Genomic DNA, 57671 nt, shown 5'->3' with positions numbered 1-57671 from the left:
TTCCTCATCCCAGTGGGATGAAATATGTTTAGTAATTATGAAACGTACATTCGACCCCAGCTGGGGTCGCACATCATTGTATATTGGCTATAGATGTAAGACCTCGCTGAGGTCTAAAATTAAGTTCTGTTAATTTCTTTTTGTTCTGAACAACGTTGCTGTCCTCGCCAACAATAATTTGGTAAACCTGCTTAATTTTTTGTTGTTTTGTAAGGAACGATTTTATTTAAAAAATCAAACCATGGAAAATAATATAAATGCCATCCTTAAACAATTAGGGATTGAAAACATAAATCCTGCTTATGCTACAGGGAGTAATTGGGGCAAAACAAATAGCGAAAAAGTTATAGAAAGCCACTCTCCTGTTGATGGAAAAACTATAGCTGCTGTTCAAGTTGCTTCTGCTGCAGATTATAATCTTGTTATAGAAACTGCACAAAAAGCATTTTTAGAATGGAGAAAAGTTCCTGCGCCAAAACGTGGAGAAATGGTTCGTCAATTTGGAGAGGCTTTACGTGCAAATAAAGAAGCTTTGGGCACTTTAGTTTCTTATGAAATGGGCAAAAGCTTACAAGAAGGCTTTGGCGAAGTGCAAGAAATGATTGATATCTGCGATTTTGCGGTAGGTTTATCTCGTCAATTATATGGTTTAACCATGCACAGCGAAAGACCAAATCACAGAATGTATGAGCAGTGGCATCCGCTAGGAATTGTAGGGATTATTTCTGCGTTTAATTTCCCTGTAGCTGTTTGGGCCTGGAACACTGCTCTAGCTTGGGTTTGTGGTAATGTTTGCATTTGGAAACCATCAGAAAAAACACCGCTAACGGCAATTGCTTGTCAACATATTATCGAAAAAGTTTTAATTGCAAATGAAGTTCCAGAAGGTGTTTGTAATTTAATTATTGGTGATAGAGAGGTAGGCGAATTGTTAAGTAACGACACTAGAATTCCTTTGGTTTCTGCAACGGGTTCTACAAGAATGGGCAAAGCAGTTGGCGCTGCAGTTGGCGCAAGGTTGGGTAGAAGTTTATTGGAATTAGGTGGAAACAACGCCATCATTATTTCAAAAGACGCCGATTTAGACATGTCTATTATTGGTGCTGTATTTGGCGCCGTTGGTACCGCAGGCCAACGTTGTACCACGACAAGAAGATTAATTATCCACGAAAGTGTTTACGATAATTTTGTAGCTAAATTGGTTAAAGCTTATGGTCAATTAAGAATTGGTGACCCGTTAGACCAACACAATCATGTTGGACCGTTGATTGACAAAGATGCTGTTGCCAGTTATTTAGATTCTATAGAAAAATGTAAAAATGAAGGCGGAAAATTCTTAGTTGAAGGCGGCGTTCTAACTGGTGAAAAATATTCATCAGGTTGTTATGTTAAAGCTTGTATTGCAGAAGTTAAAAACGATTATAAGATTGTGCAACACGAAACTTTTGCACCGATTTTATATTTAATCAAATACAAGGAATTGGATGAAGCCATTGCCTTGCAAAATGGAGTTCCGCAAGGATTATCATCAGCAATTATGACTTTAAACCTAAGAGAAGCTGAGCAGTTTCTATCTGCTGGAGGTTCTGACTGTGGTATTGCAAACGTAAACATAGGTACTTCTGGCGCTGAAATTGGCGGTGCATTTGGAGGCGAAAAAGAAACAGGTGGCGGTAGAGAAAGTGGTTCTGATGCTTGGAAAGCTTATATGCGTAGGCAAACAAATACGATTAATTATGCGAATACTTTGCCGCTTGCGCAAGGGATTAAATTTGATTTGTAAAGGCCCCTAAAAAATTTTGTCATTCCGAGGAACGAGGAATCTCTCTTTTAGATTCTTCGCGGCGCTCTGAATGACAAAGCAAACAAAAAAGAGTGCCGATGTAATTTTCGGCACTCTTTTTTTTAGATATATGATGGAGTAATTATTTTCTATTGCTTTCAGCTTTGGTCTTTCAGCTATTTTGCTAAATCGATATCATCAATAACCAAATTTTCTAAAGTTTGTTTTACAGGTTTTGCTTTTGCAATAACAGTTGCTGTAGAATTTACGCTTGAGGTTTCAGCTACAAAAGAACCCATGTTTAATTTAGCTTGTGCGCTTAACACTGCATAGTGGTCAGTTGTTGAACCAGCTAATTTTAAACTTGCACTGTCTTTTACCGAAGTATATAAACTGATTGTTGATGCATTGATATCCGCAGTTGCGTTACCGCTTAATTTAACAGCTAAACTTAAGAAATTGATTTTGCCATAAGTTTTTACTTGTGCGTTATCGCCAGCTTCGATTGATGAAAGGTCACGAACATAAACTACTACAGATAAAGTTTCTTTTTGGAAAGAGCTGATACGTAAGATACCATCTTGTTGTTGCACCAAAGCATTTTTAGAATAGTAACTGTCGTAAACTTTTACACTCTCAACTGGAGCCTGCACAAGGATAACTTCTACGTTTCCTTTTACTTCAATTTTACTGATGTTTTTTACTTGATTTAATACAGTTACGTTATTGTTTTTTACGTCTGTAGATGCGAATGCAGAACTGGTTAATACTACTAGTGTTAATGCTGCTGCGAATAATGTTTTGATAGAAGTTTTCATATCCTTAATATTTTATGTGATTGTTAATCTGTTATTTATAATTTGTTTTTTCTGCAAGCCCTTGCTGGCAGGTTTCGTAAATAAGACGACGATAAGGGCAAAAGGTTGCAGGAGATATTGGCCTTTTAGACCATGAGCAAGTAACTCACGACGAACGGCTGTAATTTTTCGACGAACGGGAGAAGAAAATTTGTTCATTGGTTCATTTGTAGCATTGGTTTAGTAGAAAGATTAATCATTTGAAAGTGAATGGAGGAGTAATCCTTGGCAAAACCTGCCCTGCTATTCGCTTTACTCCATTTCATTCCGTGCTCGCTACTATCAGGCTTATAAACGAAGTTGGTGGAGAATGGCAGTCTTACTTTGCGCAAGCAACCCTAAATAGCAGCACAAGCCTTTATCCATAAACTGGATTGCAGTGGTATCCTTTTGAGTTTTTCACGAAAAAGATTTAACGTAAAGCCAGACTGTCTTAGTTTCCCACGAATGACACTGCTTTTCTAATAGATACAGCTTACTAATGAGCCAATGAACTATTGAACCAATAAAAACTTCTTTAAAAACATTTCTTAAATGTTTGAACACTCAACTTTTTACTGTAAGTTTAGAATTTTTTAGATGCTTACCTTTTCTTTCTTTTAGCCCTTGACCAATGTTACGCGTAAATAGTTCCAGCCCCTGCAAAATCGTATATTCCTTATGTAAGCATGAGTTTCTCGGCTATTTAATCGAGCCGCATATTGTGCAACTTAATCCGCAGGGCGATTTTTCTTTAACCTACCAACGTTTATTTACGCATACCGCTAAAGAATTTGCCAAACATTTAACAGATGTTGATTTTAAGCTCATCAAGATTTTAGATGAAACGGAACAAGACTACATCATTAAAAAATATCATAAAAAAGCCATTCGACCTTTTGAATTTTTCAGCAAGTTTTACGATGATAAATTCTATGAAAGCGTTAGGCCAAAAATTGAAAAAAAACTGGCTGAAGTTCTAGAAATACTGAAGGTAAAAGATGGTTTGTATTTAATGGATAAAGATGGTTGGCCTGCAGAGCGCAAAATAGAATTAGCAACCGAGCCCGCAACTGTGCTTTTCCATTTTAGAAGAAGTGAAACGGAGACAAGGTATTTCCCGACTATTAAATATCAAGGTTTACGCATCGATTTTATGTTTAAAGATGCACAGGTAGTTTGCAATCACCCTGCTTGGATGTTATTAAACGATATGCTTTACTTTTTTGAAGGCGATATTGAAGGAAAGAAGTTTGTGCCATTTTTAAACAAGCGTTACATCGCCATACCAAAAGCTACCGAAGAAACTTATTTCGAAAAATTTGTAGCACCACTGATAGAAAAACATCACGTTTACGCTGAAGGTTTTGAAATTAAAACAGAGAAGCATGAAGCCACTCCAGTCATCAAAGTTATTTATGTTGATGGTGGCGTTTCTCAAATTCAGCTTTACTTTAAATATGGGCAATATGCTTTTGCAATGGGTAACGAAAATAAGGTTACCGTTCGCCTAAGTAAGGATGAAGACAATTATACCTTCACTCGCATCAAAAGAAATAGCGATTGGGAGAAAGCAAAATATACCTTTTTGCAAAGTTTGGGCTTAAAGAAAGTTTCTGCACTTTTTCATCATTTGGAGTTACCTAACTTGAGTGAAAATGACAATCCATCTTATGCTATAATTACTTGGGTAAACGAACATATTGAAGTTTTGCAAGAGCAAGGTTTCGAGATTGAGCAAGCAAGTAGTGGCAAACGATTTGTATTTGGCGCTAATAAAATTGATTTCGAAATCACAGCAGACAACGATTGGTTTGATATTAATGCCATCGTTTATTTCGGTATTCATCCCATTCCATTTATCGCTTTAAAACAGCATATACTTCATAAAAAAAGAGAGTTTATTTTGCCAGATGGCGATATAGCTATTATTCCAGAAAAGTGGTTTACGCAATATAGTAGCATCTTTAGTTTGGCTGATGGCACTAAAAATTTGAAGTTAAAGAAACATCACATTGGTTTAATTAACGATTTAGCGGAAGATAGTCTAGCTAATGTTACGCTTGATAGAAAACTGCAAAGATTAAACGATTTCGAGGATATTGCAGATACAGCAATGCCAGTTAATTTTAAAGGAGATTTGCGTCATTATCAAAAAGCGGGTTACAATTGGTTTAGCTTTTTACGCGAATATAATTTTGGTGGTTGTTTAGCTGACGATATGGGTTTGGGTAAAACCATTCAGACTTTGGCCATGTTGCAGAAGTTAAAGGAAGAAGATGAGCAAAATGCAACCCATAGTGCTTCGTTAATTATCATGCCAACATCGTTGATTTATAACTGGCTAAACGAGGCGAAAAAATTTACGCCTAAGCTGAAAATTCACGCCCATACTGGAACTTTCAGAAATAAAGACATCAGCCTTTTTGATAAATACGATTTGGTAATTACGACCTATGGAATTACCCGTGTAGATTCAGAATTGATAAGTAAATTCTACTTTAATTATATCATTCTTGATGAAAGTCAGAATATCAAAAATCCTTCTTCAAAGTCATTCAAAGCTGTTAGAATGCTCAAATCAAGGCATAAATTGGTTCTAAGCGGTACACCTGTAGAAAACTCTGTTGGCGACTTATGGACGCAATTAACTTTCTTAAATCCAGGATTGTTGGGCACACAATCTTTTTTTAATGAAGAGTATGTGCAAGCTATAGAGAAACGCAAAGACGAAGAAAAAGCGAAAAAACTACAAGCCATTATCAAGCCTTTTGTTTTACGTAGAACGAAAGAACAAGTTGCTGCAGAACTTCCCCCGAAAACAGAGCAAATATATTATTGCGATATGAGCGAAGACCAAGCCGCAGAATATGAAAAGATTAAATCGGCTTACCGAAACGATTTGCTGAAAGACATGGAAACTGGCGGTTTGGCAAAAAAACAAGTTCAGCTATTGCAAGGTTTAACAGCACTAAGGCAATTGGCAAATCACCCTGTGATGATAGATGAAAACTATACATCTGACTCTGGGAAATTTGAAAATGTGATGCACACTTTAGATAGCGTTTTAAAGGGTGGACATAAAGTTTTGATTTTCTCTCAATTTGTAAAACACCTCAGCATATTTAGAGAATGTTTTGAGCAACAAAATATTCCTTATGCATACCTAGATGGTGGCACAAAAAACCGTGGAGAAATTGTAGCTGAGTTTCAAGAAAACAAGGACTTAAAAGTATTCTTAATTTCTATAAAAGCTGGTGGAGTTGGTTTAAACTTGACGCAAGCAGATTATGTATTTATTTTAGACCCTTGGTGGAATCCTGCAGTTGAGCAACAAGCCATAGACAGAACACATAGAATTGGTCAGGATAAGAAGGTTTTTATTTATAAATTTATTTCAAAAGATACCGTTGAAGAAAAGATTCTAGCGCTACAAAGACGTAAAAAATCGTTGGCAAATTCATTAATTACTACTGAAGAAAGTTTCTTCAAATCATTAAGTAAAGACGATATTAGAGAGTTGTTGAACTAGATATGAGTATTGAGATGTGCGATATGAGACTGGGGACAAGTTGCAATTGAAAATATTAATCGGGTAATATATGTTTAAATTAAAATTCATTTTACTTCTATTCATTGCAATAAGCATTGATGTCTATGCTCAAAAATTAACACCAGACGAGAAAATCGTGTTTAATGAGATTGTGTTTAAACGAAGAAAAGCAGGTGAGTATGAAACATTATCTAAATGGGTAGTTCCTATTAGATATAAGATTTATGGTGACACCTCACTTTATCTGGTTAAAGAAGTAGATTCATTTTTTAACCAAATTCGCAAACTAACAGCGCTTGATATTAAAAAAGCTACAAGTGATACTGAAGAAAACTATCAGATTGTATTTGGAAACAACCCCGAAGATTTCGAGTCATACACATTGAGCAAAACCCCTTTAACCTCTCCAGGTTCTTATCGAATCAAATCCACAAAATTATCTGAAATTTATTGGGGTCAGAATTTAATCAACATTAAGAAGTTTGGAAATAGAGCAAATGCCAAAAATTTCTTCAGAAGAAACATTATTAAAACTTTAGGATTCTTAAATAACAGCAAATTAGCACCAAATAGCGTTTTCACCATCCTAAACTCTAACCTTGTTAAATTAGACGAGTTTGATGGTCACATTATCTCTGCTCTATATCTACAAGCTATTAAACCTGGAATGACGCCAGATGAAGTTGATAAGATTCTAAGCCCTTAAACATTAGAATTGTCAGGCTGAGCGTAGTCGAAGACCTCTTTTATCTTACACTTAATACCTTCAAATAATCTTCCCTACTTATCATTTCTGCCCCTAAACTCATCAAATGGTCATTCGGTAATTGACAATCTATCAATTCAAATTCCATTTTGCTCAAATGAATCAACGCTGTTTTTGAGGCATTACTTACCAAGCTGAACATACTTTCTCCACAAAATACGTTGTTGATTTTAACCCCATATAAACCACCAACTAATTCATTATTTTGCCAAACTTCCACGCTGTGTGCCAATCCTTTTTCGTGAAGTTTAATATAGGCTTGTTGCATTTCATGGGTTATCCAAGTGCCATCTTGACCAATCCTTGGGGTTTTTGCACAATGCTCAATAACTTTTTCAAAAGCCTTGTTTTCTGTTACGTTAAACACATCTGAAGCTAACGTTTTACGCATACTTTTACTGATTTTAATCTTATCGGGAAAAATTACGCATCGCTCGTGTGGCGCATACCAAAGGATAGGGTCTCCTTCACTAAACCAAGGAAAAATTCCGCTTTGATACGCCAAAAACAATCTTTCTTCACTTAAGTCTCCACCAATGGCAAGCAAACCATCTGGCTCTGCCAAAGCAGTATCAGGAAAAATGAGCTCATCATCTAGCAGTTGGAAAATCATTTTGCAATTATAGGGAAAGGTTTTCTCTAAAAACTACTTCCTTTTCAAGATGTAATATTTTACCGCATTTCTTTCATCGTACTTTAATGTGTAAGCCTCGAAGAGTTCGTAACCGTAGTTTTTAAGCTTGTTTACACAATCTATTAATGAATTAAACTCTAAATCCTTTCCATCATCATCCTTAATAACTGCATTTGTTCTAGCATCCTCGATTTTTTGCCCATACTCCAGATGGATAAAAATTTTATCGCTTAGGTAACGCTTGAATTCTGAGATTTCGATATACGTTGAACGGAGTTCACTTAATCTAACTTCGTTTACAGTTTGAGCCTTGGCTTGTGCAAAAGCAAGGCATAAGGCAATAGCCGAAAAAACAATTAATTTTTTCATTCTTTTAGGTTTTTGTGTGTACAGCAAATTACGCATTTACCATAATTATTAAAACCTAAAATTCTATTTTGTATGTAACATTTAAGCAATTTGCCTATCTCAAAACCATGAGTTTCATTGGCAATATCATTTGGGTAATTTTTGGAGGGATATTTATTTTCTTCCAGTATATTTTTGGAGGATTGGTTTTGTGCTTAACTATCGTAGGCATTCCTTTTGGCATTCAATGTTTTAAATTTGCCATAGTAGGTTTAGCTCCATTCGGTGTGAGAATAACAGATACCTCCTCTAATATTGGATGTTTATCAACCATTATGAATATTATTTGGTTAGTTTTTGGCGGTATTTGGATAGTATTAACTCACCTTGTTTTTGGCTTGTTATTTTGCATTACCATCGTAGGGATTCCATTTGGCTTACAACATTTTAAATTGATGAACCTAGCATTTTCCCCTTTCGGGAAGTCGATTAGTTAACGAGGTTCTGTAAACGTCATTATCCTGACACCCTTAATATACAAAGTCAATTTTCCCCCAGCAACCTTCGCAGAATCAATTTTCTGCAAATCTTCTAGAAATTTACTTTCAAACTCACTTAATCCTTCACAAAACTTTTTGGTTGAGAATATTTGATCAAATTTGATGGATGAGTCTGTAATTTTAACCGTGCCGCCAAAAGAATTACAGAAAGCATTTCCGCTAATTTTACTATTTGGCTCAAATTTTAAACTTGCAGATGCTCTAGGAGGAAGTTTATTCGCAGTCCAAGTTCTTAGAATCCAACGATTTTTTGAAAACGAATTAACATCGAACTTTGTTGAACAAGACTGAAAACCTAAAAGAATAATAAATGCGTAAAATATGTGTTTCATTTTGTTAAGCTATAAAATATTTTTGACCAATTAGTCTCCAGAATCTAGTATAGGCGGTTTAGGAACTACTCTGCCTTTGTAAAAATCATTGCTACTTTTCCATCAATAAACAAGTGCAATTTACCGCCAGTAATTTTATAAGAGTTTACTGCTCTTAAGCCGTCTAAATAGATTTTTTCTGCTTGACCAACTTCTTCACAAAACATCATTGTGCCGAATATTTGCTCAAATTTTATGGTGCTTCCATTAATTACAGCGTTACCACCAAAACCATTGCAGAAAGATTTCCCGCTTATTTTATTTTCAGCATCAAAACTTAGTGAACCTTCTTTGCCAATTGGCAAAGTTTGTCCAGGCCATTCACTTAACAGCCATTTTGTATTTTTAATCGAATCAGCAGTTGTTTTTTCTGAGCAAGCTTGCAGTGTAAAAATCAACATAAAGCCTAATAATATCTTTTTCATAATCTGTGGTTTTTAGTTAGTTTGACATAATAGATTGCCGCGTCGTTCCTCCTCGCAATGACGATTTAGATAGCAATCAATCCAATTTTTCTTGAATGAGCTATCGCTTCATCACTATGTGTAAATAAACAAGTTTTTATTTGTTGTTGTTCTATTTTTGCTAATAATTTTTCGGTTTCTAGTTGTCTAGATTTTCTTACATTTCTAATGTATACCGCAACTACATTTGAGGGAAATTTTTGAGCAATAGCTTGATAAATTGCAGGGTCTTGTTGAGAGTTATCGCCAAAAAAAACAAATTTCTGGTTCGGAAAAGCATCTAAGATTCTCATTACTCTTAATAATTTTCCTTCGTGACCAGTTTTTCCTGTTTTAAATAAATTCTTCCATCTTTTCAATTGATTCAATAAAAATGCGCCTTCTGGCAATTCATTAAATCTAAAATGTTCTACCAAATAATCGTACAAATTCCATTCGCTACTTGATACGTAAAAGAATGGATTTGGTTGTGCAATAGCTGTATGCGCATTTGCCAATAACTGATAATGTTTCCTAACCGACGCAAAGGTTTTTCTGGTTCTAGGATTTTTAATAAAAAGTTGTCGCAATCTCCTATAGATTTTAGCCGAGTGGGAAACCATTATCGTATCGTCTATATCAGAAATGAAAGCATATTGTGTGATATGTGGCACAAATATTTTTCCTTCTCCAGTGGCAGACACTTCACCTGCGTCATTTAAGGCTTCTACTTTTACATCGTGCCAACCGGCTGAAACATTTTCTGCGGCCTTCCATTCAAATTTAAAGAAACCGTCATATTCACTTTTTTGGTGTACAATTTGATTGTAGAATATCAATCTCAAGTTAGTAAAAGCCGCAGGTTTTACTATGAAAAGCTTAAACAGGTGAACAATATTTACGAAAAGATTATCGCTGAAATTCTGAATGGTTTTTGCCTTGAATTTAAATACGTGACCATAAACAACTAAGTTATGCGTGTGGCCGTAGCCATGATATACCTTTACACTTGTTGCGTTGTTCATGATATAATTAAAACAGAGTTTATGCATTAGTTGTTTGGTAAATATGACGAATAAAACGCCTCCAAAATCTAAAACTCATAAAATACTCTTCATTGTTAATCCAGCTTCGGGTAACAAAGAAATTGATTATAAAAAAGAAATTAAGGCATTTTTTAAATCAAGGGATGAGGAGTTGGAAATCTATCAATTGCCCGAAAATTGTTCGCTCACCAAAATTAAATCGGCTATAGAAAAATCTGCAGCAGAGAGAGTTATCGCTGTTGGCGGAGACGGAACTTTAAAATTAGTTGCCGAATGTTTATTGGAAACTAAAACGCCCATAGGAATTATCCCTGCAGGTTCTGCAAATGGAATGGCAAAAGAATTAGGCATCCCTTTGGAACTAAATGAGGCTTTAGAACTGGCAATTAAGGGCAAGCCAAAGCAAATCCACGCTGTGTTAATTAATGGTGAACTGTGTATCCATTTGGCGGATATCGGCTTTAATGCCTACATCGTTAAAAAATTTGATGAACTGCCAACACGAGGAATGTGGACCTACGCAAAAGCTGCTTGGCATGCGTTCTGGTATCACCGTAAAATGGATGTAGAATTTAAAATCAGCAAAAAAACTATCAAGCAAAAAGCCGCCATGGTTGTTGTTGCAAATGCAAAAAAATATGGGACAGGCTTTGAAATAAATCCGGATGGAGAACTGGACGATGAACTTTTTGAAGTTATAATAGTAAAAAAATATGCGGTATTAGAAATCATTAAAATTTGGTTAAGCAAACTGCCTTGGGACCCAAAAAAGATTGAAAGTTTTCAAACTTCAAGTTTAAAAATTACCACGCAACATAAGGTACATTTTCAGGTAGATGGAGAATATTTAGGAAAGGTAAATAAAGTTGATGCGAAGATTATTCCGAAGGCGATAAATGTTATTGTTGGTCCTTCAGCTTAAGCTGTGCCCTGATTGTTAAATACAACCTGATAAATTCTGCCATAAAACAAACTTTTAAAAGTGCTGGGAACCATCTATCATCATAGCTTTCAAAGGCTTCAGGTAGTAAGGTTATAAATCCGACAGAGAAAATCCATAAGTATAACCTAAATGGAAATTGGATGTAATATAAAATGAAACCAAATTTTTTTGCTAATAATAATCCAGCGACACCAATAACGATTAGCAAAAACATTGGGAACATTAAGGTAGCCTCAACCTTGTCAGATTGTTTGGTAATCTCATTAAAACGAGGAGCAATTTCTACTAACTGCATACCTAAAAAAACAAGAGAAACTAAATCTAAAAGAGCAAAAGAACGTAAGAGAAAGCGCATATTATTTACAGTATTTATTAAGCCAATCGTTGGCTTTATCAGAGCCCATGAATTTCACAAAGTTAAAATCTTCGCAGGCACCTTGTTTGTCTCCTTGTTTATATTTTTTTAATGCAGTTTCTATTCTACCGTCTAAATAGTCTTCGTCTATGCCAATCTCTTCTTTAAGTCTCAAAATACGTGCTTCATCTTCAGACTTTGTTAAACCCTTTTCCTTATTGCGATAGAAGTTCATTATCGCATATTCTATCTCTTCTTGATTCTTATAGTTTCGTAGGGCTAAAGCGATGTCGGCTTTTGATTTTCTCTCACAACCATAACCATCTAAAGTAAAGTTTACTGGCGCCACTATTAAAGTTGTAGTATCATGCGTTGATGGAACTTCCCATTTTCCGCTGCTCATTTTAATTAATCGTAAGGCTTCATCATCTAAATCCGCTCCCACACCATTGGTTATTTCGGTGAAATAAACATCGCCTTTGGCATTAACTTTAAAGCCAATTTTTACCGTTCCTTGTATGCAATTGTGGAGGGAATAAGCGGGATAAATGGTATTGTTTTTTAAGAATGCAGGCAATCCACCTTTCAATTCAGGCCGTTGCGCCTTAACAGAAAAGGAAATTAAGATAAGGAAAGCTGCTAAAATCCTGTACATAATTAAATTTACGCATTTTAAGGCAAAGCCGATGTAAAAGTCTGTTTTAAAATTAAGCCTGGATCTGGGCAATTTTCTAGGTAAATGGCTTTTTTAGAAAACTGACAAACGCCTTGATAATCTCCTTTCATTCCCTCCATGTCAAATATCAATTGAAAATGTAGGTGTGGCGGCCAAAAACCGTTCTCTTCCTTAACGCCGAAGCTTGCAAATTGTTTCCCTGCGGGGATGAATTGTCCTTTTGCTAAACCTGTTAAAGAGGCTAAACTTAAATGACCATACAAAGCAAATAGGGTCAAGTCATCCAATTGATATTGCAGAATAATGGTTGCGCCATAATCTCCAAAATTATCGTTGAATTTAAAACTATGAACCTTTGCGTCGTAGAAGTTGTAAATAGGCGTTTCTGCAGGACCCCAAATATCAGTTCCTAAATGTAATCGTCTTGGTTCTTCAACGGTATCAAAATGTATGCTTCTACTATAAATTGTCCTATGTTCATTATAACCACCAATGCCGTATTTTGCATTGCTTTTAGCTAATTTTTCTTCTACCCAATTGGAAAACAAATCTGTGTCAGCTAAAATTTCATTGGTTAATTCGGTATTGCTCGCTGTAAAATCTAAAGGCAATAATTTATCAGTTGATGGATTGAAGTCTACAACTTTATGGATGATGTTATTTGCTAAGAAATTCTGAAGTTTTTGGAGTGAGTTCATTTTCAATCAATAATAACCATATAAGGTATTTAAGAAAATATAAGGCTAATCGTCAAACTTAAATGAACTTATACTCCTTATATGGTTCAAATAACATCTTAAGCAAAAACGTAAACGTAATTGTATATAAAATGAGATAAAGCGCCAAAATTCACAAAAACGTGCCATAACTCGTGACTGTGAAAAAACCTATTCATCTGTTTATCTTTTGCATAGTAATAAGTTCCGCCAACGTAAAATAAACCACCAAGTATTAGCCAAACTATAGCTGCAATAGGTAAAGTTTCTAACATCTTTTTTAGAAAGGGAATAACCAAGCAACCCATTGTAATGTACAACCCTGTAGAAACCATTTGGTTTTTAAGTCGGTTAAAGATTTTTAGCAAACAACCAATTAAGGCGATTAACCAAACCAATCCGAATAATAACCAACGCAACCAGCCATCAAAGATAAGTAGTGCAGTTGGCGTAAATGAACCTGCAATCATTAAATAAATGCAGCAGTGGTCAAATTTTTGCCAAAACCTTATCCCGTATTCCGTTTTAGGCATAGAGTGATAAGTTGCACTCACGCTAAATAAAATCAGAATTCCAATTCCGTAAATGTATGCCGCTGAATATTCGAAATAAGTATTCGACTTTTGCAGCAAAAGATACAAAGCTGGAATAGCTAATAACGCTGGAACGAGGTGGGTAATAAAGTTTATTGGTTCGCGAATGTACTTATTGTTGGTCATCGGTTTCTTCTTCGGTATCCTTTCTTTCTCTTGCTATTTTATCGAAGATTTTATCCATGTGCTCTACATATTCATTGGTATCATCTACAAAGAATGTAAGCGTAGGAATAACCCTCGCCTGATGGCGAATACGTGAACCTAACTTATATCTAATTTCACTTGAATGTGAGTTTACAGTAGCCAATGATAAACTTGTATTGTTTGTGTTTAAAAAGCTTAAATACACTTTAGCCACAGCCAAATCTGGCGATACACGAACTTTTGTAATCGTAACCAATGTATTAGGCAAGTAAGCTGCCCCTTCGCGTTGAAAAATAGCAGCAAGCTCTTCCTGTAATAACCCTGCAAACTTCTGTTGTCTTTTACTTTCCATAATTATTGTATTGTCAATCCTTACTTGTGCCGATTTTACATCGGTAGCTTGTCGAAGGACAGTTCAAGCTTTTATTTTTATCTTTTTACTTCGTTCAAAACGAATTGCCAAGTAGGATATTTTGATTTACTATTAATATTCGTCTGAAAAAGCGATAACATTTTATTGTCGAAAAAGTCTGCCAAGGCTATACTCGTTCTAGCTTCCGTTGGTTTAAAAAGTGTACCAGCAATGTAACCTTTTTCGCCATTAGCCGCTCTTTTTTTGTCGAATGACGATTTAGAGTTTACCCATTCTGCGTGAGTTTTTTCTCCCGTAAAAAATGGAACCAACCAATCTACCGAGCCTTTTAACGAACTCCCTTCTGGCGATTTATAACTGTAAGGATTATCTCCAAATTTACTGTCTCGTTTTAAAATAATTGCTGCAACCATTAACGGGTCGACATCATAAATATGATAATGCAAAGCATCTCTTTCGTGGAAATCCCAGCTACTTCCATCAGGATTTAAGTTTTTGGAGATCTGCTTTTTGTAAATATCAATTACCCAAAGTTTCAGCTTTTCATCATTTATCGCCCAAGCTACTTCTGCAACTTCTTTAAGGCGATGCGAGTTCCAGTTGTTCATGTAAGTTAAACTCTTGCCACTTGCAGCCTTATCAAAAGATTTAATTTGTTGCGAACCAACTTTCATTAACCAAGCCATACAAGCAACATTAACATCTGTTGATAAATCGTTCTTCACCAAATCATAAGCAAAAATTATCCTGTCTAAGTTGGTATCGTTAATTGGATTGCCCTGCGGCTGATTTCTTGTTGCCCAAGCCAATAAAAACTCGCTCGTTTTAGTCAGGTATTTTTTATCTCCAGTAATTTTAAAAGCAAATGCCAAGGCATAAACCTTTTGCATATCCTCAATAGATTTCCAAGTTCTGGTTTTACGTGGGTCGCCTTGTAAAATCCCTTCCGTTAAAAGTGTATCAGCTGGATTTGGTGTTGATGTAATTGCTTCATCAGCATCTGTTAATAAACTTTCCCAATGTTTTTTAGCATCAGCATCTGTTTTAATCAAACGCTGTAATTTCTTCAGCTCTGTTGCATTTAAACTTACAACTTGAGCTTGAACTACGTTAAACAGGAAAAAGCAAATACATAGAAGCAAGATTCTTTTCATTACAACAGGGATTTGGTTATTCGCTAATATAACAACTTATCGTATGGATACCTCGAAGTATGCAAAGCTTTTACTTTATCGTAAAGCAATTGTTTAAACTCTTCAATGTTTTCCTTTTTAGTTGCCGAAATAAAAATAGCAGGCGCATTGTTGTGTGCCATCCAGCTTTTTTTAAAATCTGCCAAAGTTAATGGCGCAACCTCTTCCTCTAAATTAAACTCATCAACTTCTGGCGTAACATAAGCATCAATTTTGTTGAAAATCATAATTGTATCCTTATCCCTTGCGCCTAAATCGTTCAGCGTTTCGTTTACGGTATGTATTTGGTCTTCGAAATTAGGATGCGAAACATCCACCACGTGTACCAAAACATCTGCTTCCCTAACTTCATCTAAGGTAGATTTAAAACATTCTACCAAATGGTGAGGCAGTTTTCTAATAAATCCAACTGTATCCGACAGTAAAAAAGGAACATTTTCTATGACCACTTTACGAACTGTTGTATCCAAGGTGGCGAACAATTTATTTTCTGCAAATACATCAGATTTCGACAGCATATTCATAATGGTAGACTTACCAACGTTGGTATAACCCACCAAAGCCACACGGATTAACTGCGTTCTATTTTTGCGTTGGGTCTCATTCTGACGGTCAATTAGCTTTAGCCTTTCCTTCAATAAAGAGATCTTTTCCAAAATCATCCTTCTATCACTCTCAATCTGGGTTTCACCCGGACCACGCATGCCAATACCCCCTTTTTGACGCTCTAAGTGAGTCCACAAACGGGTTAGTCGAGGTAATAAATATTGTAATTGTGCTAGTTCTACTTGTGTTTTTGCCTGTGCTGTTTGTGCTCTACCTGCAAAAATATCTAAGATTAAATTACTTCTATCTAAGATTTTCACTTGCAATTCACGCTCAATATTCCGCAGTTGCGATGGCGATAATTCATCATCAAAAACGACCATGTCAATCTCTTCAGCTTTTACATAAGCCTGTATTTCTTCCAATTTACCAGTTCCCACAAACGTTGCCCTATCGGGTTTCAACATTTTTTGGGTGAAGTTTTTTTCTACAACGCCACCAGCCGTTTGCACTAAAAAGGCAAGTTCGTCAAGGTATTCTTTAGTTTGTTCAGGCTTTTCGCCAGGTGTTATTACGCCAACAAGAACCGCTCGTTCTTGTTTAATGGCGGTATCATAAGTTTTTTGCTTTCCCATGTATATTTACAAAGATACGAAATCTATCATCGAATGTTTTTGTGCATACAAAACCTTACGTTAAGATTAATGTTTGCCCAAATACTAAAAAATGTTAAAAGAATTATTTGAAAAGGAAGGTCTAATTTCAATCGGTTATTTCAGCCCTGCTGTTCGTTTTACTTCGTGGGTAACCGCGAGGGTTACCCCTACGTGTTCACTACCATCAGGTTTAGATAAGTTGGGCTTGTACAATTATTTAGGGTTGCAGAATCCTCTAAAAACAAACCATATAGAAACATAGGCTACATAGAATTCTTATTAGCTCTTCGTGATTTGTAATCGCGAAGTTCTATCTATGGATTTTTAATCCATACTTATGTAATTAACTTTTCTATAATTGCGCTACAAAGTCTTTTATCGCTTGTCCAGGATTGTCGGTTTTCATAAAGTTTTCCCCAATTAAAAACCCATTGTAACCAACTGCTTTTAGTTCTTTAATTACCTGCGGATTATCAATTGCACTTTCAGAGATTTTCAAAAATTCGTCGGGTATTTTAGTTACCAAATCGAATGAGGTTTGAATATTAACCGTAAAATCTCCTAAGTTTCTGTTGTTAACGCCAATGGCATCTAAATGAGGACAAATTGATTTTTCCAATTCTTCCAGATTATGAACTTCTAACAACACATTTAAACCTAAGCTTTGAGCCAATTTGCCAAAATCTATAATTTGTTGTGGTGTTAAAATCGATGCGATTAATAAAATGATATCTGCTCCCCAAGCTTTTGCTTCTAAGATTTGGTATTCATCAATCATAAAATCCTTTCGCAAAATTGGGATTTGATTTACTGCTCTTGCTTGAAATAAATCTTCAGCTTTGCCACCAAAAAAATCTGTATCGGTTAAAACAGAAAGCGCAGAAGCTCCAGCTAAATTGTAAGCTTGTGTTACCTCAGCTACATCGGCCGTGCCATTGATTAAACCTTTAGATGGAGAACGTCTTTTAAATTCTGATATAATTCCAGTACGTTTTTTATCCAATAAGAAGTCTTTAAAAACCAATGGTTTTCTACTAAAATTGGGGTTGGCTTCTAACTCAGCAACTGAAATTTTTTGTTTAGCCTCAGCAACTTCTTCCTTTTTACGGATAACGATTTTGTCTAAAATATTCATTTTTTGTTTATGTGCGTCATTGCGAGGTGTGAAGCAATCTTAAAGCGTAATGCGATTAAGTAGAATGTTTCGTACCTCGCAATGACAAATTTTCTAGTTTTCAACCCAATTTTTCATCATTTGTTTACCATCTGGGGTAAGTACACTTTCTGGATGAAACTGCACACCACAAACATCAAATTCCTTATGTCTTAAAGCCATAATTTGCCCATCGCCATCAATTGCAGTTACAGTCAGGCTTGCTGGTAAATCTGCGGGATTTACCACCCAAGAATGGTAACGGCCAACTTCAATTGGTTCTAAACAACCTTTGAATGTTAAATCAGCTTTATCTAAAACTGTGATCGGTGTAGCTATGCCGTGCATCGGTCTGCCAAGGTTTAACAAACTTCCACCAAAAACTTCGGCAATTGCCTGCTGACCTAAACAAACACCCATAATGCTTTTGGTCGGTGCAAAAGTTTTGATTACTTCTAACAACAAACCTGCTTCTTCTGGTATGCCTGGTCCAGGAGATAGCAAAATTTTATCGTATGCCGCCACATCTGCTAATTCAAATTTATCATTTCTCCATACCACCGCTTCATGACCTAATTCATTAATTAAATGGACTAAATTATAGGTAAAGCTATCGTAATTATCGATTACTAAAATTGGCTTTTTATCTAAAGTATTATTATTCATGTTTTTCTTTTTACCACCAAGGCACTAAGACCACTAAGTTTTTCTTTGTGCAATTTGTGTTTTTGTGGTTAATTTTTAAATCTCCTCAGCCATTGCAATTGCTTTACGCAACGCAGCTATCTTGTTATTCACTTCGTTTAATTCGTTTTCTGCAATAGAATCAGCAACAATTCCTGCCCCTGCCCTATAATGCAAGTGGTTGTTTTTGCTCATAAAAGTTCTAATCATAATAGCGTGATTAAAATCATCATTGAAACCCATGTAACCAATCGCACCTGCGTAAAAATTGCGCCCTAGTTTTTCGTATTGGTCTATCAATTGCATGGCCTTATATTTCGGCGCACCACTTAATGTTCCCGCAGGATAAGTATCCGCAACCACTTTAAATGCACTTACTCCATCTTGTAAATTTCCACTCACTTTAGAAACCAAGTGAATTAAATGCGAATAGTATTGCACTTCCTTAAATGATTTCACTTCCACTCCACTACAATGTCTACTCAAATCATTTCTAGCTAAATCTACCAACATTACATGTTCTGCGCTTTCTTTAGGGTCGGCCTCTAATTTTTTAGCCAATGCCACATCTTCTTCATCGTTTCCAGTGCGTTTAAACGTACCTGCAATTGGAAAAATGTTTGCAATGTTATTATTGATAGTAATTTGTGCCTCAGGCGATGAACCAAACAACTTAAAATTGCCATAATCAAAATAGAATAAATATGGCGATGGGTTTATGGAACGCAAGCAACGATACACATTAAATTCATCACCCAAAAAAGCCTGATTGAATGCTCTAGATGGCACAATCTGAAATACATCTCCACGATAAATATGCTTTTTCAACTGCTCAACCATATCCATAAAACCTTCATTGGTTAAATTAGATTGCTCTTCACCATTGGTTTTAAAACTATATTCTGGGAAATTTTTATTTTGAATGATATATTCAATTTTTGCTAAATCTTCATTCTCATCTTCGTTAAATGAATTTTTAACTAAAGTTACTTCATTCTTAAAATGGTCTATCGCGATGATGTATCTGTAAACGTGATACTGCATTGTTGGAATTTTTTCATCCTCTGGTGTAGTCGAAGTGAACTTAATATCCTCAAAATGCTGAACAGCATTCCATGTAAAATAGCCAAATAACCCAGTTGAAATATGCTTTTCTTTTGTTTGATTTAAAGGTTTGAATTTCGCTTTAAATTCAGCGATTTCTTCAACTAAAACAAAATCAGTTTTACTTTCTTTTGTGCCGTCTGGAAAGTAAGTCTTCAATACGCCATCTTGCAAAATGATTCCAGCAACTGGCTCGGCACAAACATAACTTGTTGCATTTTCACGACTATGATAATCAGAACTTTCTAATAAAATGGTATTTGGAAAAACATCGCGAAGGCGCAAATAAATACTAACTGGCGTTGTGGTATCCGCTAGCCTCTTTTTGGTATGTGATTGTATGTTGTATGTTTTCATTCTTTTTTACTTTACGTCATTTCGACCTTGGGAGAAATCTGTTCCCCCAGATATCTCGTCGTTCCTCCTTCGATATGACGAATTTACTAATAACAAAAAACCCGACGTGTGGTTACGTCGGGTTTTGAAATGTGGTTTAAGTTTAGGTTTAGGTTGATAAACTATAAGGTGCACAAAGCTACGACGAAACTCTTTTGAGAATTACCACGCCATTGCCAAGTGTTTGTTTTATTGCTAATCATTGTGTGACAAAAATATACAAAAAGTTAAGAAATCAAAATATTTTGAATTTTTTATTAATTTCTCAAATATCGCCCTGCCTTATAAATATTCTTAGCATACATATAAAAGATAAACGAGCCATAAATTGGGAGTAATGAAATTACAAAAGCAAGTGAAACCTTTTCAGATTTTGATAAATGCTCATTTTTAATTAAATCATAAATTGATTTCCCTATAAAAAGAGCTGCCCCTAATAATAATGTAAAGGCAAAAGAATTGCTAACTACTATTTCGCTAGTCATCGTTATGACATCCCAAAAAATGTTTTTGTCGGACCAACTTTAGTCATCATAAAAATCGCAACGACGATAAACACCAAAGCCAAGCCAAAGAAAATGGCAATATTTTTATGCTTCGCTACAGCATCAGTTACCTTTTTAGATTTAGCATTTCCAACTGTAATTAGGACAATGGCTAAAATCATAATGCTGATGTGTTCCATTTTCCAATAACGTCCAATTGCTTCTGAAGATGCCATTTTGGTTAGTGGGCTTAGAAAGTACAATATCAATCCAAAAACCAATTGGATGTGCGCACTAATTAATGTGAAGACATTCAGTTTTCTATTTCCTTCGGTGTAAGTTTTTTTACCAAACCATCCAGCTAAAGCTTGGATAACTGCAACAACTAACAATAAAAAAACTACATAACGCCAACCCGAGTGTGCGCTTTTTAAAATACCGTATAAATCCATATTCTTTTTTCTTTCAAAATTACCACTTTTTGTCATTCAGCGCACCGCGAAGAATTTATTTAGAAATTTTCTTGATTGTTCTTCGGGTTCTCAAGCAATTTGCAATCTTTCTTAACATAAAGATAATCCAAAAATACACTTTAAAGTAGTGTCTTTACAATTTCTTAACCACACAGTGGAAATCACTTAATTTTTGAATTAGAGTTTTGTGAAAAATTAATCATTCAATCATCATGAAGAGAAAACTACTCTTATTATCTTTTTTAATACTTTGTTTGTTGTGGAACGCAAAAACTTTCGCACAAACGACACAAGCATCAATTTCTGGTGTAATTACAGACGAGCAGAAAAAACCAATCGCTGGTGCTTCTGTAGTTGTTAAAAATGAATCAACTGGTTTTACAACCAAAACCAGTACCAATGCCAAAGGCGATTACACTTTTAAAGAACTTCCCTTAGGTGGCCCATACACTATTAAAGTGTCTTATATTGGTTTGGGTGAGCAAACCTTGTCTGGTTACATGCTTAACCAAGGCGATTTAGTGAAAGCAAACATCGCTATGCAAAATACAGCACAAACTTTACAAGCTGTACAAATTAATGGCAATGGATTAAAAAACAAAGTGCAACAATTTGGTGCTTCTACAGAAATTTCTGCTAAAGCAATTACTCAATTACCTGTTAACGGTCGTAATTTTTCTTCGTTGATGGATTTATCTCCATTGAGTCGTGGCGGGGGTATTTCTGGGCAGTTAGGTTCATCTACCAATTATACAATTGATGGCATGAATGCTAAAAATCCAACATCAGCTGGTAGTACAACTAGCAGAAGTGGCGCTCCATATTCAATTTCTATTGAAGCAGTAAGAGAGTTTAAAGTAGTAACCAACCAATATGATGTAACTTATGGTCGTGCTGGTGGTGGTACAATTAGTGCTGTTACAAAATCTGGCACTAACCAAATTAGTGGTAGTGCTTTTTCTTATGGCCGTGCAGATTGGTTGGCAAGTCCGTATGATATTAGAGGCGTAAAACGTGATAATGATTTCTCTACTTATCAATATGGCTTTACTTTAGGTGGCCCGATTATTAAAGACAAGTTACATTATTTTATAGCTTGGGACCATCAAAGAGATGCTCGTCCGTTAATTATTGCCGACATTAACACCCCTGCTGATGAAGCAAGATTTAACATCACTAACGCGACATTGCAAAGTTTTCAGGCAGTTGCACAAAGTAAATATGGCGTAGCAAACTCAGACCAATTTGGCTCGTTCGCTAAAAAACGTGGTTCAGATGCTGGGTTTGCTCGTTTAGATTGGCAGATTAACGATAAAAATTTGCTAACCATTCGCGATAATTACACCAACGATAGAAACCCTTTAGGATTAGCAGATAATACCGCTATTAACTTTTTTGAAAGTTATGGTAACGATAAAAACGTAGACAATAGTTTATTGGCAACTTTACGTACAACGGTTAATAGCAAAATAACCAACGAGTTGAAAGTTCAACATTTATACACTTATCAGGCAAGTACACAAGGCGACCAACTGGGTATCTCTATTCCAAGAGCAGTTGTTGGAAACTTAACTTCAGTATTAACTGATGGAACTACAAAATCTACTTCGGTTCAAATTGGTGGTCATCGCTTTGGACAAGAAGGCTTTACCAACAATGTTTTCCAATTAGTAGATAATTTCTACTATAACACAGATAAATTCAAGTTTACTTTTGGTGCTGATTTAATGTACACCGATGCAACATCATTGTATGGCAGTGAAGTCAATGGCCGTTTTGAATTTACAAACAGCGGAAGTGGTGCAACAGCTCAAACTTCTCTTCAAAACTTTACCAACTTAATTCCTAACCGTTTTTATCGTGAGGTGCCGTTGGTTTCAGATCCAACGGTAACGGCGGGGATTTGGAATGCAGCAATATATGGTCAAATGCAAACTAAATTAGGCTTAGGTCTTGATTTTACAGGCGGTTTACGTTTAGATTATAGCAAGTATCCAACATCTCCATTAAATCAAACATTGTTTGATGCTTTGGGTGTTAGAACAGACCACGAGCTTTCTCAATTATTATTACAACCTCGTATCCAGTTAAACTGGGATATCAATGAAAAACACACTGATTTCATTCGTTTAGGAGCAGGTATTTTTGGTTCTGACGTAAATAATTATGTGACTATTAACAACCTTACTTTTGATGGTAAACATTTAGCAACAGTTGACGTTTTTGGCGTTGATGTGCCAACACCAAACTTTGTTGGATATAGAAACGGAACGGTTTCGGCTCCTTCTCTTACAGCTTTTCAAGTGCCTACCATTAATACTTATGCTGAAGACGCTCAAATTCCTGTGGTTTATAAAGCAAATTTATCCTATACCAAATTACTCACTGATAAATTGAAAATTGGAATTACAGGTTATGCAACTTTAGGTCGTCATAACTACATGTATGTGGATAGAAATATGGTTGCCAACCCGTTTTTTAATTTATCTAACGAAGGAAATAGAGGCGTATTCGTTCCTTCAATTCCATCAAATGGAACTTCAGATTGGAAAACAGGTCGTTTAACTAATCAGTTTGGCCGTGTATTAGAATTAAACAGCAAAGGCAAGGTAAATCAGTTTGCTGTGGTAATTGATGCTTCGTGGCAATACTTTAAAGATGGACAGATTTCTGCCAGCTACACTTTAAATGACACTAAAGATAATACTTCATTTAATGGTAACGTAGCAAACTCTGCAACACTTTCTCTTCCAGTAAAAGACGACCCGAGAAATTTAAGTACCATGTCTTATTCTGATAATCATTTTCGCCATAAAGTGGTAATTTATGGAACATTGCCTACATTTTATGGGGTAACTATGGGTGTTCGTTACTCTGGAATTGGTGGTACGAGATATAGTTTGTTATCTGGTGCCAACAACAACGGAGATTTTGTAACCACTAACGATTTAGCTTATATTTTTGATAGAAATAACCCTAACGTTCCAGCAAATGTTAGAACAGGTTTGCAAACATTATTAGACAATCCATTAGCAAGCCAGAGCTTAAAAGATTATATACTTGCAAATGAAGGTAAAATTGCAGAGCGAAATGGTGGTATAAACAAGTTCTTCGGAATTGTGGATTTAAGAATTAGCAAAAAAATTAAATTGTACAAAACTCATAACATTGAGATTTCTGGAGATATTTTTAACGTAGGTAACTTAATTAAAAAGAAATGGGGAGTTAATGAAACTCTAGGTTCGCAAGCGTTATATGCCTTAGGTATTCCTGCTGCAGGTAGCACTCCAGCTGTTCCAAATTTTGATACTACAAACAAAGTTTTCAATTACCGGGTAAATAATTCTGGTGTTGTAAACCCATCTGGCAATCCATATCAGTTCCAGTTGGGTTTCCGTTACGGATTTTAGACCTTAACACTATTAAAAAAAGCTATCCACTTAAAAATGGGTAGCTTTTTTTGTTTAAAAACAGCAGAAAAGATGTTTTAACAAGAATTTTCTAAAAAATGTTGTAAAATAAAGGATAGAATTTATTTAAATCTTTATTTATCAATAGATTTAAGGACTTAACAACTAAAACATTATGAAGAAAATTTTACTAACGCTAGCGTTGGTGTTTTCTACTGCATTTTTGTTTGCTCAACAAACTTATCCCGTAAATGGCTCTTATGACATTAGACAGGGACTGTATGCTTTTACAAACGCAAACATTGTAGTCAACGCCAATCAAACTATTAGCAACGGCGTGTTGCTAATTAAAGACAAAATCATTCAATCTGTGGGAACAGGAACCTCTATTCCTAAAGGTTACGTGGTAATTGATTTAAAAGGAAAATATATTTATCCTTCATTAATTGATGCATTTACTTCTTACGGAATTCCAGAAACACAACGTGCTACTGCAGCAGGTGGTTTTGGAGGTTTTGGAGGTAGACAATCTATTTTCACTTCTACAAAAAAAGGTGCATACGGATGGAACGAGAGTATTCGCCCAGAAACTGAAGTAAGAAGTATTTTTACAATAGATGCTAAAAAAGCTGATGATTTACGCAAAGCTGGATTTGGTAGTGTAAATGCAATTAACAGAGATGGTATTGCTCGTGGTACTTCTGCTGCCGTTACTTTAATTGATGGTAAAGAAAATGATGCCATGCTTAACGACCAAACCGCAGCAAACTATTCATTTAACAGAGGTACTTCTAGCAACGATTATCCTTCTTCGCTAATGGGTTCTATCGCGTTGTTACGCCAAACTTATTTAGATGCTTCTTGGTATAAAAACCAAAAGGAAGAATACAATATCTCTTTAGAACAGTTTAACAAACAGCAAACTTTACCTCAAATTTTTGAGGCAGATGGTTGGCAAAATATTTTACGTGTTGATAAAATTGCAAAAGAATTTGGTAAAACTTTCATCATCAAATCTACTGGCGATGAATACCAAAGAATTGATGCTGTAAAAGCAACTGGCGCAACTTTAATCATCCCTATCAATTTCCCTAAAGCATTTGATGTTGAAGACCCTACCGAAGCTAGAAACTTAAGTTTGGCTCAATTAAAAGGTTGGGAATTAGCACCTACAAATCCTGGTGTTTTAGAAAAAGCTGGTGTTAAATTCGCTTTAACAACTTACGGTTTAGATGCACCGAATGCATTTTGGGCAAGTGTTCAACAAGCTATCACAGCTGGTTTAACAGAAAAACAAGCTTTAATGGCGGTTACAGAAATACCTGCAGCAATGTTAGGTATTAGCGATAAAGTTGGCTCAATTGAAAAAGGTAAGTTAGCTAACTTCTTAATTACATCAGACAATATTTTTAAAACAGGAAACATCATTTACGAAAACTGGGTACAAGGTAAACGCTTTGTGGTTAGCAAAATGGATGTAACTGATTTACGTGGAACCTATAACTTAAATATCGATGGAATTGGTTCTACCGTATTAAGAGTTACAGGTACAGCTGCTACACCAATGGCTGCAATTGAGCGTTTGGGTGCAGACAGTGTTAAAACTAATGCAACTTTTACTCGTAATGGCGACTGGGTTACTATCACTTTTAATTTAAAGAAAAATCCAGTAGGCGATGTTCGTTTAAGCGGTTTTTTAACTAGTGCAAGTCCTGTTGCTTTTAGTGGCGATGTAATTGTAAATTCAGTTGCTGCTGGCCATTGGAGTGGAACTTTTAAGGAAGCTGCTAAAGAAATGCCAAAACGCGATGAGCCTGTTAAAACACCTGCTAAAATTGGTCCATTGGTTTTCCCTTTCATTGCTTTCGGAACAGATAAACTACCTGCCCAAGAATCAGTTTTACTGAAAAACGCAACGGTTTGGACAAATGAAAAAGAAGGCATTCTACAAAATGCTGATGTACTTTTAGAAGGTGGAAAAATTAAGGCTGTTGGTAAAAATTTGTCAGGTGGTTCTGCTAAAGTAATAGATGCAACTGGCAAACATATCACCGCTGGTATAATTGATGAGCACTCTCATATTGCTGGAACAGGTGGTATCAATGAAGGTGCACAATCAGTTTCTGCAGAAGTTAGAATTGGAGATATCTTAACTTCAGAAGATGTAAATATCTATCGCCAGTTGGCTGGTGGTGTTACTACTTCTCAAATTCTACATGGTTCGGCAAATCCTATTGGGGGCCAATCTCAACTAATTAAATTACGTTGGGGTAAATTGCCAGAGGAATTAAAATTTGCTGGCGCTGATGGATTTATCAAGTTTGCATTGGGAGAGAACGTTAAACAAAGTTCTTCTCAAAACAATCAACGTTTCCCTGCTACTCGTATGGGTGTAGAGCAAACATTTGTTGATGCATTTAGTCGTGCAAAAGACTACGAAAAAGCATTATCGGTAAAAGGCAATAACGTTCGTAGAGATTTAGAATTAGATGCATTAGTTGAAATCTTAAACAACAAACGTTTCATCACTTGTCACTCTTACGTACAAAGTGAAATCAACATGCTAATTCATGTTGCAGATAGCTTAGGCTTCAAAATCAATACTTTCACTCACATTCTAGAAGGTTATAAAGTAGCTGATAAAATGAAAGCACACGGTATTGCAGCATCAACATTCTCAGATTGGTGGGCTTACAAAATGGAGGTTCAAGAAGCTATCCCATACAACGGAAAAATCATGCACAACGTAGGTATTACCACTGCATTTAACTCTGATGATGCTGAGATGGCACGTCACTTAAATCAAGAAGCTGGTAAATCTGTATTGTACGGCGGTGTTCCAGAAGAAGATGCTTTGAAATTGGTTACTTTAAATCCTGCTAAAATGTTGCACATCGACAACAAAGTTGGAAGTTTAAAAGCTGGTAAGGATGCTGATGTTGTAATTTGGTCAGCTAATCCACTTTCTATTTACGCAAGAGCGGAAAAAACTTTCGTAGATGGTGTTGCCTATTGGGATATGGACCGTGATGCACAAGTTCAGGTTGCTCAAAAAGCAGAAAAAGCTCGTATCATTCAAAAATTATTAGAGAGTAAAAGTGCTGGTGCCCGTACTCAACGTCCAATGGGCGAAAGAGCACCTAGACTTTACCACTGCGAATTTGAAGAAGATTATTGGGCAGAAGTAAATCAAACGGAAGGAGAACACAATCATGAATAAGTATTTAAGTACAGCCATCGCTTTATTTGCATCGGTAAGTTTAACCTACGGACAAGCAAATATTTCTCCTGCTAAACCTCAATCTCAAAAAGTAATTGTGATGGGTGCTACCATTCACACCGGAGATGGAAAGGTAATAGATAATGGATATATCACTTTCGAGAAAGGTAAAATCACAGGTATTGGTGATGCCACAGTAGTTAAACTTGCTTTAACTGATGCTAAAGTAATTACGGCAAATGGTAAACATATTTATCCTGGTTTTATTTCGCCAATTACCAATTTGGGTTTATTAGAAATAGAGTCTGTTAAAGCCACAAAAGACGATTCGGAGCTTGGAGAAAACAATGCTCACATTCGTGCTCTAATAGCTTATAATACTGATTCGAAAGTACCTGCAACCTTACGTAGCAATGGTATCTTAATGGCTCAAATTACGCCTGCAGGAGGAACAATTTCTGGCAGTTCATCTGTTGTACAATTGGATGCGTGGAATTGGGAAGATGCGGCAATTAAAAAAGACGATGCAATGCACATGACCTGGCCAGTTGCTCCAAGAGGCAGAGGTTTTGGTGGTGGCGGAGGCGGTAGATTTGGTGCAGCAGCTGGTCCAGCGGTTGACCCTAACGAACGTATCAATGCTGTAATTGCAGAATTAAATAAATTCTTTACAGAGGCTAAATCATATACAGAAACAACCCCAACCGTTACCAATACTCGTTTGGCAGCAATGAAAGGCTTGTTTAATGGTGCTCAGAAATTGTTTATTACAGCAGATGGTCAGAAAGAGATTGTTGGTGCTGTTAATTTTGCAAAGAAATTTGGCATTACCCCAGTAATAGTTGGTGGTGATGATGCTTATTTGTTAACCGATTTCTTAAAAACCAACAATGTAACGGTAATTGTTAAACAACCTCACGCTTTACCAAACAATGCTGATGATGATGTAAATATGCCCTACAAAAACGTGGCTGTGTTAAGCAAGGCAGGTGTAAATGTGGTAATTAGTATCGATGGTTTCTGGCAACAACGTAATTTACCTTTTATGGCAGGAACAGCTTCTGCTTGGGGAATGAGCAAAGAAGATGCACTTAAAACCATTACGCTAAATGCTGCAGTTGCTTTAGGTGTAGATAAAACTGTTGGTAGTTTAGCTATTGGAAAGGATGCTACTTTCATTATCTCTGCTGGTGATGCTTTAGATATGGTTACAAATAAAGTTGAACAAGCATTTATCCAAGGAAGAGATATTAACCTAGATAATTTGCACAAACAATTGGATAAAAAGTTTAGTGACAAATACGGGATAAAATAACCGTTTTTTGGTAAAAATATAAGCCGCAGATTTTTTTGTCAGCCTGAGCGTAGTCGAAGGAACATTAAAAATCTGCGGCTTTTTAATGGGTTAAAATTTTTTAAATATTAGAAGCGCAATTGCAGTGCAATAATTAATGGAAGTCCCGTATTTCGCTATATTCCCGATGTAAAATCGGGAGATGCCGCTCCAACCGGGGCTATTGAACAGAAGATTGTGCAGGGAAACCGTTCATAGTAGCAGAAACCTTCGTAAAATAAACCCGATAGCAGTGAAAACAAAATTCTTCATTTTGTTGAAACGAATAGCGGGACCGAACCTGAGCTATGAAATGGTATCACTGCTTTTCAAATAATCGACTAGGCATAGCTATTACACTGGTGGCTGAATAAGAATCTTAAAAAGAGAGATTCTGCGTTCTGAATGACAATTCCGTTAAACAAAAAAAGAGTAACCCTATCCAAGGCCACTCTCCTTAACTAACTTATTATTTATAAAACTGGCTGTTGGGGAAGGAGTCGAACCTTCAAGGGGTAGTTAGCTGCAATTCAAAATTAATTTGTGGTCAACCCATAAATTGCGTTTGTCCCATGATCCCCACCACCGAGACAAGGAGGTGTGTCTGCCAATTTCACCACCCAACATTGTTAAAAAGTCTTGAGTTCTTAGTCGATAGTCGTGAGTCGATTTGACTTCGGACTGCCGACTTTAGACTTCGGACTAATTGCTGTAGGGGAAGGAGTCGAACCTTCATAGAGTGGTTGTACCGTTACCGGATTTCCCATCTTCTCTACCACCGAGACAAGGAGGTGTGTCTGCCAATTTCACCACCCTACAGAATATTTAAGTTATCAGTTTGCAATTTTCAATTTGCAGTTTAAAACTGCTAACCGGCAACTGCTAACCGAATTGCTTGATACAAACATAAGACAATTATCAAATATGTTGCAAATATTTTAAACATTTAATTTTATTTTTATGAATATTGTAATATATTCGCAATAACAATAAAATTTTAGAAAATTATGCTCAAAAAAGAAACGCAAAATTTAGAAATTGACAACCTCGATATTCAGATCCTAACACAGTTGATGCAAGATGCGACCAAGCCTTATACAGAAATTGCAAAAGAGCTTATCATTTCTGGCGGTACTGTACACGTTAGGATGAAAAAATTGGCTGACATGGGCATTATCAAAGGCTCACATTTAATAATAGACCCTAAAAAAGCTGGTTATGACATTACCGCCTTTTTAGGAATTTATTTAGAGAAGGGTTCTTTATATAAGGATGCTGTTGAGCAATTAAGCAAAATAAAGGAAGTGGTAGAATTACATTATACCACAGGTTCTTATAGTATGTTCGCTAAAATTACTTGTAGAGATACGGATCATTTACGCCATGTATTAAATGAAGAGATACAAGCAGTTAAAGGAATTCAACGTACTGAAACATTGATTTCGTTAGAGGAGAGTATCAAGAGGCAGATAGAATTACTGTAACTTCAAAATAAAAATTTTAAGTTTAAGGCAAAAATTAAATTTTTTATTTACTTTTAAGCATCTAGTGATTTCATGATACAATCTTCCCCAAACAGATGCCAAAAACAACTAATACGCAGCATACTAACAAAAAATCAATATTACTGATTGATGATGAAGTTACCGTGCTTAAGCTTTTAGAATTTATCTTAAAGGAAAATTATCAATTAGAAGTAAAAAATAATGGTTTAGAGGCCATCAGCTGGATGGATGATGGAAATATGCCTGATCTTATCATATCAGACCTTGAAATGCCTTATGTAAACGGGCTTGATTTTGTAAGGAGTATTAAAACTAGTGGTTACTACAGAGAAATTCCTATTATTTTATTAACAGGCAATTACTCTATCGAGGACCTAAAAACTAAACTTCCTTACAATTATGATTTACTAGTGCAGAAGCCTTTTAATCCAGGAAAACTTAAAGAGAGTATTAAATCATTTTTTGAATAATGGAAAACACAGACACTTCAATATTTAGTGCCAATCAATCTAGATTTAACATTATTTATTATGCAAATGAATACGAAAATGATATCACCGAAACTTTTGGATTAAACGGGGGAAATTTAAGAAAGGCAAATAGCTATGCTGAAATATTTGAGGTTGTAAATAAGTTGACTGTTTACGAGCTTGATGTAAGCATTTTGTTAGAGGTAACGCCAACCGCTACCAATGATGCCTTTAATTTAGTTGAACAACTGAAACAAAACTGGTTAAGCAGGAACATTGTTATTATTTTTCTGTTAACTGAAAAAGACGCGTCTGTTACCAAAAAAGCTTTTGACCTACGCGTTAGTGATTGCTATAGCCCTGATTTTGTCTTTAGTGATGTGAAATTAAGATTGCAGTTTTTATATACATACAAAATACTACATTCAAAATTAAAGAACTTACCTAACGAGCCTTTAGAACAATATAAAATCCCTCTATCAAAGCGCATATTTGATCTTACTTTATCAATAACTGCATTAGTCTTTTTAAGCCCTCTATTTTTAATCGTAGCAATTTTAATAAAATTAGATTCAAAAGGTTCTGTATTCTATGCAAGCAAACGAGTAGGTTCAGGTTATCAGATATTTGATTTTTACAAATTTAGATCGATGAGAGCAAATGCCGACAAAGAGATTGAGAATCTGAAAAAGGATAATCAATATGGAGATTCTGCTTTCTTTAAAATACAAAATGATCCAAGAGTAACTAAACTTGGTAGTTTTTTAAGAAACTCTAGCCTAGATGAACTTCCTCAACTTTTTAATGTCCTTCTAGGAAACATGTCTATTGTTGGCAATAGACCTTTACCTCTTTATGAGGCAGAACAACTAACTACAGACGAGTGGTCGACACGTTTTTTAGGCCCCGCAGGCATAACAGGTCTATGGCAAATTACTAAACGAGGAAAAAAGGACATGTCTGATAGGGAAAGGAAAAAGTTTGATAATTTTTACACCAAAAACTTCACCATTTGGTTAGATTTAAAGATTATTTTTATGACTATCCCTGCACTTTTTCAAAAAGAAAAAGTTTAATACTTAAACAAATGATGAGAGCTGCTATATTTTCTGTGGTCCTTTTTCTTTCCTTAAATGTCGCAGATGCTCAGGAAAGTTTTATTGGCAACATTAACTATCCCTTATTGCAAAAGTATGTTGATTTAGCGAAGCAGAACTACCCAAAAAGGAAGATGTACAAAGCTAGTGAACTTAGTGCAAAAGCAAAAGTTGGAGTCGCCAAAGCAACATATCTTGATGCATTTACGGCCTCTTATTATTACAGGCCAGATAATTCAGCAATAATTAACACAACCAACCCGTATTCTATAAATGGCGTTCAACTTGGAATTTATTTCAATTTAGGCATCTTGTTTCGTACACCTGCCTATGTTAGACAAGCGAAGGAAGAGCATAATGAAAAAATTTATCAGGCTAAGGAATATGATATTCTCCTAGAATCTGAAGTAAAACAAACGTATTATGAGTATTTACGTCAATCATCAGACCTTAAGGTAAAAGCTCAGGCCTATACAGATAATAAAGCCGCAAGTGATGGGCTTAAATTTAAATTTGAAAAGGGTGAAGTTACCTTAGATGACTACACAAAGGCTAAATCTATAACTTCTTACTCTAATTCTGAAAGGTTGCTTGCAGAACTTAATTTGCTAAAAGCGAAAGATTCATTAGAAGCGTTGATTGGTGAAAAGTTAGAGAATGTGAAATAAGCGTTATGAATATTAAAGAATTTTTAAATCTGATTTCTAAATATAGGTGGCTTATTATTGCCATTCCTGTAACTACGCTTATAGTAACTTTTTTCTTTGTTAAAAATCTCCCTAAAGAATATAAATCGCAAGCTAAACTATCTACTGGTTTACTAGATCCATCTAGACAGGTTGCCCCTGATGTACCTTCTTACTCGGGCCCAGATCTTTTAATCAAAATTAATCAACAGTTTACGAATATAATGGACATCATGACGATGCCCAAAAACATGAGTATTCTTTCTTATCGTTTAATATTACACGATCTTAAAAACCCAACAAAGCCATTTAAGCCCTTAAGTAACGATGTTATGGCCTTAAATGATACTCAAAGGCAAGAAGCGATAATAGCATTCGAAGAAAGGCTAGAAAAAAAACAAGTGTTAACTCCGTTTGATAATTATAGAGTTAAATTCTATAATCTTGTTAAGTCGATGGGTTATGACGCACCAACATTGAGTAAAAAGTTAGGCATTAGCCATGAGCAAAACAGCGATTTTATTACCGTCGAATTTACATCACAAAACACCTTGCTTTCTGTTTTTGTAGTTAACACCCTTTCAACTGACTTTATCAATAATTACAGCCTAGACTTAATTAGCAACAAAAATTCATCAATACAAGTATTGGATTCTCTTTTACAAAAAAGGGAAGCTATAATGAATGAAAAGATTAAGGAGTTAAAAGACTATAAAATTCAAAATGGCATTCTAAATCTTGATAAGCAATCGCAAATTGTTTACCAGCAAATCATAGATATTGAGAATAGGAAAAACCTTGCACTAGTTGAGAAGGAGGCCCTACTTGCCGCATTAAAAAATGTAAACTACAATTTAAATAGCAGGTATAAAGAAAGGTATTTGGGTGCCGATGTATCTGTAGACAATCAATCTATTGTTAATTTAAAGAGCAAGGTTCAAGCAGCTGAAAACACATACCTTGATGGAGGCTACAACGCAGCCGACAAAAGGAAAGTAGATTCATTGCGACAACTGCTTACTGATCAATTGGCCAGGGCAAATGATAACTATGTAAGCGATCCGATGGTTGCAAAGCAAAATTTAATTCAACGACGTATTGCCATTAGCGTTGATTTAGACAAAACAGGTGCAGGCATTGAGGATATGGATAGAGAGTTGGCAAAGCTAAATGCAAAGTTTAACGGAATGGTTCCTTTTGATGCTGGTGTTCAGGACCTTGAACGCAACGCTGATGTGGCGACTAAAGAATATCTAGAAATTTTAAATCGTTATAATCAAACCAACCTCGATAAAAATATAGGATTACGCTTGCAGTTAGCAGAAGAGGGAGTTCCAAGTACACCAGAGGCTTCAAAAAAGGCCTTATATATGGCATTAAGTGGTATCGCAAGTTTTGCAATTTGCTTTTGTGTATTGTTTGTTATTCATGCTTTGGATAATTCGATTAACAATCAGAAGCAATTAAAAGCGCTAACCAATCAAACCATAGTTGGAGAATTAAACTATATTAGGTCTAAGGAAAGGGACATTGATTTAATCTGGAAAAACGCATACAATCAAAAAGATCATATTTTATATAAGAATCTGTTACGTTCCCTACGTTTTGACATTAACAAATTGCTGGGTCCAGAAAGCCTAAAAGTTTTGGGTATCACAAAACTAGATCCTGAAAAATTTAATACATTTTCAATTGTAAGCTTAGCATACGCGTTCGCATCACTAGGAAAAAAAGTTTTAGTAATTGGAGACCAAGAGATTGTAGCCGACCTTGAAAGGTTAAAAATACCTACAGACCAATCATTTACATCTATATTAAATGGTTCACCGCTTAAAAAAGGAAGTCATATTACTTTCTTAAACAGAGAATTGGAAGGTCAATCGTTACTTGAGAACAAAGATAAAGCGAGTATTGCGCAAGTTTTTGAAACACTTAAGAGCAAATTCGACTTGATCATTATCCAGCTAGATGCGTTAAATGAAATATCTGATGTTAATGAATGGATTTTGTTTGCAGATAAATATTTGGCCACTTTTATGGCAGGCAACTCTGTAAGTGATAAGGATAAAGAATACGTAAACGCTTTAAACGACGATGATAAGTTTGCTGGTTGGCTAATAAATGGTGTTAAACAATAATAAGCAAGCCAATGCTTAGAAAGTTAAACACATATATTATCGATAATAAAAAAAAAGTAATTTTCTTTTTGATATCGATGAGCCTATCCATTTTGATAGCAAGCTCTACCGCTAGGTATGGGATCTTGGGACCCGCGGCTGTTATTGCTGCTGCTGGACTAGGCACCTTTCTGGTATCGCTATTTAACAACCCCCGATTAGCCTTCTGGATATACTTTGGCTACTGTTTTATCCTAGGCTTTTTAGTGAAGTCGTTCTTAAATATCCCTGTCGGACTTGCCATGGATGCCATACTACTGCTTACTTGGTGTAGCATTTTGGTAAATATGAACAAATTCAATTGGCGTAATTTACGAAATGAACATGTTTGGTTATCGGTAATTTGGTTTGCAATAAGCTTTTTACAAATTCTAAATCCTAGTGGAGCTAGTTTAACAGGCTGGTTTAATGAACTCAGGTTCACCGCTTTAAGTTGGCTGCTTATTGCGCCATTGGTATTTCTAATGTTTAATAAAATGGCCGATTTAAACCGTTTTATAACATTTGTTTTGTTCTTCTCATGTCTCGCTACTTTATACGGTATGAAACAACTTTACCTTGGTGTTTCTAGCGGCGAGCAGCAATGGTTAAATTCTGGTAATGATGTTACTCATATTTTAGATGGCAAGCTCCGCGTATTCTCTATGTATTCAGATGCGGGTCAGTTTGGTGCCTCACAAGCAATAATCGCAGTAATTGCATTAACCTTAGCACTTGGTCCTTTCAGCTTTGTTAAAAAAGTGATTTTTGGGCTAATTGCCTTATTCCTTCTTTATGGAATGGCCATATCTGGAACAAGAGGTGCTTTATTTGCATTGGCATCTGGTATAGCTTATGCGCTTTTCTTAAGCAAAAACTTTAAGGTACTAATTGTAGGGATAGCCTTTGCCATGGCAGGATTTGGCGTGTTGAAATATACCACCATCGGCGATGAAATTTTCCAAATTCGCCGTTTCCGTAGCGCCTTAGATCCTAAAGATGCTTCGCTAAATGTTAGATTAGACAATCAAAAAAAGTTAGCCTACATATTAAAAGACTTACCATTTGGTGCGGGATTAGGGATGAGTGGAATGAATGGAATTACCTACAATGCCGATAAACCGATTGCCAATATACAACCCGACAGTTATTGGGTTAAAGTTTGGGTGATGTATGGCATAGTTGGTGTAATGATTTGGATGGGCTTTACCTGTTATATTATTGGTAAATGCAGTGGAATAGTTTGGAAACTCCAAGACCCCAAGCTCCGAGTAAAAGCAATTGCACTAACGTCAGGAACGGTAGGTTGTTTTATTTGTAGTTATGGGAATGAAGTAATGAATGCCATGCCATCTTCAGCAATTATGTTTATGTCATGGTCATTTGTATTTATTGCACCGTGGTTAGATAATCAGTCAAAACAAATTAAAGCCGATGGAAATAGTTTATAGTATCATCAACATCTTGTTCTGGATTTTGGGTATTTACCTACTCTTCAATTGCATTTATTTAGCTTTTTTTGCAATTGCGGGATTATTTTCGCTTCCTAAATCTCAGAAAACTGCTATAAATTATAAGAAAATTGCTGTGCTTTTCCCAACCTATCAAGAAAACATTGTAATTATAGAGAGTGTAAAAGCAGCATTAAACCATCAGTATAATGGATCCTTTGAGGTGATTGTTATTGCAGATGGATTATTACCTGAAACCAATGCTGTTTTAAAAAATTTGGGAGCAAATGTAGTAGAAGTTTTCTTTGAGAAAAGTACCAAAGGGAAGGCGTTACAATTTGCAATGAGCCAGCTTAAAGATAAGGGTTTCGATATCGCAATGATACTGGATGTAGATAATGTAATGAGTAACGATTGTTTAAATTACCTTAACCATTCATTTGAGCAGGGGAATAAAGTAGTTCAAGCTCACAGAACAGCAAAAAACATAGATAGTAGCTTTGCATTTCTAGATGCTTGTAATGAAGAGGTTAACAATCATATTTATCGCAAAGGACAAGCGGTTGTTGGCCTATCTCCTGCATTAATCGGCTCAGGTATGGCTTTTGATTATGGGTATTTGCTTAGCTTACTGAATAATATCGGCGAAACTGTTGGAGAAGACAAACAACTAGATTTTATGATCGCTAATGACAAAGTTAGCATAGCCTATTTGAATGACGTTTATGTATACGATGAAAAGGTAGAAAATGCTGCTGTGTTTACCAAACAGCGCACAAGGTGGATTGCATCTCAAATAGAGTTTTTGAAAAAGTATGCTTTTGAAGGATTTGTGCAACTATTCAAGGGGAATGTGGAGTTTTTTAACAAAACAATACAAACCTTTTTAATGCCACGAATTCTCCTATTAGGTTTGTTGTTCTTAATGGCCATTCAATCTTTTTTTAACCCGTTTGGTCCTTTAAGAACATTTTGGGTTTCACTATTCATCAGCATTTGCTTAACCTTATTAATTTCGGTACCTAGAAGATTTTACGCCGACGAAAGACTTTACATCGCTTTGCTACAAATACCAAGAGCAATGTTTGGAATGGTGATTGCCTTATTTAGCATCGGCAAAGCGAAAAAATCATTTATGGTAACGCCACACCGTAATAAAAACATAGAAAATAAAAATTGATCATGCCATTAGAACTGCTTGCAATTCCAGCCCTGTTGTTTGGTGTCCTTGGCTTTATCAAAGGATTAAATGCCTACAAAAATAAAACGTAATCTATAATAATGATGCCCTTATTAAAAAATCGAGACATAGTTATTGTTGGCCAACAACCTTGGGACACATCCATTGGAAGCAATTGTAAAGATTTGGCACTAGAGTTTAGCAAGCATAATCGTGTATTATATGTTAATGCACCTTTAGATCGTAGAACAGGAATTGAACAGCGCCATACCGAAGGTGTAAAAAAACGGATGCGTATCATTGAAGGCAAGGAAGACGGCCTTGAACAAATAGATGGAAATTTATGGGTTTACTATCCAGATGTAATCTTAGAATCTATTAACTGGATCAAAATAACGGCTGTATTTCGTTTGTTGAATAAAACCAACAGTAAGAGATACGCCAATAGCATTAAAAAGGCGATAAGCAAATTAGATATTAAAAACTTCATTTTATTTAATGATAATGATATTTTCCGTAGCTTCTATCTAAAGGAACTTTTAAGCCCTACCCTAAGTGTTTATTATTCTAGAGATTATATGATCGCCACGCCTTACTGGGCTCGTCATGGTAAAACTATAGAGCCTGAATTAATAAAAAAGAGCGATTTGTGTGTGGCAAATTCTGTTTATTTGGCAAACTACTGTAAACAATATAATCCTAACTCATTTTATGTAGGTCAAGGCTGTGATTTCGAAACATTTAAAAATGACGAAAGTGTTCAAATTCCAGAGGACGTATTGACGATTAAAAAGCCGATATTGGGTTACGTTGGCGCTTTGTTAAGCATAAGGCTTGATGAGAATATCTTAATTCATTTAGCAGAGACTAAACCAGAATGGAGTATAGTTTTAGTTGGTCCAGAAGATGAAGATTTTAAGAAGAGTAGATTACATCACTTACCAAATGTATATTTTTTAGGGGCTAAAAAACCTGAAACCTTACCAGCATACATTAAGGGGTTTGATATTTGTTTAAACCCACAAGGAGTTAATCCTTTAACTATCGGTAACTATCCACGTAAAATAGATGAATATTTAGCGATGGGCAAACCGACCATAGCAACAAAAACTGAAGCTATTAGCATTTTTAAAGACTACATTTACATTGCAGAAACAAAAGAAGATTATGTAAAGTTGGCGGAAAAGGCCTTAGCAGAAAACAACCCAGATTTAGCTAACGACCGTATCATATTTGCAAACACACATACTTGGGAGAAAAATGCAGAAGAAATTTATAAAGCAATAGATCATGTCGCAAAGCATCTCGTCTTGGATAAAAGCTAAGCCTAGTTTTAAAAAACTAGCTCATTGGATGCTCATTCCTACAAATGAACATCGTCCAAGACTATGGGTAAAATGGTTTGTAAACCCTTTTATTCATAAAAGAGGTCGGGGTAGCATCATTCGAAATCGTACCCGTATTGATGTTGTCCCATTTAATGACTTTCATTTGGGTCATCATGCTACTATTGAAGATTTTTGCACCATAAACAATGGTGTCGGCGACATCCATATAGGCAATAACACCATTATTGGTGTGAGCAATGTTTTAATTGGGCCATTAACTATTGGAGATAATGTGATGGTAGCACAAAATGTAATCATTTCAGGCTTGAACCATAATTTCGAAGATGTTAGCTTACCACCATTATTACAACATTTCAACGCTAAAAACATAGTAATTTGCGACGATGTTTGGATTGGGGCGAACGTGGTTATTACAGCAGGAGTTACTATAGGCAAACATTCTATTATTGGTGCAGGGAGTGTAGTTACAAAAGACGTACTTCCGTTTTGCGTTTACGTTGGGAACCCTGCCAAGATGGTTAAAAAGTATAATTTTGAGATAAAAGTATGGGAATCTGTTTAGATATTTAACAACAAATGGCTTTAACTTCTATCATTACCGTTAATTTTCATCAAACTGAGGTAACTATAGCATTGCTAGAATCAATCAGTAAATCTTATAGTGCAAAAAATGTTGAGGTCATTATCGTAGATAATGGAGCTGAGAAAAACCAAGAGCTCATTTTCCATCCTCATTTCGATAATATTAAGTACATCCAGTCTAAAGCCAATTTAGGCTTTGCTGGTGGCAATAATTTAGGGTTAAAAAAAGCAAAGGGCGACTATGTTTTCCTGCTTAACAACGACACAGAAATACCAGCAGGTTGTTTAGAAGCAATGATTGCTGAAATGGAAACGAATGAAAAAATAGGACTTTTATCTCCCTTGTTGCTTTATTACGATCAAAAAGATTTAATTCAGTATGCTGGTTATACGCCGATGAATTATTTAACTGCCAGAAATGAAAACATAGGCAGTTTTGAAAAAAACACTGGCCAATACGACAATCAAAGCTACGAAACAGGCTTTTGCCATGGAGCGGCGATGATGTGCCGCAAAGCGGATTTATTGAAAACAGGCTTAATGGATGAATCTTACTTCTTATATTATGAAGAGCTGGACTGGTGTGAGAAATTTAAAAGTATAGGCAAGAAAATTTGGTTTACTGGAAGCACCTATGTCTATCACAAGGAGTCTGTAAGTGTTGGTAAGGAAAGTGCTATAAAAACGTATTTTATGACTCGTAATCGGATGTTGTTCATCAGAAAAAATACGAGTTGGGCTAACACAATTTTATTTTCAACTTATTTCACTCTTATCGCTTGTCCAAAAGCAGCCCTAAATTTAATTTTAAGGAAACGATTTGATTTAGCAAAATGGATATTTAAAGGGCTTCTTTGGAATTTCACACATACAAAGAGTAGCACTAACCTTGGTTTTAGCATAAAGTGATTTATTTTTACCACATGTAGCAAGAGAGATTAGCCTATTTTAGACGTTTAAGCACCGTTGCAAAAGCATATTTTGTAAAGTGATAAATAGATTCCATCAAGCCTAATTTTTCGCTTTCCCTTAAAATCTTCCAAGTAAAACCAATAACTTTTAATTTATTTGACGAAACTGAATTACTTCGGATTCTGTATAAAGCTAAGGGCTCATTTATTCCATAACCTTGACCACATTTTTTAAATAAGTCGAGCCAAAAGATCCAATCTTCATGCCCAACTTTTTTAAATTTCAACTCTCCAATTGCACTTGTTAAGGTCAAGGAGGTAGAAAATATAATCACATTGTGAGATAGTAATTGCTTGTAGTTTACGCTTTTCGGAACTTCAATTAGCTTAGAAATTATTTTTCCTTCTTCGTTAATCCTGTTGTAAGCACAGAAAGACATCGGAAGTTTTTTTTCTTCCATATACCCAATTTGGCGTGAGAGTTTATCTTTTAACCAAATATCATCACTATCTAAAAAAGCAACATATTTTCCTTTAACTGTCGATAAACCTACATTTCTGGCATTAGCAACTCCCCCATTTTTTTCAAGCCTAACTAACTTAATTCTAGGGTCTTGTTTAGCAAATTCTTCTACTACTTTACATGTCTCATCTTTAGAATGATCGTCTATTACAATCAGTTCCCAGTTTGTGTAAGATTGATCAATAACCGAATTGATGGTAGGTGTTATAAAATCTGCTGAATTATAACAAGGTGTAATAATTGATATAAGTGGATCCAATTTGTGCTATTTAAATCTTCTCAAAAATAGTAGGAATAGAATCAAAAAGATTCAATCATCACTAAAATAGCAATTAATTATTAGTTAATATCTATCGTTTAAATAAAAACAATTACATTAGTATGTATAATTTATGGATAAACGACGGTTCGTAATTAATTTAGTTTCCAATTTCTTTAGCGCCCTTTCTGGAGCTGGGATTTCCTTTTTTTTAACCCCTTATATTGTTAGTCATTTAGGTAAAGAAGCTTACGGATTTTTCCCGCTTTCTAACAATTTCATCATGTACGCAGGCATTATAACCACATCATTAAACTCAATGTCGAGCCGCTACATTACTATCAGTTTGGAGAAGAAGAATATCAAAGAAGTGAATACTTTTTTTAACTCTGTGTTATTCGGAAACCTACTTATCTCTTTAGGATTTATAATAATCAGTGCCATATTCTGCATCTTCATTAACAACATACTAGACATACCAGCAAACTTATTGTACGATGTACGATTGCTATTTATTTTCATTTTTCTAAGCCTAATTATTAACGTCTCTTCAGCTGTTTTTTCCGTGACAGCTTTTGCGCTAAACAGATTTGATAAACTAGCGGTGATCAACATTATTTCGAATGTTTTAAAGCTTCTGTTCATTATCATTTTATTCTACTTTTTTACGCCTAGGATTTATTTTTTAGGAGTGGTTACAGTAGTTACAGCCTTATATCTTTTCTATGCAAATTATCGAATAAGCAGAAAACTGTTACCAGAAATCCATATTGATTGGTCTTTTTTCTCTAGAAGTGCGCTTACGCTGTTGATAGGCTCTGGTATTTGGAATTCGGTATTGGCGCTTTCTAATGTGATAAACACACAATTAGATTTACTTGTTGCCAACCATTTTTTTGGAGCTTCAGGTATGGGATTTCTATCGCTCACTAAATTTATCCCTAATATCATTCAAATTTTGCTAGGCATTATTGTGCCTATATTTCTGCCAGAAATGTTAAAAGCCTACGCTCAGAATGATATGGATAAGCTAAAACAGAATCTCAATTTATCGTTTAAAGCTATTTTTTTAGTGGTATTGGTTCCTCTATCTATTTTCTTTGTTTATGGCGATAAGTTTTTCGGATTATGGTTGCCTACGCAAGATGCCCACGCACTTCATATCCTCTCAATCATAACACTAGTACCTTTTATCGTACATGGTACAGTAGAAACTGTATATCACGTTTTTGTGATTACCAACAAACTTAAAATTGCATCTTTTTGGGGCATTTTTATAGCTGTTTTCAACTTTATTTTGGTTATTCTATTGTGTTTATATAGTTCATTAGGCATTTATTCCATCCCAGTAGCAGCAATGATCAGTGGTGTATTTAGTCACCTAACCTTTACCCCGTTATATGCATCTTATTGCTTAAAGCAAAGCCGATGGTATTTTTTCATCAAAATCATTAAAGGCTTATTAGGCTTTTGTACGCTACTGGCAGTTGCTTATGGCTGGAGAAAGCTTGATTTAATAGACATCCACTCATGGATTACGCTAATATTAAATGGTTTAATCATTGGAACAGTATTGTTGATTATTACCTTGTTTATGAAATTTGATTTAATAACTATAACAGGTATGTTTAAAAAATTAAGACAAAAAGTTAATTTATGATCCCTAAAATCATTCACTATTGTTGGTTCGGGCGTGGCGAAATGCCAGAATTAGTACTGAAGTGCCTTGAATCATGGAAAAAATATCTTCCCAATTACGAAATCATAGTTTGGAATGAAGATAATTTTGATTTAGACAGCTACACTTTTGCAGCTGAGGCTTATAAAGAAAGAAAGTTTGCATTTGTTGCCGATGTTTGTAGACTCTATGCGCTTAAAACCATGGGAGGAATTTATTTGGATACCGATGTAGAGTTCGTCAAACCTTTCGATGATGAGATACTTCAAAATAAGGCCTTTACAGGTTTTGAAGACAATCTTTTACTATCATCGGCAATCATGGGCAGCGAACCAAACGGAAAATGGATTAACGATCTTCTTCCTCATTATGTAGATAGAAGCTTTTATCTAGAAAATGGTGGTTTTGACACCAATCCTAATACCGAGATTATTACAGCATTCATGAGAGACAAAAAAGGTGTTGTTATTAACAATACTTTAAAAAAAATCGAAGATTATTGCACCATTTATCCTAGTGATTATTTCTGCCCAAAGAGTTGGAAAACTTTAAAAATAAAAAAGACTGCTAATACTTATTGTATACATCATTTTGCAGGTTCATGGATTGGCAACGCTGAGCATAGTTTCCTAGGCAAGATGGCTAATCTCTTTTTAGGTAAACGAGGTGCAAATTATTGGGCTGCAAAGTATAGGAAGATCTAACAAAAATTAATAATCTATTCAATAACTGAAAAACAAATAACTGATGATCCCTAAGGTTATTCATTATTGCTGGTTTGGACGAGGAGAAATGCCCGACTTAACTATAAAATGTATTGATTCATGGAAAAAATATCTTCCTGAATACGAAATTATCCTTTGGAATGAGGACAACTTTGATGTAAACAGTTACCAATATGCTCAAGAAGCATATAAGGAGAACAAATTTGCATTTGTTGCTGATGTTTGCCGACTTTATGTACTTAAAAATAAAGGTGGCATTTATATGGATACGGATATAGAGTTTATCAAACCTTTAGCTGAAGAAATGCTAAATGATGTGGCTTTTACTGGTTTTGAAGATAGATTGGTATCCGCTGGAATTATGGGTAGCGAAAAAAATGGAGAGTGGATTAATGATCTATTGGATTATTATAATGGGATAAGCTTTTATTTAGAAGATGGTGGTTTAAACATTAATCCAATTACCGAAACCATTACCAAAATAATGAAGCAAAAAAAGCAGTTAATGAACGACAATACATTACAACGACTGCCAAATTATTGCACTATTTATCCAAGTGATTATTTCTATCCTAAAAGTTGGATGACTCTTAAAACAACCATTACACCAAATACATTTTGTATACACCATTTTGCTGCATCATGGTTGCATAATGAATATAGTTTTATGGGTAAGCTGGCAAATCTAGTTTTCGGCAAAAGAGTAGCAAATTCCCTATCTAAAAAATACCGAGATATTAAGTCGAAAAAGTAATTGGCGCTTTACTTCCTTGTTCAGGATTATGGACTAATTAACAAGTCATCAATAAAAAATTTGATTGCGCTTTCTCGTTGTTCATAATTCCCTTCAATTGAGATGAAATTGATGTTCCTATCAACCAATTCCTTTTTAAACACTGCGTACATTTCATCTCTCTTATCGCCTAAATCTCTTAATTCATCTGCCACCCAAGCCACGTCAGTATTTAATAAAAAGTATTGATCGTACTGGATAACTTTCTCATATTCATCTAATTCTGGGAGATGATTTCCGAGATAATGTTTGGCATAAATTTGAGTAGTGATAATATCAGTATCACAAAATAAAATCTTATTGGCTGTTTTAGTTTTATCTATTACTCTTTGATTTTGTGCAGCTGCAATCTTTATGAAATCGGCCGCTGTTAAATTATTATCAGTAATTAGCTCCCGAGCAACTTCTGGCACACACTCGGTTTGGTATAGTTCAGCCATTTTTTGAGCCATTGTAGATTTCCCCGTGCTCTCTGGTCCATAAAAACAAATCTTCTTCACATAATAAGGCCTTACTACTTCAGGTATAAAGTCCCAATATTTAAAAGGATTATTTCTTATTAGTGTAGCTGAAACTGGAACAATATTTCTTTCCAAATTGAAAATTAAGCACTCGGCTCCTAAATTCTCTGCAAAAGGAGTTCCATATTTTTCAGAGCTTATAAACACATCAACTGGCGGATAAACTGCTGCCATTTTTTTTGCCCAAACCTTTGTCCGTTCTGGCAAAGGCAGCTCCTCTACGTCAAAATCATCTAAAATAAGTTCGACGTTTATCTTTGGTTCATTTTTAAAGATTTCCTTTATCCAATTGTAGCGCAACTCTGCATCAATGGCGTCATTAATTGTATAACTCATAGATACAATCAATTCATCACAATGTGATTTCGCAAAGTTTATGAGTGCAATATGCCCATTATGTATAGGCATAAACTTGCCAATTACAAGTCCTCTTTTAGGTGAAATTAATTGTGCCAATTATTTAAACATCCCTTTCAGCTTCGCTAGCTTCTCTTGTAAATCACCCTCTGCTTCTTTTTTTGGTTGCTGCTGAGGTTTTGGAATGAAGTTTTTTGCTCCTTGCTCTTTATCTTTCTGCTCGTAATACTTTGGTCTTTCAGCTTTAGTCTTTACGCTCTCCTCAGTCTTCATTGACAACGAAATCCTCTTTCTAGCTATATCCACATCAACCACTGTTATTTCTACAACTTGGCTTACTTTTACTATATCGTTCGGATTTGCCACATAACGATTGGCTAGCTGACTTGTATGAACCAATCCGTCTTGATGAACGCCAATATCTACAAAAGCACCAAAATTGGTAATGTTGGTTACAATTCCTGATAACTTCATTCCTTTTCTCAAATCTTCCATTGAGTTTACACCTTCAGCAAAGCTGAAAACCTCAAATTGCTCACGTGGGTCGCGACCAGGTTTTGCTAACTCTTTTACAATATCTGTTAAGGTAGGTAAGCCGACTTCAGCACTTACGTAACGCTGTAAATTGATTTGTTTTTGCAAGTTTACATCTTTGATTAAATCATCAACAGTGCAGCCTAAGTCCTTAGCCATTTGGTTAACTAAAGCATAACGTTCGGGGTGAACTCCACTCCTATCTAATACCTGTTTCGCATCGCGGATACGCAAAAAACCCGCAGCTTGCTCAAAAGCTTTATCGCCCAAACGTGGAACCTTTTTTAAGCTTTCTCTATTCTTGAATGCGCCGTTTGTATTGCGATAATTTACAATGTTTTGCGCCAAAGTATCTCCCAAACCCGAAACATAAGCCAATACTTGTTTCGATGCCGTATTTAATTCTACCCCAACTGCATTTACACAACTCATTACGGTATCATCTAAACTTTGTTGTAATTTATTTTGGTCAACATCATGTTGATACTGGCCTACGCCAATAGATTTTGGGTCGATTTTTACCAATTCTGCTAGTGGGTCCATTAACCTACGACCAATAGAAACCGCACCACGCACTGTAATATCTTGTGTTGGAAATTCTTCTCTTGCCAAAGGCGATGCTGAATAAATAGATGCGCCACTTTCATTAACCATTACTATTACCACATCTGGAATTTTTAAGCCACGCACAAAGGTTTCTGTTTCCCTACCTGCAGTTCCGTTGCCAATGGCGACGGCTTCAACTTGATGTTTTTCGCAAAGCTGAGTTAATTGCCAAGCTGCATCTTTTAAGTTGCCTTGTCCGGTATGTGGATAGATTGTAGTGTTAACCAACAACTGCCCTTGTTTATCTAGGCAAACTACTTTACAACCTGTTCTAAAACCTGGGTCGATTGCCAATACATTTTTCTGCCCCATTGGAGCTGCCAACAATAACTGACGAGCATTTTCTGCAAAAACCTTAATAGCTTCTTCGTCGGCTTTTTGTTTAATGGTTGCTCTCAATTCTGTTTCCATCGCAGGGCGAAGCAACCTTTTGTAACCATCTGTTATTGCCAATTGAACTTGGTCTGCACAAGCATTTCTTGCTGTAATAAATTGGTTCTCTAATAATTCTATAGCTGGCTCATCTGGAGGTAGTACATTTAGTTTTAAAAATCCCTCTTGTTCGCCTCGCAACATTGCCAAAACACGATGAGATGGAGCCGATTTAGCACCTTCTTCCCACTCAAAATAGTCTTTATATTTAATCCCAGCTTCTTCCTTTCCCTTTACCAAAACGGTTTTATAAGTTGCTTTTTGCATAAAGTGATTACGCATTTTAGTTCTGGCTTCGGTATTTTCACTAATCATTTCGGCAATAATGTCTCTAGCTCCTGCTAGCGCTTCTTCTTGATTGGCAACACCTTTTTTATCATTGATATAAACTGCAGATTCTTGTCCTGGGTCTATTCTACTTTGAGATAGTATGCGTAAGGCCAAAGGCTCTAAACCTTTTTCTTTAGCCACAGAAGCTCTGGTTTTACGTTTAGGTTTATAAGGCAAATAAATGTCTTCTAAAGCAGTAATGGTTTTAGCTTCATTAATTTGTTTGGCTAAAGCTGGCGTTAATTTTTCAAGCTCTGTAAGCGATTTTAAGATAGCCTCCCGGCGTTTATCAAGTTCGCGTAGTTGTTGTGCTAAATCTCTTATTGCAGCAACTTGAACTTCATCTAAGCTTCCCGTTGCTTCTTTACGGTAACGAGAAATAAAAGGTACAGTGGCGCCTTCATCTAATAAGGCTAATGTTGCACTCACTTGTTTAATAGAGATGTTTAATGCGCTTGCAATGCTTTGAAAATGTGTATCCATATTTAGTTTTAGAGGAGGCTAATTTAAGAAGATTATTTCAGACCTGCCTGCCGGCAGGCAGGGATTAAAATGATTTCACAGATTTAAAATATCATTGTGGAAACGAATGTAAATCAACATCTTTAATAATATGAGTAAAATATTTATTTTAATTATCGCTGTTGGTTTGTTTTCTGGCTGTACCCAACAACCTAAAATAGAAAACATGGAAGAAGAAATTCTAGTGATACACAGCACTTTTTACAAAGCAACCTATGCAATGTCTAAAAATGACCATCACGATATGATGAGATTTGGACCAATCTTTCCTCCTGCAGGGTCACCAAAATTTAAAATTACTAATGATACGGCATTAAGAGCTGGCAAACATTTATTCTTAGCAGAAGACAGCTTATTTTCGATTAATTCATTCAGATTTTTTAGTCCGAAAGTCAGGACTAATAAAGAAATCAATCCCGATTCGATTTACCAGTTATTACAAAGTAGAACACATAAATCTCTTAAAGCAAATTTTTCAATTGACTCTATTTCTTATCGAATTTCTGATGATAAATCTCTTAAAAAGAACGAGGATTTTAATGGAACGTTAACTTTTAGTAGAGTGGTTTTTAACAAGCAAAAAAATAAAGCTTGTTATTACTTTGAGCAATATATTTTAATTGGGACTTCTAGAGGTTGGGGAGTGGGAAATGTTGTATATGCTGAGAAAAAGAATGGGAATTGGGTTTTTGTAAAGGAAGAAAATATTTGGATTGCCTAGTTTTGAGATTTGCATTGAAATGGTTCATAGTAGCACAGACCATTGTTCTCTAAACCCGATTGCAACGCACAGCCCACAGCGTAGCGAGGACTTGTAGTGGAAAGCGGGGCTATCGTAACCAATGGCTTCTGATTTTGCTTTTCTAACTCTACGCTATAGATCCTTCGCTGCTCTACCGATATAAATCCGATAGCTATCGGATCGGCACAAGTCTGGATGACAAACCTCCTAAAAAAAATCCCCTAAGAAAACTTAGAGGATTTGTATTTATTTTGACTCTTCGACAAGCTCAGAGTGACAAAACTCGATACTATTTGTTAACGTACATTACTTCTTTAACGGCTTTAACAACTTTTTCTGCGTTTGGTAAGCTAGCAGCGATTAAAGTTGGAGCGTATGGAAGTGGAACATCTGCACAAGTAACACGCAAGATTGGCGCATCTAAATGATCAAATGCATTTTTTTGAACGTTAAAAGTAATTTCAGAAGAAATTGAAGCCAATGGCCAAGCTTCTTCTACGATTACCAAACGATTTGTTTTCTTAACAGAGTTGATGATAGTTGCGTAATCGATAGGACGAACTGTTAATAAATCGATAACTTCTACGTTGATTCCTTCTTTAGCTAATTCCTCTGCAGCTGGATTTACAACACGGGTTAACATTTTACCAAAAGTTACGATAGTAACATCTGTACCTTCTTTAACAACTTGTGCTTTACCGATTTCTAAAGTATATTCTCCTTCAGGAACTTCACCTTTATCGCCATACATAACCTCCGATTCCATAAAAATAACTGGATCTGGATCATTAATAGCTGCTTTTAATAAACCTTTTGCGTTATATGGAGTAGAAGGAATTACCACTTTTAATCCTGGACAGTTTGCATACCAGTTCTCGAAGTTTTGAGAGTGCTGTGCGCCTAATTGACCAGCGTTACCTGTTGGGCCACGGAAAACGATTGGGCAAGAGAACTGACCACCGCTCATTGATAAAATTTTCGCAGCTCCGTTGATAATTTGATCAATTGCAACCAATGAAAAGTTGAATGTCATGAATTCTACAATCGGAATTAGACCATTCATTGCTGCACCAGCACTAATACCTGCAAAACCAAGCTCAGCAATTGGCGTGTCGATAACGCGTTTGTCGCCAAACTCATCTAACATACCCTGACTAACCTTGTATGCACCATTATATTGCGCAACTTCTTCGCCCATTAAATAAATGTTCTCGTTTTTACGCATTTCTTCGCTTAATGCTTCGCGTAGTGCTTCTCTAAATTGGATCTCTCTCATTGTTTATTCAAAAATTACCAAGCGCAAATATAACTATTACATCGTAATTATAAAGTCTGTTTTACTTACGCTCACTAAATATTTTGTGACACAAAATTATGTTCTTTGTTAGGCTAAATTCGTATTCTTTTATTCCTCTTTTTCAGAAATATACTCTCCAAAATGAATGATATTGCCATCGTATGCTATAATAGAAAATGGCGTAGTTGCCAAATTAGGCTTTATTTATTAATGAATAGATCTCGCTGTCCAAAAATTCACCTTGAAAATAGAAATCTTCTTTAAAATAAGCTTCCTTAACAAAGCCGTGTTTTATTAAAATCTGCCGCGATGCATCATTATCAGGGTCTATATTAGCTTGAATTGAGTGCAGTTTCATTTCATTAAATCCAAAATCAATTGTTTTAATTAATGCTTCTGAGATTATGCCTTTTCGCCAGTAATCTGGATGAAGCATATAACCGATTTCAGCTCTATAATTTGCCAAATTTGTTCTCCAATAACCTATGGAACCAATCATTTGCTTTGGATTTTCCTTTAAGGCAATTACCCAAGCCAATTGTTGACCTTGCTTGCAACCTTCGTTAAAGCTTGAAATGAAATCTTCAATCTCTTTAACCGTTTTCTGCCTTTCTCTATGGATAAATCTCATCACATCTTCGTTATTTCGTAATGCGAATAAGGTTTCTGCATCGGAAATAGCGTGAGACCGAAGAATTAATCTTTCTGTTTCTAAGTTTGGGAAGGTTGAAAAGTTGAGTTGAAGCATTTATACTTTGACAAATTTATATGCGACTAGTTATTAATTTGTCAAAGTTATTCTATTCTTAAACTTTGACAAACTATTTGGATTTTGAGCTATAAGTTTGTCAAAGTAGCTATCGCACATCTTCCATTTTACATTTCCCATTTTACATATTATTTACTTTCCAAACAAAGTCTTATAAATAGAATATTTGTAATTATCTGGAATGGCACTAGCCACGAAATATGGGGCTTCAAATAATTCTGTTAGTTTCTTTCTCAGCTCTGCTAAGAATTCTGGCTTAATTTCTTCGAGGTAATCTCCAGATAAATTTTGTCTGCCAGATTTAAACCAAATTCCATCTTTATTCATTGTCTTAACGATATAAAGATTTGGCTCTACACAAGTTTTACCTGCAAATTGCTCGTATGCATAAGTGTAAAGTAAAGTTTGGATTAGTGCCTTATTGATGTGTTTTCCATCAGAATTAAAAAGCTCTGGAATATCTTTAAAAGTTAATTTATCGCTACCAGTTTTGTAATCGATAATTTTTGTAACTCCATCTTTAACATCAACCCTATCTATGTAACCAAAAATCTTAATACTAGCTTCTTTACCGTCTAGTGGGAAAGCAATTTCAGCTTCCACTTTTTGTTCTAAACTGATGATATTGAAAGGTGTTTGTTTTACATCTTGGTCTAAAATGATAGTTACGTAAGCATCAACAATGGCCAAAACTACCTTTTGCATTCCTTTGTACTCCAACACCTTATCAGGATTTTTAAACATCACAAAGTTGAAGGCTTTTTGAATAAATGCAGGAACCAACTTCCTTCGCTCATTTATCCGCTCTGCAGTAATTTCTGCCACTCTTAAATCTTGATAGAAATATTCCATCACCTTGTGCAAAACCGAGCCAATTTCATTTGCTTCTACAACAGCGCTAACTTCTTTAGGCTCCTTAATGCCAGCAATATAATTGAAGAAAAAATCTATCGGATTAGAAATATATTGTGTTAAAGCAGATGGGGAAAGTGATTTCTTCTTGTCCAAATAAACTTGTAATGCACTCTGAATAAACTCGTTTCCCGCTTTCTCAATCTTAACTTCCTTAAACGGCTCTGTTTTTACATCGAGGTTAAGCTCATTATATTTAAAGCCGAAGCCACTTTCAAACTCCAATTGTTTCAAAATTCTGCTGGCTTCACCAGAAGTAGACTCATCTGTTAAACTATTATAGACAAAATTGATATCCTTTGCTCGCTGTAATAGGCGATAGACCATATAAGACGAAATTGCATCTAAATTTTCTAATACTGGCAGGCCATAAACCCTTCTTATGCTGTCTGGAATAAAGCTGTTTCCGATTGATGATTTAGGGATAATTCCTTCATTAAAGCCTAAAATAACAACCTTATCGAAATTTAAATTTCTGGTTTCTAATAACCCCATTACTTGAATACCATTTAACGGGTCGCCAGCTAAAGGAACAGCAATTGCCTGTAACGATTTTTGAACCAAATAAATAACAAAAGGAATTTCTTCGTTGGCAATGTGTTTTCCAAAAGTATCATGTAACCTATTCAGCTCTTGAATAGTTTTTACGAATAATTCTGCATCAATTTTCTTTAAAGTTTTTGCATTTGATAAACGAGTTAAAACGTAATAGAGAACTTCTAATAAATAAGTGACAACATTTTCTGGTTTATCAATCTTTTTATAGAAAACTTCAAACAATCCGCTTTGCTTTAACAATCTTTGATGTTCTATTTCTACAATGTTTTCATTTAGTAAAGCCGTCTGAATTTTATCCTTCATCTTTTGGCTTAAGCCAGATAAAGGATGCGTGATAAAAGCTTCTACATTTTTGTAGGAAACAACATTGTTTTGCAAAACCTCTAACTGACTGGTTAACCATAAATCTGCCAAGCCAAAAATGCTAGATGTAGCCAATGCAAAACCCATCGTAACGTTTAAGTCGATTTCATTTCCATTGTAATTTGTAGGTATGGTTTGTAAAGTTGGGATGAGCAAACTTTCATCAGCCAAAACAACAACAGTTGAGCCAACATCTGCTGAGTTTTCATAATCTTCAGTTAAAATATTATTGAGAATTTTTGCTTGTGCAGATTGCCCTTGAACTTTGAAAACATTAACCGAATGTTCAGCTGTTTTCATCAAACTTATTTGGTTTTCGAACACATTTTTTAAGCCCAACTGGTTGATGTTTTTTCGCAAGAATAAACCAGCTTCTTGTAATGGGTCGTTCAAATAATATTCATCAGCATCGAAGTAAAATAACGCTTTTTCTGCTTCCTGCAATTGTGTAAATATTCTGGCTTCAGCACTACTTAAAGCATTAAAACCAACAAACACAATTTTGCCTTTTTCGAAGGTTTTTAGAAACTCTTGCTGGTTAATATTTCCTTCTGCCAACAGGCGATAAGCTTGACCGTTTGTAATGTAACCTTGCGCTTTTAATGTTTCGTGAAACTTGTGATAAAGCTTTGGCATTCTGCGCCACATCTTTATAAAAAGTTCTTGTTGTTTTTTATGTTTTCCTTCAGAATAAGAAGTCCAAAATTGAGCTAAGAATTCATACTGCTCTGGACTTAAATAATCGAACTCTTTATTGATGATGGAAATATCTTCTAGGTCTTGATACAGTTTTTCTGCACCAACCAAATCGCTATCTATCTGACTAAAATCACTTAAAATAATCTTGGCCAATGGAAAAAATTTATGGCTAGAAATGGTTTCTAGCTTTTCTTCAACCAATAACTGATTATAGATTTTATGCAAAGTAAAAAACTGCAGGTAAAAATCGGCAATCTTATATTTTGTAGCGTTTGCAAAAAACTCTTGTATAGTAAAAAAAGACGGGCTAAAAAATGGCTTTTGGATAATATCTGCCAAATGTTTCTGCAAATAAGCCGATGGTCTTTTATTGTTAAAAATGATGGCACAATGCTGCAATTGCGAACCAAACTTCACTATCAAATCTTCAGCAACTTCTTGTAAAAATGGTTTCATATTAGATAGAAGTTAAGCTTGAAGTTTTATTAGCAATTTTTATTTTCGTTTGAACTGTATGCTTTAATAAATATGCTTCAATAATATCCGAGTATTTAGGGCTTAACTCGAGATACCGGACTAAATGTTTTTTTTCGTCCATTTTATTAATAACAATCCTATCTGATAAAATTTCTATTGAGTTGATTTGATTAAGAGCAATTTGATTATCCAAACCAGTTATTGTTATGTTTCCCTCTGCAATACTTAACCTTATGCTTGGAATCATAAAAATACCATTTAAAAAAATGATAGAACCAGCACAAATAAGCAATAACTTTTGGGTATTTAATTCTGTATAAAAAATTGCAGTTATTGTCATCAAAACTCCCATTATTAATGCAATCATTTGTGAAGAACTATCATCTTCTCTTGGAAAAGCAATATAGCCTACACTTCCTCTTTTATATTTAATGTAGTCAAAAAGTGCGTAAGCGAAGAAAGGAGAAATAATAATATATATTCCAAAATAATCCAGTTTAAATAATTTAATAAGCAAAAATAAAATAATACATAAGCCTATTTGTAAAGCTATATTTTTCAATTTCTTCATACTTTATACCAATTTTAACTTTCCACTAATCGCATAAAATAAATAGGTTTTAACGTTTTCATAACCCATTGCCAATAACAAATTTTTGTAATTATCAATCTGCTCTATATGTTTATCGCTCTCTTCTAAGGTGAATTTATAATCTAAAATAATTACTTCATCATCGGTGATTAAAACTCTATCTGGTCGATGCAATTTCCCCTTAGCATCAATAATATTTTTCTCAGTTATACTTTCTGTCGCTTTGCTTAAAATTGCTTTCAGGTCTGCATTATTTAAAACTTCTAGCACAGCTGATTTTAAATCTGATTGCTCTTCATCTTGTACAATTCCCTGTAAAACTAATCCGGTAATGTAAGTCTCAACTTCTTTTTCTGTACTTGCATTTGCCAAGATATCGTGCAACAACGAACCTTTTCTGCCAGATTTTTCAATGTTAACCAAATGCCTTAAATGTTTCTCTTCAGATGGCACATATAATTCAGATAATCGAGTTGTAGTTGGATAAGTAGCTAAACTGATGAAATTAGACTCTTCAACTTTGTTTTCAATCTTCACATAATCTTCAATCGCATACAAATTGTTCTCATCGAAATCAGAATCAAAAGTTAGATTAATCACATCGCCCATTGTAGATAATTTCGGCTCTTTTTTAGCCATCGTGGCGATGTATAAATAATCCTTCGACCTTGTTGTTGCTACATAAAGCATATTCAAAGCATCCATATTATTGTATAGCAATTCTTCGTAATATGCCTTTGAAATTGATGAGTTTGATAAGTCTTCTGTATATTTTAAAGGAATACCACGCAACTCTTTGTAAACCGTATCTTCTGATGAAACCCAAAAAGTTGAATTCGCTTTCCCTTTAATTTCCCAATTACAAAACGGCACAAAAACAGCTCTAAACGCCAAACCTTTCGATTTGTGTATAGTGATGATTTGTATGGCATCTACACCTTCTGGAGATGGCAAAGATTTTTTCACGCCATCTTCATCCCACCACGTTAAAAATGCTATAATCCCTTTCTCCCCCATTCGACTAGCATTAGCTGTTAAATCTCTAAATGCCAATAAATATGGAAGATGTTCTTGCAGATTTTTTAAACCATAACTTTCAATTAAAATCTCTACCAATTCTGGCAAAGGCAATTGCAACCAACTTTGCCAATTTTCGCACAAAGTGGATGGGAGAACACTAGACAAACTGCTTAGCGAAACACCATTTAAGTTTAAATAATGATTTGCATTTGCTTCTTTTCCTTGCAATGAATGATACAACGCAATACAATTTGCTTTGTACAATGCGGTTTGTGCATCAATACCAATCAGAACTTTTAAAGTATTGATGATTAATTGTATTGCCGAATTATTAGAAATTAACAAAGCATCTCCAGATAAAACCGGCAAATTTTGCTCCATTAATTGCTGAACGGTTAACATCGCTTCGCTGTTAGAACGAACCAAAATAGCGATGTCTTTTAACGAGTAATTCTGCTCGTTTTTAAGATGGTTTATTTCATTTATTACATCAGCCAAAGCCAAATCCCTAAAAACTGTCTCTGTAAATCTAGCTTCGTTTGGTGCGTCCTCTTTACCAAATTTTTTGATTTTTATCGTTCCGCCTTTTAAAGTACTTGGAGCATAATTTTGTGTGGATGCTCCGTAAATATCTGTAATTATTTGCTGGTAGTTTTGTGCTTGCCACCAGGCTGATATACTTTCGGGTTTGCCTAATAAATTTTCATTTAACTCATTCTGTAAAGTCAATGGGATTTGACGATACAAAAAATTATTAAACGTGATGATATTCTCTGTACTGCGATAATTTTCAGCTAAACTATCTTCTAAAACATTGTGCGCACCAACATCCGTTTTGGCGTGTTTATGTAAAATATTCCAATCGCCATTACGCCAACGATAAATAGATTGTTTAGTATCTCCAACGATTAAGTGGTCAATAACATCTGGATTTGGCGTAGCAATGGCATTAGTTAAAAGCGACTTGAAACTTCCCCACTGACTGGTTGATGTATCTTGAAATTCATCGAACAAAAAGTTTTTATATCGGTTACCAACTTTCTCCCAAATAAAGGATGGATTGTCTCCAGCATCTTCTGTAATTCCAGAAATTAATTTTTGTGCATCGCTGATTAATAAGTTATCATTCTCTGCCCTATATTGTTTTAAAAGAACTGCAATTTCTTGCATCAACCTTAAATAGTACAGATTTTTATTGAAAGCAATGGCTAAACTGTAATTTGGCAAATGTGCTAAGTAATGAACCTTTATTTTCTGTAGAATAGGATTAATCGTTTCATAAACTTCTGGCAGATTTACATTTTTTTGGAACCATTCTTCAGGCTCATCGATATATTTGAATAGTGTTTCGAGGTGAGAAAAATCGCCTCTGGCAACTAAAATTATTTTCTTTAATCCATTTCTAGATTTTCCTTTTAGGTCATCATTTTCAACACCTAAAACATCCATTGCTTCGTTAGCTTCTGTAGCTAAAGCAATAATTTCTTCTTCAAAATTTTTAATCTCTGCTTTAGTAACGCTGATGTATTTTTTGAAAAGCTCATCTATGTTTTCTAAGCCTAATTCTTCAACCGCTGTTTCAAAAATCTGAAAGCGTTCTGAGAAAATCTCTCCAATTAAATTATAGAGTTCAATTTTGTAGTTCCAACTTTTATTATCGCTAATTCGCTCAATGGCTAAATCAATAATCCATTGTAAAAGTTGTTTGTTGTGGTCTAAAGCTTCGTCTAATTTGTTTACCAAATCATCTTTGACTTTATCATAATTCATCTCTAAATTATAATCGGCATTTAGCCCCAACTCAAAAGCAAAACCACGAATTACCTTTTGAACAAAACCATCAATGGTACTCACAGAAAAACGACTGTAATCGTGAAGAATTTTACGATAAATTTTCTCTGCTTTGAACTGTAATTCTTCGGCGGTAAGATTTGGATAAGCTGTTAAAACCAGCTTTCTGTAATCTTCAATTTTCCTAGCAGGATCTCCTTTCGCCAAACCAACCAGAACCTCTAAAATTCTGGTTTTCATCTCTTCGGTTGCTTTATTGGTAAAAGTTACCGCCAAAATTTCACGGTATTTATTCTCGCCACTAAAAAGCAATATGAGATAATGTGCCGTTAAACTGAATGTTTTACCAGAACCAGCAGAAGCTTGAAGTATTTTGAGTGGTTTGTTGGGCATAGTTTTCTTTCGGATTAAACTTACAAAATTTAAATCCGTTCAGAAATCTAGATTTTCAACAATTCATTGAGAACTACTTTTTCTTGGCTTTCCTTTTTTGCAAGGTTTTATGGCTAATTCTTGCTGGGCGTTCGGCCATTTCTATCGGGTAACCCAATAAATCTCTAATTACTACAGAAGCACAAGTTCCGCCAAATGCTGCAGGCAGATAAGAAACCGTCCCGTAGGCAGATTTTTTGAAGTTGCTGCCGTCAGTCATGATCAATGAATCTTTTATTATTTCTTCAGTTGAAAATACAGCCTTTATTTTAGATGCATTAGGTAATTTATTTAATCTCTTGCGAACATAACTTGCCAATACACATTGATAAGTATCGGGCAACATTGTGATTTTAATACTTGTTGGGTCAAGTTTTCCGCCTGCACCCATAGAACTTACTATTGGAATATTTTTTTCTAGCGCAGAAGTTAGCAAGGTGAGTTTTGGTTTTACACTATCGATGCAATCCATCACGTAATCGAATTTATTTTCTAAAAGCTCTTGGCATTTCTCTGGAGTTAAAAATGAATTAATAACATTCAATTTTAAGCCTGG

The 57671-nt window shown here is 35.2% G+C and carries 50 protein-coding genes and 2 tRNA genes (1 of these 52 cut by a window edge); 22 read left to right on the top strand and 30 right to left on the bottom strand.

Annotated elements, in window-relative coordinates:
• Positions 1-241: 241 nt before the first annotated feature.
• A complete protein-coding gene (locus tag R2Q59_RS15490) occupies positions 242-1783 on the top strand; it encodes an aldehyde dehydrogenase family protein (protein ID WP_316786129.1) in 1542 nt (513 codons plus the stop codon).
• A gap of 176 nt (positions 1784-1959) precedes the next feature.
• On the opposite strand, the gene R2Q59_RS15485 is transcribed toward R2Q59_RS15490, so the two are convergent.
• Both R2Q59_RS15485 and R2Q59_RS15480 read right to left on the bottom strand, forming a co-directional pair.
• A complete protein-coding gene (locus R2Q59_RS15485; RefSeq protein ID WP_316786128.1) occupies positions 1960-2601 on the bottom strand; it encodes a GIN domain-containing protein in 642 nt (213 codons plus the stop codon).
• A 12-nt stretch (positions 2602-2613) separates the two neighbouring features.
• On the bottom strand, positions 2614-2799 hold the full coding sequence (locus R2Q59_RS15480; RefSeq protein ID WP_316786127.1) for a hypothetical protein: 186 nt from the start codon (positions 2797-2799) through the stop codon (positions 2614-2616).
• Between the two features lie 454 nt (positions 2800-3253).
• Between R2Q59_RS15480 and R2Q59_RS15475 the strand changes: the two genes are divergently transcribed.
• Together R2Q59_RS15475 and R2Q59_RS15470 are read left to right on the top strand one after the other, a co-directional pair.
• Positions 3254-6151, top strand: a complete 2898-nt coding sequence (locus R2Q59_RS15475; protein WP_316786126.1) for a DEAD/DEAH box helicase — start codon at positions 3254-3256, stop codon at positions 6149-6151.
• Between the two features lie 70 nt (positions 6152-6221).
• Positions 6222-6878, top strand: coding sequence for a DUF2927 domain-containing protein (locus R2Q59_RS15470; RefSeq protein ID WP_316786125.1), 657 nt, complete (start codon positions 6222-6224; stop codon positions 6876-6878).
• 40 nt (positions 6879-6918) lie between these two features.
• Here the strand turns inward: R2Q59_RS15470 and aat are convergent, their stop codons facing one another.
• Positions 6919-7551 carry a leucyl/phenylalanyl-tRNA--protein transferase gene (gene aat / locus R2Q59_RS15465; RefSeq protein WP_316786124.1) on the bottom strand — a complete coding sequence of 211 codons (633 nt, stop codon included), beginning with the start codon at positions 7549-7551 and terminating at the stop codon, positions 6919-6921.
• 33 nt (positions 7552-7584) lie between these two features.
• Complete coding sequence (locus R2Q59_RS15460) at positions 7585-7941, bottom strand: hypothetical protein (RefSeq protein WP_316786123.1); 357 nt, start codon at positions 7939-7941, stop codon at positions 7585-7587.
• Positions 7942-8048: 107 nt separating this feature from the next.
• Here R2Q59_RS15460 and R2Q59_RS15455 point away from each other — a divergent pair, with 107 nt between their 5' ends.
• Positions 8049-8417 (top strand): YccF domain-containing protein, encoded by a 369-nt coding sequence (locus R2Q59_RS15455; RefSeq protein ID WP_316786122.1) that lies wholly within the window; start codon positions 8049-8051, stop codon positions 8415-8417.
• Here the strand turns inward: R2Q59_RS15455 and R2Q59_RS15450 are convergent.
• The 3 genes from R2Q59_RS15450 to R2Q59_RS15440 all read right to left on the bottom strand — a co-directional run bounded on the left by R2Q59_RS15450 (position 8414) and on the right by R2Q59_RS15440 (position 10346).
• On the bottom strand, positions 8414-8812 hold the full coding sequence (locus tag R2Q59_RS15450) for an META domain-containing protein (protein WP_316770661.1): 399 nt from the start codon (positions 8810-8812) through the stop codon (positions 8414-8416). The two genes, R2Q59_RS15455 and R2Q59_RS15450, sit on opposite strands and share 4 nt — an antisense overlap.
• A gap of 65 nt (positions 8813-8877) precedes the next feature.
• A complete protein-coding gene (locus tag R2Q59_RS15445) occupies positions 8878-9276 on the bottom strand; it encodes an META domain-containing protein (protein ID WP_316770660.1) in 399 nt (132 codons plus the stop codon).
• Between the two features lie 65 nt (positions 9277-9341).
• A complete protein-coding gene (locus tag R2Q59_RS15440) occupies positions 9342-10346 on the bottom strand; it encodes an App1 family protein (RefSeq protein WP_316786121.1) in 1005 nt (334 codons plus the stop codon).
• A gap of 16 nt (positions 10347-10362) precedes the next feature.
• On the opposite strand from R2Q59_RS15440, the gene R2Q59_RS15435 reads away from it, so the two are divergent.
• A complete protein-coding gene (locus tag R2Q59_RS15435) occupies positions 10363-11262 on the top strand; it encodes a diacylglycerol kinase family lipid kinase (protein ID WP_316786120.1) in 900 nt (299 codons plus the stop codon).
• Here R2Q59_RS15435 and R2Q59_RS15430 read toward each other — a convergent pair.
• The 12 genes from R2Q59_RS15430 to R2Q59_RS15375 form a co-directional block, all read right to left on the bottom strand.
• On the bottom strand, positions 11240-11638 hold the full coding sequence (locus R2Q59_RS15430; protein WP_316770652.1) for a hypothetical protein: 399 nt from the start codon (positions 11636-11638) through the stop codon (positions 11240-11242). The genes R2Q59_RS15435 and R2Q59_RS15430 overlap by 23 nt on opposite strands.
• 1 nt (position 11639) lies before the next feature.
• Complete coding sequence (locus R2Q59_RS15425; RefSeq protein WP_316786119.1) at positions 11640-12293, bottom strand: TonB family protein; 654 nt, start codon at positions 12291-12293, stop codon at positions 11640-11642.
• 17 nt (positions 12294-12310) lie between these two features.
• Positions 12311-13012 carry a peptidoglycan DD-metalloendopeptidase family protein gene (locus tag R2Q59_RS15420; protein WP_316786118.1) on the bottom strand — a complete coding sequence of 234 codons (702 nt, stop codon included), beginning with the start codon at positions 13010-13012 and terminating at the stop codon, positions 12311-12313.
• A gap of 98 nt (positions 13013-13110) precedes the next feature.
• Positions 13111-13749: a PAQR family membrane homeostasis protein TrhA gene (gene trhA / locus R2Q59_RS15415; RefSeq protein ID WP_316786117.1), complete on the bottom strand. Its 639-nt coding sequence runs from the start codon at positions 13747-13749 to the stop codon at positions 13111-13113.
• Positions 13736-14122, bottom strand: a complete 387-nt coding sequence (gene rbfA, locus R2Q59_RS15410; RefSeq protein WP_316770643.1) for a 30S ribosome-binding factor RbfA — start codon at positions 14120-14122, stop codon at positions 13736-13738. Before rbfA ends, trhA begins: the two co-directional genes overlap by 14 nt.
• Positions 14123-14199: 77 nt before the next feature.
• A complete protein-coding gene (locus R2Q59_RS15405) occupies positions 14200-15297 on the bottom strand; it encodes an alginate lyase family protein (protein WP_316786116.1) in 1098 nt (365 codons plus the stop codon).
• A gap of 23 nt (positions 15298-15320) precedes the next feature.
• A complete protein-coding gene (hflX, locus tag R2Q59_RS15400; protein WP_316770639.1) occupies positions 15321-16517 on the bottom strand; it encodes a GTPase HflX in 1197 nt (398 codons plus the stop codon).
• A 373-nt stretch (positions 16518-16890) separates the two neighbouring features.
• Positions 16891-17673, bottom strand: coding sequence for an indole-3-glycerol phosphate synthase TrpC (trpC, locus tag R2Q59_RS15395; RefSeq protein WP_316786115.1), 783 nt, complete (start codon positions 17671-17673; stop codon positions 16891-16893).
• Between the two features lie 93 nt (positions 17674-17766).
• Positions 17767-18357 carry an aminodeoxychorismate/anthranilate synthase component II gene (locus R2Q59_RS15390; protein WP_316786114.1) on the bottom strand — a complete coding sequence of 197 codons (591 nt, stop codon included), beginning with the start codon at positions 18355-18357 and terminating at the stop codon, positions 17767-17769.
• Between the two features lie 75 nt (positions 18358-18432).
• On the bottom strand, positions 18433-19836 hold the full coding sequence (locus tag R2Q59_RS15385) for an anthranilate synthase component I family protein (protein ID WP_316786113.1): 1404 nt from the start codon (positions 19834-19836) through the stop codon (positions 18433-18435).
• A gap of 296 nt (positions 19837-20132) precedes the next feature.
• Entirely contained in the window at positions 20133-20360 is a 228-nt protein-coding gene (locus tag R2Q59_RS15380) for a hypothetical protein (RefSeq protein WP_316770631.1), read from the bottom strand.
• A gap of 2 nt (positions 20361-20362) precedes the next feature.
• Positions 20363-20812 (bottom strand): cytochrome B, encoded by a 450-nt coding sequence (locus tag R2Q59_RS15375; protein ID WP_316770629.1) that lies wholly within the window; start codon positions 20810-20812, stop codon positions 20363-20365.
• 233 nt (positions 20813-21045) lie between these two features.
• Here R2Q59_RS15375 and R2Q59_RS15370 point away from each other — a divergent pair, with 233 nt between their 5' ends.
• The 3 genes from R2Q59_RS15370 (at position 21046) to R2Q59_RS15360 (ending at position 28778) form a co-directional block, all read left to right on the top strand.
• A complete protein-coding gene (locus tag R2Q59_RS15370; protein WP_316786112.1) occupies positions 21046-24243 on the top strand; it encodes a TonB-dependent receptor in 3198 nt (1065 codons plus the stop codon).
• Between the two features lie 175 nt (positions 24244-24418).
• Positions 24419-27463 (top strand): amidohydrolase family protein, encoded by a 3045-nt coding sequence (locus tag R2Q59_RS15365; protein WP_316786111.1) that lies wholly within the window; start codon positions 24419-24421, stop codon positions 27461-27463.
• A complete protein-coding gene (locus R2Q59_RS15360; protein ID WP_316786110.1) occupies positions 27456-28778 on the top strand; it encodes an amidohydrolase family protein in 1323 nt (440 codons plus the stop codon). The genes R2Q59_RS15365 and R2Q59_RS15360 overlap by 8 nt, the downstream gene beginning before the upstream one ends.
• Positions 28779-29278: 500 nt before the next feature.
• Here R2Q59_RS15360 and R2Q59_RS15355 read toward each other — a convergent pair.
• Together R2Q59_RS15355 and R2Q59_RS15350 are read right to left on the bottom strand one after the other, a co-directional pair.
• Positions 29279-29422 (bottom strand) — tRNA-Asp (locus R2Q59_RS15355).
• Between the two features lie 83 nt (positions 29423-29505).
• A tRNA-Asp gene (locus R2Q59_RS15350) sits at positions 29506-29615 on the bottom strand.
• Positions 29616-29803: 188 nt separating this feature from the next.
• On the opposite strand from R2Q59_RS15350, the gene R2Q59_RS15345 reads away from it, so the two are divergent.
• The 10 genes from R2Q59_RS15345 to R2Q59_RS15300 all read left to right on the top strand — a co-directional run bounded on the left by R2Q59_RS15345 (position 29804) and on the right by R2Q59_RS15300 (position 40181).
• A complete protein-coding gene (locus tag R2Q59_RS15345) occupies positions 29804-30280 on the top strand; it encodes an Lrp/AsnC ligand binding domain-containing protein (protein WP_131551829.1) in 477 nt (158 codons plus the stop codon).
• A gap of 95 nt (positions 30281-30375) precedes the next feature.
• Positions 30376-30771 (top strand): response regulator, encoded by a 396-nt coding sequence (locus R2Q59_RS15340; protein ID WP_316770617.1) that lies wholly within the window; start codon positions 30376-30378, stop codon positions 30769-30771.
• Positions 30771-31847: a sugar transferase gene (locus tag R2Q59_RS15335; protein ID WP_316770615.1), complete on the top strand. Its 1077-nt coding sequence runs from the start codon at positions 30771-30773 to the stop codon at positions 31845-31847. The genes R2Q59_RS15340 and R2Q59_RS15335 overlap by 1 nt, the downstream gene beginning before the upstream one ends.
• A gap of 11 nt (positions 31848-31858) precedes the next feature.
• Positions 31859-32536 (top strand): TolC family protein, encoded by a 678-nt coding sequence (locus R2Q59_RS15330; RefSeq protein WP_316786109.1) that lies wholly within the window; start codon positions 31859-31861, stop codon positions 32534-32536.
• A gap of 5 nt (positions 32537-32541) precedes the next feature.
• Positions 32542-34692, top strand: a complete 2151-nt coding sequence (locus R2Q59_RS15325; RefSeq protein WP_316786108.1) for a lipopolysaccharide biosynthesis protein — start codon at positions 32542-32544, stop codon at positions 34690-34692.
• Between the two features lie 11 nt (positions 34693-34703).
• Entirely contained in the window at positions 34704-36161 is a 1458-nt protein-coding gene (locus R2Q59_RS15320) for an O-antigen ligase family protein (protein ID WP_316786107.1), read from the top strand.
• Positions 36145-37341: a glycosyltransferase family 2 protein gene (locus R2Q59_RS15315; protein ID WP_316770608.1), complete on the top strand. Its 1197-nt coding sequence runs from the start codon at positions 36145-36147 to the stop codon at positions 37339-37341. Before R2Q59_RS15320 ends, R2Q59_RS15315 begins: the two co-directional genes overlap by 17 nt.
• A gap of 101 nt (positions 37342-37442) precedes the next feature.
• Positions 37443-38666, top strand: a complete 1224-nt coding sequence (locus tag R2Q59_RS15310) for a glycosyltransferase (RefSeq protein ID WP_316786106.1) — start codon at positions 37443-37445, stop codon at positions 38664-38666.
• Positions 38632-39252 carry an acyltransferase gene (locus R2Q59_RS15305; protein WP_316770603.1) on the top strand — a complete coding sequence of 207 codons (621 nt, stop codon included), beginning with the start codon at positions 38632-38634 and terminating at the stop codon, positions 39250-39252. The genes R2Q59_RS15310 and R2Q59_RS15305 overlap by 35 nt, the downstream gene beginning before the upstream one ends.
• 14 nt (positions 39253-39266) lie before the next feature.
• Positions 39267-40181, top strand: a complete 915-nt coding sequence (locus R2Q59_RS15300; protein WP_316770600.1) for a glycosyltransferase family 2 protein — start codon at positions 39267-39269, stop codon at positions 40179-40181.
• A gap of 34 nt (positions 40182-40215) precedes the next feature.
• Here the strand turns inward: R2Q59_RS15300 and R2Q59_RS15295 are convergent, their stop codons facing one another.
• Positions 40216-40965, bottom strand: a complete 750-nt coding sequence (locus tag R2Q59_RS15295) for a glycosyltransferase family 2 protein (RefSeq protein WP_316770598.1) — start codon at positions 40963-40965, stop codon at positions 40216-40218.
• Between the two features lie 133 nt (positions 40966-41098).
• On the opposite strand from R2Q59_RS15295, the gene R2Q59_RS15290 reads away from it, so the two are divergent.
• Genes R2Q59_RS15290 through R2Q59_RS15280 form a run of 3 tightly spaced genes read left to right on the top strand, consistent with a single transcriptional unit; the run spans position 41099 to position 44122 of the window.
• Positions 41099-42625 (top strand): lipopolysaccharide biosynthesis protein, encoded by a 1527-nt coding sequence (locus tag R2Q59_RS15290; protein ID WP_316770596.1) that lies wholly within the window; start codon positions 41099-41101, stop codon positions 42623-42625.
• Positions 42622-43347: a glycosyltransferase family 32 protein gene (locus tag R2Q59_RS15285; RefSeq protein ID WP_316786105.1), complete on the top strand. Its 726-nt coding sequence runs from the start codon at positions 42622-42624 to the stop codon at positions 43345-43347. Before R2Q59_RS15290 ends, R2Q59_RS15285 begins: the two co-directional genes overlap by 4 nt.
• 43 nt (positions 43348-43390) lie before the next feature.
• Positions 43391-44122, top strand: a complete 732-nt coding sequence (locus R2Q59_RS15280; RefSeq protein ID WP_316770592.1) for a glycosyltransferase family 32 protein — start codon at positions 43391-43393, stop codon at positions 44120-44122.
• A gap of 26 nt (positions 44123-44148) precedes the next feature.
• Here the strand turns inward: R2Q59_RS15280 and R2Q59_RS15275 are convergent, their stop codons facing one another.
• Both R2Q59_RS15275 and R2Q59_RS15270 read right to left on the bottom strand, forming a co-directional pair.
• Positions 44149-45138, bottom strand: coding sequence for an AAA family ATPase (locus tag R2Q59_RS15275; RefSeq protein ID WP_316786104.1), 990 nt, complete (start codon positions 45136-45138; stop codon positions 44149-44151).
• Positions 45139-47424 (bottom strand): Tex family protein, encoded by a 2286-nt coding sequence (locus R2Q59_RS15270; RefSeq protein WP_316786103.1) that lies wholly within the window; start codon positions 47422-47424, stop codon positions 45139-45141.
• Between the two features lie 130 nt (positions 47425-47554).
• Between R2Q59_RS15270 and R2Q59_RS15265 the strand changes: the two genes are divergently transcribed.
• The gene (locus R2Q59_RS15265) at positions 47555-48184 is read left to right on the top strand and encodes a hypothetical protein (protein ID WP_316786102.1); all 630 of its coding nucleotides are present in this window, start codon (positions 47555-47557) and stop codon (positions 48182-48184) included.
• Positions 48185-48494: 310 nt separating this feature from the next.
• Here the strand turns inward: R2Q59_RS15265 and R2Q59_RS15260 are convergent, their stop codons facing one another.
• The 6 genes from R2Q59_RS15260 to R2Q59_RS15235 all read right to left on the bottom strand — a co-directional run.
• Positions 48495-49481, bottom strand: a complete 987-nt coding sequence (locus tag R2Q59_RS15260) for a pyruvate dehydrogenase complex E1 component subunit beta (protein WP_316786101.1) — start codon at positions 49479-49481, stop codon at positions 48495-48497.
• Positions 49482-49695: 214 nt separating this feature from the next.
• Positions 49696-50250, bottom strand: coding sequence for a GNAT family N-acetyltransferase (locus tag R2Q59_RS15255; protein ID WP_316786100.1), 555 nt, complete (start codon positions 50248-50250; stop codon positions 49696-49698).
• A gap of 153 nt (positions 50251-50403) precedes the next feature.
• Positions 50404-53259, bottom strand: a complete 2856-nt coding sequence (locus R2Q59_RS15250) for a PD-(D/E)XK nuclease family protein (RefSeq protein ID WP_316786099.1) — start codon at positions 53257-53259, stop codon at positions 50404-50406.
• A gap of 1 nt (position 53260) precedes the next feature.
• Entirely contained in the window at positions 53261-53851 is a 591-nt protein-coding gene (locus tag R2Q59_RS15245; protein ID WP_316786097.1) for a hypothetical protein, read from the bottom strand.
• A gap of 3 nt (positions 53852-53854) precedes the next feature.
• The gene (locus R2Q59_RS15240) at positions 53855-57076 is read right to left on the bottom strand and encodes a UvrD-helicase domain-containing protein (RefSeq protein ID WP_316786096.1); all 3222 of its coding nucleotides are present in this window, start codon (positions 57074-57076) and stop codon (positions 53855-53857) included.
• A gap of 73 nt (positions 57077-57149) precedes the next feature.
• Positions 57150-57671 carry the 3' portion of a tRNA threonylcarbamoyladenosine dehydratase gene (locus R2Q59_RS15235; RefSeq protein WP_316786095.1) on the bottom strand. Its footprint extends 273 nt past the window's final position, so the window shows 522 of its 795 coding nt (coding positions 274-795); its start codon lies off the right edge, out of view; its stop codon occupies positions 57150-57152.

It is taken from the genome of Pedobacter frigiditerrae (assembly GCF_032678705.1).
GTDB lineage: Bacteria > Bacteroidota > Bacteroidia > Sphingobacteriales > Sphingobacteriaceae > Pedobacter > Pedobacter frigiditerrae_A.
The sequence above is the reverse complement of the archived record's forward strand: the minus strand, read 5'-3'. Positions and strand labels throughout refer to the sequence as shown.

What these genes read in the sequence shown, in the direction of transcription:
- R2Q59_RS15490 (WP_316786129.1), top strand. Translation starts at nt 242, where the DNA reads ATGGAAAATAATATAAATGCCATCCTTAAACAATTAGGGATTGAAAAC.
- R2Q59_RS15485 (WP_316786128.1), bottom strand. Translation starts at nt 2,601, where the DNA reads ATGAAAACTTCTATCAAAACATTATTCGCAGCAGCATTAACACTAGTA.
- R2Q59_RS15480 (WP_316786127.1), bottom strand. Translation starts at nt 2,799, where the DNA reads ATGAACAAATTTTCTTCTCCCGTTCGTCGAAAAATTACAGCCGTTCGT.
- R2Q59_RS15475 (WP_316786126.1), top strand. Translation starts at nt 3,254, where the DNA reads ATGTTACGCGTAAATAGTTCCAGCCCCTGCAAAATCGTATATTCCTTA.
- R2Q59_RS15470 (WP_316786125.1), top strand. Translation starts at nt 6,222, where the DNA reads ATGTTTAAATTAAAATTCATTTTACTTCTATTCATTGCAATAAGCATT.
- aat (WP_316786124.1), bottom strand. Translation starts at nt 7,551, where the DNA reads ATGATTTTCCAACTGCTAGATGATGAGCTCATTTTTCCTGATACTGCT.
- R2Q59_RS15460 (WP_316786123.1), bottom strand. Translation starts at nt 7,941, where the DNA reads ATGAAAAAATTAATTGTTTTTTCGGCTATTGCCTTATGCCTTGCTTTT.
- R2Q59_RS15455 (WP_316786122.1), top strand. Translation starts at nt 8,049, where the DNA reads ATGAGTTTCATTGGCAATATCATTTGGGTAATTTTTGGAGGGATATTT.
- R2Q59_RS15450 (WP_316770661.1), bottom strand. Translation starts at nt 8,812, where the DNA reads ATGAAACACATATTTTACGCATTTATTATTCTTTTAGGTTTTCAGTCT.
- R2Q59_RS15445 (WP_316770660.1), bottom strand. Translation starts at nt 9,276, where the DNA reads ATGAAAAAGATATTATTAGGCTTTATGTTGATTTTTACACTGCAAGCT.
- R2Q59_RS15440 (WP_316786121.1), bottom strand. Translation starts at nt 10,346, where the DNA reads ATGCATAAACTCTGTTTTAATTATATCATGAACAACGCAACAAGTGTA.
- R2Q59_RS15435 (WP_316786120.1), top strand. Translation starts at nt 10,363, where the DNA reads ATGACGAATAAAACGCCTCCAAAATCTAAAACTCATAAAATACTCTTC.
- R2Q59_RS15430 (WP_316770652.1), bottom strand. Translation starts at nt 11,638, where the DNA reads ATGCGCTTTCTCTTACGTTCTTTTGCTCTTTTAGATTTAGTTTCTCTT.
- R2Q59_RS15425 (WP_316786119.1), bottom strand. Translation starts at nt 12,293, where the DNA reads ATGTACAGGATTTTAGCAGCTTTCCTTATCTTAATTTCCTTTTCTGTT.
- R2Q59_RS15420 (WP_316786118.1), bottom strand. Translation starts at nt 13,012, where the DNA reads ATGAACTCACTCCAAAAACTTCAGAATTTCTTAGCAAATAACATCATC.
- trhA (WP_316786117.1), bottom strand. Translation starts at nt 13,749, where the DNA reads ATGACCAACAATAAGTACATTCGCGAACCAATAAACTTTATTACCCAC.
- rbfA (WP_316770643.1), bottom strand. Translation starts at nt 14,122, where the DNA reads ATGGAAAGTAAAAGACAACAGAAGTTTGCAGGGTTATTACAGGAAGAG.
- R2Q59_RS15405 (WP_316786116.1), bottom strand. Translation starts at nt 15,297, where the DNA reads ATGAAAAGAATCTTGCTTCTATGTATTTGCTTTTTCCTGTTTAACGTA.
- hflX (WP_316770639.1), bottom strand. Translation starts at nt 16,517, where the DNA reads ATGGGAAAGCAAAAAACTTATGATACCGCCATTAAACAAGAACGAGCG.
- trpC (WP_316786115.1), bottom strand. Translation starts at nt 17,673, where the DNA reads ATGAATATTTTAGACAAAATCGTTATCCGTAAAAAGGAAGAAGTTGCT.
- R2Q59_RS15390 (WP_316786114.1), bottom strand. Translation starts at nt 18,357, where the DNA reads ATGAATAATAATACTTTAGATAAAAAGCCAATTTTAGTAATCGATAAT.
- R2Q59_RS15385 (WP_316786113.1), bottom strand. Translation starts at nt 19,836, where the DNA reads ATGAAAACATACAACATACAATCACATACCAAAAAGAGGCTAGCGGAT.
- R2Q59_RS15380 (WP_316770631.1), bottom strand. Translation starts at nt 20,360, where the DNA reads ATGACTAGCGAAATAGTAGTTAGCAATTCTTTTGCCTTTACATTATTA.
- R2Q59_RS15375 (WP_316770629.1), bottom strand. Translation starts at nt 20,812, where the DNA reads ATGGATTTATACGGTATTTTAAAAAGCGCACACTCGGGTTGGCGTTAT.
- R2Q59_RS15370 (WP_316786112.1), top strand. Translation starts at nt 21,046, where the DNA reads ATGAAGAGAAAACTACTCTTATTATCTTTTTTAATACTTTGTTTGTTG.
- R2Q59_RS15365 (WP_316786111.1), top strand. Translation starts at nt 24,419, where the DNA reads ATGAAGAAAATTTTACTAACGCTAGCGTTGGTGTTTTCTACTGCATTT.
- R2Q59_RS15360 (WP_316786110.1), top strand. Translation starts at nt 27,456, where the DNA reads ATGAATAAGTATTTAAGTACAGCCATCGCTTTATTTGCATCGGTAAGT.
- R2Q59_RS15345 (WP_131551829.1), top strand. Translation starts at nt 29,804, where the DNA reads ATGCTCAAAAAAGAAACGCAAAATTTAGAAATTGACAACCTCGATATT.
- R2Q59_RS15340 (WP_316770617.1), top strand. Translation starts at nt 30,376, where the DNA reads ATGCCAAAAACAACTAATACGCAGCATACTAACAAAAAATCAATATTA.
- R2Q59_RS15335 (WP_316770615.1), top strand. Translation starts at nt 30,771, where the DNA reads ATGGAAAACACAGACACTTCAATATTTAGTGCCAATCAATCTAGATTT.
- R2Q59_RS15330 (WP_316786109.1), top strand. Translation starts at nt 31,859, where the DNA reads ATGATGAGAGCTGCTATATTTTCTGTGGTCCTTTTTCTTTCCTTAAAT.
- R2Q59_RS15325 (WP_316786108.1), top strand. Translation starts at nt 32,542, where the DNA reads ATGAATATTAAAGAATTTTTAAATCTGATTTCTAAATATAGGTGGCTT.
- R2Q59_RS15320 (WP_316786107.1), top strand. Translation starts at nt 34,704, where the DNA reads ATGCTTAGAAAGTTAAACACATATATTATCGATAATAAAAAAAAAGTA.
- R2Q59_RS15315 (WP_316770608.1), top strand. Translation starts at nt 36,145, where the DNA reads ATGGAAATAGTTTATAGTATCATCAACATCTTGTTCTGGATTTTGGGT.
- R2Q59_RS15310 (WP_316786106.1), top strand. Translation starts at nt 37,443, where the DNA reads ATGATGCCCTTATTAAAAAATCGAGACATAGTTATTGTTGGCCAACAA.
- R2Q59_RS15305 (WP_316770603.1), top strand. Translation starts at nt 38,632, where the DNA reads ATGTCGCAAAGCATCTCGTCTTGGATAAAAGCTAAGCCTAGTTTTAAA.
- R2Q59_RS15300 (WP_316770600.1), top strand. Translation starts at nt 39,267, where the DNA reads ATGGCTTTAACTTCTATCATTACCGTTAATTTTCATCAAACTGAGGTA.
- R2Q59_RS15290 (WP_316770596.1), top strand. Translation starts at nt 41,099, where the DNA reads ATGGATAAACGACGGTTCGTAATTAATTTAGTTTCCAATTTCTTTAGC.
- R2Q59_RS15285 (WP_316786105.1), top strand. Translation starts at nt 42,622, where the DNA reads ATGATCCCTAAAATCATTCACTATTGTTGGTTCGGGCGTGGCGAAATG.
- R2Q59_RS15280 (WP_316770592.1), top strand. Translation starts at nt 43,391, where the DNA reads ATGATCCCTAAGGTTATTCATTATTGCTGGTTTGGACGAGGAGAAATG.
- R2Q59_RS15270 (WP_316786103.1), bottom strand. Translation starts at nt 47,424, where the DNA reads ATGGATACACATTTTCAAAGCATTGCAAGCGCATTAAACATCTCTATT.
- R2Q59_RS15265 (WP_316786102.1), top strand. Translation starts at nt 47,555, where the DNA reads ATGAGTAAAATATTTATTTTAATTATCGCTGTTGGTTTGTTTTCTGGC.
- R2Q59_RS15260 (WP_316786101.1), bottom strand. Translation starts at nt 49,481, where the DNA reads ATGAGAGAGATCCAATTTAGAGAAGCACTACGCGAAGCATTAAGCGAA.
- R2Q59_RS15255 (WP_316786100.1), bottom strand. Translation starts at nt 50,250, where the DNA reads ATGCTTCAACTCAACTTTTCAACCTTCCCAAACTTAGAAACAGAAAGA.
- R2Q59_RS15250 (WP_316786099.1), bottom strand. Translation starts at nt 53,259, where the DNA reads ATGAAACCATTTTTACAAGAAGTTGCTGAAGATTTGATAGTGAAGTTT.
- R2Q59_RS15245 (WP_316786097.1), bottom strand. Translation starts at nt 53,851, where the DNA reads ATGAAGAAATTGAAAAATATAGCTTTACAAATAGGCTTATGTATTATT.
- R2Q59_RS15240 (WP_316786096.1), bottom strand. Translation starts at nt 57,076, where the DNA reads ATGCCCAACAAACCACTCAAAATACTTCAAGCTTCTGCTGGTTCTGGT.